57 protein-coding genes (1 of these 57 running past the window's edge) are annotated in these 57,479 nt (G+C 48.9%); 16 read left to right on the forward strand and 41 right to left on the reverse strand.

From position 1 onward, the window contains the following. Positions 1 to 515: 515 nt before the first annotated feature. The 9 genes from helD to HQN90_RS32470 all read right to left on the reverse strand — a co-directional run bounded on the left by helD (position 516) and on the right by HQN90_RS32470 (position 10,200). Complete coding sequence (helD, locus tag HQN90_RS32430) at positions 516 to 2,957, reverse strand: RNA polymerase recycling motor HelD (RefSeq protein WP_173226785.1); 2,442 nt, start codon at positions 2,955 to 2,957, stop codon at positions 516 to 518. 215 nt (positions 2,958 to 3,172) lie between these two features. After that, positions 3,173 to 4,057: a VOC family protein gene (locus HQN90_RS32435; protein WP_173226787.1), complete on the reverse strand. Its 885-nt coding sequence runs from the start codon at positions 4,055 to 4,057 to the stop codon at positions 3,173 to 3,175. Between the two features lie 64 nt (positions 4,058 to 4,121). Further along, entirely contained in the window at positions 4,122 to 4,784 is a 663-nt protein-coding gene (locus HQN90_RS32440; RefSeq protein ID WP_079410744.1) for a bifunctional 2-keto-4-hydroxyglutarate aldolase/2-keto-3-deoxy-6-phosphogluconate aldolase, read from the reverse strand. A gap of 28 nt (positions 4,785 to 4,812) precedes the next feature. Continuing rightward, positions 4,813 to 5,790, reverse strand: coding sequence for a sugar kinase (locus HQN90_RS32445; protein WP_173226789.1), 978 nt, complete (start codon positions 5,788 to 5,790; stop codon positions 4,813 to 4,815). Positions 5,791 to 6,219: 429 nt separating this feature from the next. Further along, entirely contained in the window at positions 6,220 to 7,080 is an 861-nt protein-coding gene (locus tag HQN90_RS32450) for an inositol monophosphatase family protein (protein ID WP_173226791.1), read from the reverse strand. Between the two features lie 173 nt (positions 7,081 to 7,253). Further along, a complete protein-coding gene (fabI, locus tag HQN90_RS32455; RefSeq protein WP_171694138.1) occupies positions 7,254 to 8,024 on the reverse strand; it encodes an enoyl-ACP reductase FabI in 771 nt (256 codons plus the stop codon). Positions 8,025 to 8,122: 98 nt separating this feature from the next. Continuing rightward, positions 8,123 to 9,112, reverse strand: a complete 990-nt coding sequence (gene uvsE, locus HQN90_RS32460; RefSeq protein ID WP_173226793.1) for a UV DNA damage repair endonuclease UvsE — start codon at positions 9,110 to 9,112, stop codon at positions 8,123 to 8,125. A 93-nt stretch (positions 9,113 to 9,205) separates the two neighbouring features. Next, on the reverse strand, positions 9,206 to 9,523 hold the full coding sequence (locus HQN90_RS32465; RefSeq protein WP_173226795.1) for a hypothetical protein: 318 nt from the start codon (positions 9,521 to 9,523) through the stop codon (positions 9,206 to 9,208). Between the two features lie 95 nt (positions 9,524 to 9,618). After that, a complete protein-coding gene (locus HQN90_RS32470) occupies positions 9,619 to 10,200 on the reverse strand; it encodes a TetR/AcrR family transcriptional regulator C-terminal ligand-binding domain-containing protein (RefSeq protein ID WP_173226797.1) in 582 nt (193 codons plus the stop codon). A gap of 153 nt (positions 10,201 to 10,353) precedes the next feature. Between HQN90_RS32470 and HQN90_RS32475 the strand changes: the two genes are divergently transcribed. After that, positions 10,354 to 11,556 (forward strand): MFS transporter, encoded by a 1,203-nt coding sequence (locus tag HQN90_RS32475; RefSeq protein WP_173226799.1) that lies wholly within the window; start codon positions 10,354 to 10,356, stop codon positions 11,554 to 11,556. Positions 11,557 to 11,614: 58 nt separating this feature from the next. Here the strand turns inward: HQN90_RS32475 and HQN90_RS32480 are convergent, their stop codons facing one another. From HQN90_RS32480 to HQN90_RS32490, 3 genes are read right to left on the reverse strand one after another with little or no spacing between them, the layout of a single operon-like run. Continuing rightward, positions 11,615 to 11,932 carry a hypothetical protein gene (locus HQN90_RS32480; protein ID WP_173226801.1) on the reverse strand — a complete coding sequence of 106 codons (318 nt, stop codon included), beginning with the start codon at positions 11,930 to 11,932 and terminating at the stop codon, positions 11,615 to 11,617. Positions 11,933 to 11,938: 6 nt separating this feature from the next. Then, the gene (locus HQN90_RS32485; protein ID WP_173226803.1) at positions 11,939 to 13,084 is read right to left on the reverse strand and encodes a D-alanine--D-alanine ligase; all 1,146 of its coding nucleotides are present in this window, start codon (positions 13,082 to 13,084) and stop codon (positions 11,939 to 11,941) included. Between the two features lie 40 nt (positions 13,085 to 13,124). Then, positions 13,125 to 14,144 (reverse strand): amidase domain-containing protein, encoded by a 1,020-nt coding sequence (locus HQN90_RS32490; protein WP_173226805.1) that lies wholly within the window; start codon positions 14,142 to 14,144, stop codon positions 13,125 to 13,127. A 343-nt stretch (positions 14,145 to 14,487) separates the two neighbouring features. On the opposite strand from HQN90_RS32490, the gene acnA reads away from it, so the two are divergent. From acnA to HQN90_RS32505, 3 genes are all read left to right on the forward strand, one after another. After that, entirely contained in the window at positions 14,488 to 17,205 is a 2,718-nt protein-coding gene (gene acnA, locus HQN90_RS32495; RefSeq protein ID WP_173226807.1) for an aconitate hydratase AcnA, read from the forward strand. 261 nt (positions 17,206 to 17,466) lie between these two features. Then, the gene (gene sleB, locus HQN90_RS32500; protein WP_173226809.1) at positions 17,467 to 18,126 is read left to right on the forward strand and encodes a spore cortex-lytic enzyme; all 660 of its coding nucleotides are present in this window, start codon (positions 17,467 to 17,469) and stop codon (positions 18,124 to 18,126) included. 1,065 nt (positions 18,127 to 19,191) lie between these two features. Beyond that, positions 19,192 to 19,335, forward strand: coding sequence for a hypothetical protein (locus tag HQN90_RS32505; protein WP_173226811.1), 144 nt, complete (start codon positions 19,192 to 19,194; stop codon positions 19,333 to 19,335). Between the two features lie 11 nt (positions 19,336 to 19,346). Here the strand turns inward: HQN90_RS32505 and HQN90_RS32510 are convergent, their stop codons facing one another. Beyond that, complete coding sequence (locus HQN90_RS32510) at positions 19,347 to 20,237, reverse strand: cation diffusion facilitator family transporter (RefSeq protein ID WP_173226893.1); 891 nt, start codon at positions 20,235 to 20,237, stop codon at positions 19,347 to 19,349. A gap of 62 nt (positions 20,238 to 20,299) precedes the next feature. After that, entirely contained in the window at positions 20,300 to 21,043 is a 744-nt protein-coding gene (locus tag HQN90_RS32515) for an IclR family transcriptional regulator (protein ID WP_173226895.1), read from the reverse strand. Between the two features lie 337 nt (positions 21,044 to 21,380). Between HQN90_RS32515 and HQN90_RS32520 the strand changes: the two genes are divergently transcribed. After that, on the forward strand, positions 21,381 to 22,367 hold the full coding sequence (locus tag HQN90_RS32520) for an alpha/beta hydrolase (protein WP_173226813.1): 987 nt from the start codon (positions 21,381 to 21,383) through the stop codon (positions 22,365 to 22,367). 129 nt (positions 22,368 to 22,496) lie between these two features. Here the strand turns inward: HQN90_RS32520 and HQN90_RS32525 are convergent, their stop codons facing one another. The 7 genes from HQN90_RS32525 to queG form a co-directional block, all read right to left on the reverse strand. Continuing rightward, positions 22,497 to 23,816 (reverse strand): deoxyguanosinetriphosphate triphosphohydrolase family protein, encoded by a 1,320-nt coding sequence (locus HQN90_RS32525; RefSeq protein WP_173226815.1) that lies wholly within the window; start codon positions 23,814 to 23,816, stop codon positions 22,497 to 22,499. Positions 23,817 to 23,977: 161 nt separating this feature from the next. Next, entirely contained in the window at positions 23,978 to 24,565 is a 588-nt protein-coding gene (folE, locus tag HQN90_RS32530; protein ID WP_079410777.1) for a GTP cyclohydrolase I FolE, read from the reverse strand. Positions 24,566 to 24,586: 21 nt separating this feature from the next. After that, complete coding sequence (locus HQN90_RS32535; RefSeq protein WP_173226817.1) at positions 24,587 to 25,165, reverse strand: TetR/AcrR family transcriptional regulator; 579 nt, start codon at positions 25,163 to 25,165, stop codon at positions 24,587 to 24,589. Between the two features lie 136 nt (positions 25,166 to 25,301). Continuing rightward, positions 25,302 to 25,511 carry a YneF family protein gene (locus HQN90_RS32540; protein ID WP_173226819.1) on the reverse strand — a complete coding sequence of 70 codons (210 nt, stop codon included), beginning with the start codon at positions 25,509 to 25,511 and terminating at the stop codon, positions 25,302 to 25,304. A 94-nt stretch (positions 25,512 to 25,605) separates the two neighbouring features. After that, the gene (locus HQN90_RS32545; RefSeq protein ID WP_173226821.1) at positions 25,606 to 26,637 is read right to left on the reverse strand and encodes an HD-GYP domain-containing protein; all 1,032 of its coding nucleotides are present in this window, start codon (positions 26,635 to 26,637) and stop codon (positions 25,606 to 25,608) included. 19 nt (positions 26,638 to 26,656) lie between these two features. Beyond that, positions 26,657 to 27,202: a methylated-DNA--[protein]-cysteine S-methyltransferase gene (locus tag HQN90_RS39100; protein ID WP_246362949.1), complete on the reverse strand. Its 546-nt coding sequence runs from the start codon at positions 27,200 to 27,202 to the stop codon at positions 26,657 to 26,659. Positions 27,203 to 27,217: 15 nt separating this feature from the next. Further along, positions 27,218 to 28,333, reverse strand: a complete 1,116-nt coding sequence (queG, locus tag HQN90_RS32550; RefSeq protein ID WP_338042416.1) for a tRNA epoxyqueuosine(34) reductase QueG — start codon at positions 28,331 to 28,333, stop codon at positions 27,218 to 27,220. On the opposite strand from queG, the gene HQN90_RS39770 reads away from it, so the two are divergent. After that, positions 28,257 to 28,436 (forward strand): hypothetical protein, encoded by a 180-nt coding sequence (locus tag HQN90_RS39770; protein WP_338042417.1) that lies wholly within the window; start codon positions 28,257 to 28,259, stop codon positions 28,434 to 28,436. The two genes, queG and HQN90_RS39770, sit on opposite strands and share 77 nt — an antisense overlap. Here the strand turns inward: HQN90_RS39770 and lepB are convergent. From lepB to HQN90_RS32565, 3 genes are all read right to left on the reverse strand, one after another. Next, a complete protein-coding gene (gene lepB / locus HQN90_RS32555; RefSeq protein WP_173226824.1) occupies positions 28,433 to 29,032 on the reverse strand; it encodes a signal peptidase I in 600 nt (199 codons plus the stop codon). The two genes, HQN90_RS39770 and lepB, sit on opposite strands and share 4 nt — an antisense overlap. Further along, positions 29,033 to 29,587 carry a DUF402 domain-containing protein gene (locus tag HQN90_RS32560; RefSeq protein ID WP_173226826.1) on the reverse strand — a complete coding sequence of 185 codons (555 nt, stop codon included), beginning with the start codon at positions 29,585 to 29,587 and terminating at the stop codon, positions 29,033 to 29,035. Between the two features lie 141 nt (positions 29,588 to 29,728). Further along, positions 29,729 to 30,160 (reverse strand): GNAT family N-acetyltransferase, encoded by a 432-nt coding sequence (locus HQN90_RS32565; RefSeq protein WP_173226828.1) that lies wholly within the window; start codon positions 30,158 to 30,160, stop codon positions 29,729 to 29,731. Between the two features lie 361 nt (positions 30,161 to 30,521). Between HQN90_RS32565 and HQN90_RS32570 the strand changes: the two genes are divergently transcribed. Next, positions 30,522 to 30,722, forward strand: a complete 201-nt coding sequence (locus HQN90_RS32570; protein WP_173226830.1) for a hypothetical protein — start codon at positions 30,522 to 30,524, stop codon at positions 30,720 to 30,722. 981 nt (positions 30,723 to 31,703) lie between these two features. Here HQN90_RS32570 and HQN90_RS32575 read toward each other — a convergent pair. The 3 genes from HQN90_RS32575 to HQN90_RS32585 form a co-directional block, all read right to left on the reverse strand. Further along, positions 31,704 to 32,906: an MFS transporter gene (locus HQN90_RS32575; RefSeq protein WP_173226832.1), complete on the reverse strand. Its 1,203-nt coding sequence runs from the start codon at positions 32,904 to 32,906 to the stop codon at positions 31,704 to 31,706. A 204-nt stretch (positions 32,907 to 33,110) separates the two neighbouring features. Beyond that, entirely contained in the window at positions 33,111 to 34,148 is a 1,038-nt protein-coding gene (locus tag HQN90_RS32580) for a DJ-1/PfpI family protein (protein ID WP_173226834.1), read from the reverse strand. Between the two features lie 19 nt (positions 34,149 to 34,167). Then, entirely contained in the window at positions 34,168 to 34,830 is a 663-nt protein-coding gene (locus tag HQN90_RS32585) for a DUF2306 domain-containing protein (protein WP_173226836.1), read from the reverse strand. A 158-nt stretch (positions 34,831 to 34,988) separates the two neighbouring features. Here HQN90_RS32585 and HQN90_RS32590 point away from each other — a divergent pair, with 158 nt between their 5' ends. From HQN90_RS32590 to HQN90_RS32610, 5 genes are all read left to right on the forward strand, one after another. Then, the gene (locus HQN90_RS32590) at positions 34,989 to 35,579 is read left to right on the forward strand and encodes a TetR/AcrR family transcriptional regulator (RefSeq protein ID WP_173226838.1); all 591 of its coding nucleotides are present in this window, start codon (positions 34,989 to 34,991) and stop codon (positions 35,577 to 35,579) included. Between the two features lie 190 nt (positions 35,580 to 35,769). Beyond that, entirely contained in the window at positions 35,770 to 37,977 is a 2,208-nt protein-coding gene (locus HQN90_RS32595) for a PAS domain S-box protein (RefSeq protein ID WP_173226840.1), read from the forward strand. An 85-nt stretch (positions 37,978 to 38,062) separates the two neighbouring features. Further along, a complete protein-coding gene (locus HQN90_RS32600; RefSeq protein WP_173226781.1) occupies positions 38,063 to 38,269 on the forward strand; it encodes a hypothetical protein in 207 nt (68 codons plus the stop codon). 84 nt (positions 38,270 to 38,353) lie between these two features. Beyond that, positions 38,354 to 38,965, forward strand: coding sequence for a superoxide dismutase (locus HQN90_RS32605; protein WP_079410808.1), 612 nt, complete (start codon positions 38,354 to 38,356; stop codon positions 38,963 to 38,965). A 250-nt stretch (positions 38,966 to 39,215) separates the two neighbouring features. After that, positions 39,216 to 39,899 carry a Crp/Fnr family transcriptional regulator gene (locus HQN90_RS32610; protein ID WP_173226842.1) on the forward strand — a complete coding sequence of 228 codons (684 nt, stop codon included), beginning with the start codon at positions 39,216 to 39,218 and terminating at the stop codon, positions 39,897 to 39,899. Between the two features lie 103 nt (positions 39,900 to 40,002). Here the strand turns inward: HQN90_RS32610 and mutY are convergent, their stop codons facing one another. Next, positions 40,003 to 41,127: an A/G-specific adenine glycosylase gene (gene mutY / locus HQN90_RS32615; RefSeq protein ID WP_173226844.1), complete on the reverse strand. Its 1,125-nt coding sequence runs from the start codon at positions 41,125 to 41,127 to the stop codon at positions 40,003 to 40,005. A 123-nt stretch (positions 41,128 to 41,250) separates the two neighbouring features. Here mutY and HQN90_RS32620 point away from each other — a divergent pair, with 123 nt between their 5' ends. Together HQN90_RS32620 and HQN90_RS32625 are read left to right on the forward strand one after the other, a co-directional pair. Continuing rightward, the gene (locus tag HQN90_RS32620) at positions 41,251 to 41,787 is read left to right on the forward strand and encodes a hypothetical protein (RefSeq protein ID WP_173226846.1); all 537 of its coding nucleotides are present in this window, start codon (positions 41,251 to 41,253) and stop codon (positions 41,785 to 41,787) included. Between the two features lie 426 nt (positions 41,788 to 42,213). Beyond that, positions 42,214 to 42,681, forward strand: coding sequence for a c-type cytochrome (locus HQN90_RS32625; protein ID WP_173226848.1), 468 nt, complete (start codon positions 42,214 to 42,216; stop codon positions 42,679 to 42,681). Positions 42,682 to 42,749: 68 nt separating this feature from the next. On the opposite strand, the gene acpS is transcribed toward HQN90_RS32625, so the two are convergent. Next, positions 42,750 to 43,136, reverse strand: a complete 387-nt coding sequence (acpS, locus tag HQN90_RS32630) for a holo-ACP synthase (protein ID WP_173226850.1) — start codon at positions 43,134 to 43,136, stop codon at positions 42,750 to 42,752. 206 nt (positions 43,137 to 43,342) lie between these two features. On the opposite strand from acpS, the gene HQN90_RS32635 reads away from it, so the two are divergent. Then, positions 43,343 to 44,320: an aldo/keto reductase gene (locus tag HQN90_RS32635; protein WP_173226852.1), complete on the forward strand. Its 978-nt coding sequence runs from the start codon at positions 43,343 to 43,345 to the stop codon at positions 44,318 to 44,320. A 42-nt stretch (positions 44,321 to 44,362) separates the two neighbouring features. Here HQN90_RS32635 and nadE read toward each other — a convergent pair whose 3' ends face one another. Next, a complete protein-coding gene (gene nadE / locus HQN90_RS32640) occupies positions 44,363 to 45,172 on the reverse strand; it encodes an ammonia-dependent NAD(+) synthetase (RefSeq protein ID WP_173226861.1) in 810 nt (269 codons plus the stop codon). Between the two features lie 132 nt (positions 45,173 to 45,304). Here nadE and HQN90_RS32645 point away from each other — a divergent pair, with 132 nt between their 5' ends. Then, positions 45,305 to 45,442 carry a hypothetical protein gene (locus tag HQN90_RS32645; RefSeq protein ID WP_173226864.1) on the forward strand — a complete coding sequence of 46 codons (138 nt, stop codon included), beginning with the start codon at positions 45,305 to 45,307 and terminating at the stop codon, positions 45,440 to 45,442. A gap of 236 nt (positions 45,443 to 45,678) precedes the next feature. On the opposite strand, the gene HQN90_RS32650 is transcribed toward HQN90_RS32645, so the two are convergent. From HQN90_RS32650 to HQN90_RS32700, 11 genes are all read right to left on the reverse strand, one after another. Then, positions 45,679 to 46,116, reverse strand: coding sequence for a BrxA/BrxB family bacilliredoxin (locus HQN90_RS32650; protein ID WP_173226866.1), 438 nt, complete (start codon positions 46,114 to 46,116; stop codon positions 45,679 to 45,681). A 106-nt stretch (positions 46,117 to 46,222) separates the two neighbouring features. Further along, positions 46,223 to 47,869 (reverse strand): DUF4179 domain-containing protein, encoded by a 1,647-nt coding sequence (locus HQN90_RS32655; protein WP_173226868.1) that lies wholly within the window; start codon positions 47,867 to 47,869, stop codon positions 46,223 to 46,225. After that, entirely contained in the window at positions 47,826 to 48,383 is a 558-nt protein-coding gene (locus tag HQN90_RS32660; RefSeq protein ID WP_173226869.1) for an RNA polymerase sigma factor, read from the reverse strand. The genes HQN90_RS32655 and HQN90_RS32660 overlap by 44 nt, the downstream gene beginning before the upstream one ends. A 132-nt stretch (positions 48,384 to 48,515) precedes the next feature. Then, complete coding sequence (locus tag HQN90_RS32665; RefSeq protein WP_173226871.1) at positions 48,516 to 48,899, reverse strand: DUF3905 domain-containing protein; 384 nt, start codon at positions 48,897 to 48,899, stop codon at positions 48,516 to 48,518. Beyond that, positions 48,896 to 49,777: a prolipoprotein diacylglyceryl transferase gene (locus HQN90_RS32670; protein WP_173226783.1), complete on the reverse strand. Its 882-nt coding sequence runs from the start codon at positions 49,775 to 49,777 to the stop codon at positions 48,896 to 48,898. Before HQN90_RS32670 ends, HQN90_RS32665 begins: the two co-directional genes overlap by 4 nt. A gap of 29 nt (positions 49,778 to 49,806) precedes the next feature. Beyond that, positions 49,807 to 50,787, reverse strand: coding sequence for a substrate-binding domain-containing protein (locus HQN90_RS32675; RefSeq protein ID WP_216855534.1), 981 nt, complete (start codon positions 50,785 to 50,787; stop codon positions 49,807 to 49,809). A 9-nt stretch (positions 50,788 to 50,796) separates the two neighbouring features. After that, positions 50,797 to 52,566 (reverse strand): cache domain-containing sensor histidine kinase, encoded by a 1,770-nt coding sequence (locus HQN90_RS32680; protein WP_246362951.1) that lies wholly within the window; start codon positions 52,564 to 52,566, stop codon positions 50,797 to 50,799. 17 nt (positions 52,567 to 52,583) lie between these two features. After that, positions 52,584 to 54,200 (reverse strand): response regulator transcription factor, encoded by a 1,617-nt coding sequence (locus HQN90_RS32685; protein WP_173226875.1) that lies wholly within the window; start codon positions 54,198 to 54,200, stop codon positions 52,584 to 52,586. 103 nt (positions 54,201 to 54,303) lie between these two features. After that, complete coding sequence (locus tag HQN90_RS32690) at positions 54,304 to 55,272, reverse strand: ABC transporter substrate-binding protein (protein ID WP_173226899.1); 969 nt, start codon at positions 55,270 to 55,272, stop codon at positions 54,304 to 54,306. Between the two features lie 125 nt (positions 55,273 to 55,397). Beyond that, positions 55,398 to 56,399 (reverse strand): ABC transporter permease, encoded by a 1,002-nt coding sequence (locus tag HQN90_RS32695; protein WP_173226877.1) that lies wholly within the window; start codon positions 56,397 to 56,399, stop codon positions 55,398 to 55,400. A 22-nt stretch (positions 56,400 to 56,421) separates the two neighbouring features. Continuing rightward, positions 56,422 to 57,479, reverse strand: the 3' portion of a protein-coding gene (locus tag HQN90_RS32700; protein ID WP_173226879.1) for a sugar ABC transporter ATP-binding protein. The gene runs 445 nt beyond the window's last position; 1,058 of the gene's 1,503 nt are visible here — the last part of the coding sequence; the start codon falls outside the window, past its right edge — the gene reads right to left on this strand; its stop codon occupies positions 56,422 to 56,424.

A 57,479-nucleotide genomic window follows, 5' to 3' on the forward strand; every position in this document is an offset into this window, starting at 1 on the left:
CTATCTGCACTATCCCCTTCCCTCAGGCTGTATCTTCAGACTCCCACCTGGCCAATGGGATAGTGATTATAGACACAGACCTGTCTGCTTCACTATCCCTTTCACTCAGGCTGTATCCTCAGACTCCCACCTGAGACAATGGGATAGTGAGCATAGACACTGACCTATCTGCACTATCCCCTTCCCTCAGGCTGTATCTTCAGACTCCCACCTGGCCAATGGGATAGTGATTATAGACACAGACCTGTCTGCTTCACTATCCCTTTCACTCAGGCTGTATCCTCAAACTCCCCCACCTGAGACAATGGGATAGTGAGCTTAGACACAAACCTGTCTGCACTATCCCCTTCCCTCAGGCTGTATCCTCAGACTCCCACCTGAGACAATGGGATAGTGATTATAGGCACAGGCCTGCCTGCACTATCCCCTTCCCTCAGAAATGTATCTCAGACCACTCACTGAGCCAATGGGATAGTGAGCATAGACACAAACCTGCCTACAACTATCCCCCTCCCTCAGGAATGCATCTCAGACTCCTCCCCCACCACAAATTCATAAGTGTCAGTGGATTGATTCGTGATCCACTGGCACGGTTCGCCTAGCGAGAAGATGCTGAGCTCGTGCATGGTCCTGGTGCAAGCCGTGTAGAACAGCTTGCGGTCGTTTTCGTGGCCGTACTGATGATGGGAACCATCATAGATGAGTACGGCATCGAATTCCACCCCCTTCGCAAGATACGAAGGGATGACTAGCACGCCCGACTCAAAGGTCGGGCTGTGTTTGGTGACGAGCCCCAAAGGCGCTTGCAGCTGGGGCTCTAGGGCTTCATGCGCGAGCCGACTCTCGCTCGCGGTCTTGGCAATGACCGCGATGGAGGCATAGCCTTCGCCGAGCAGCCGCGCAATCTCGGCTGCCAGCAGGCTATGCAGCGATCCGCGATCGCTGGCTTGAATCACCAGCGGCTTAGCGCCGGCGCGGGTGAAGGGCTCTATGGCATCGCCGCCGGGCACGATGCCGCGGGTGAACTCCACGATCTCGCGCGTGGAGCGATAGCTCCGGAACAAACGGATAACTTCCGTTTGTTCCGGCCCGTACAACGCGGCGATCGGATCCATTTCGCTATACGCGGAAGCGTGCGAATAGATCGCCTGGTTCAGATCTCCAAGCGCCGTCATGCGGCAGCGCGGAAACAGCCGTTTCAGATAGGCCAGCTGAAACGGGGAATAATCCTGCGCCTCGTCGATGATGACGTGGCGCACAGCGCCGTTCGTCTGGAAGCCGCAGACCGCTTCCATCAAATACAGAAACGGCGTAGCGTCCTCATACGGCAGCCTGGCCTGGGCCAGCTCCTCCCGCGTCCGCTCGCAGATCGAAGACCAGCAGGAAGGCTTCGCTGCGATCTGATGAACCCAGTCCTCGTCGGCCGCAGCAGCCTTCCTATCCTCATGTAATTGCGCATATAAGCCGATCATATCAACGAACTTCAACTGCTTCACCGCAGCTCGAATAGGCTTTAATTGCTCCTTGATCACCATGCGAGCCAGCAATATTTTTTCTTGATCAAAATCATCAAAGGTAGCTCCCTGACCTCTTTCCAGCTTGCGCAGCCGAACAAAAGCATCGTGATAATCCTCACTGCTAAGAAGTTCAATCTCATCTTCCACCCAAGCCGCTTCCAGTTCCCGCTCGGCAAAATGCTCTAATTGCTCCAGAAGCCAGCCCTGCATCAATTCCAAACGGTTCGGAAGCCGAATCGCAGTGTCGTAGCTATAGAAGCGTTCAATTAACCTAGCCGTACTCACCACTTCTTGCTCGCGAAACAGGATGGGATTGAACTGCATGCCGGCACGCTCCAAACGCAGTTTATACGCCTGAATCACAGCGAGATAGTCAGCAGATGACTTGTAGCGAATCCCACTAAGCCGCGCTTGATACAGTTGCTCAGCCTCAGGACTTGCAGTCAATGTCGCCCCTTCACCCGCCTGAGGAGTCAGTCCTCTCGTTAACACATATTCCAATTGGGTGAACGAATCCTCTACCTCGAACCTATCGCCCAATCGATGCTCTAAGTAGGCTTGGTACGTCGTTTGCTGCATATTTTCTTCGCCTAGTTCAGGCAACACCGTGGAAACATAATGATTAAACAGCGGATTTGGCGAAAACAGCACCATCTGATCCGAGCTTAATTGATCGCGGTGCTTGTAGAGCAGGTAGGCGACTCTTTGCAGCGCCGCTGATGTTTTGCCGCTTCCTGCAACCCCTTGTACGATAAGCATTTGCGCTTTGTCGTTGCGGATAATGCGGTTTTGTTCCTTTTGAATCGTAGCAACGATGGTCTTCATTTGCGCATCAGAGCTTCGGCTAAGCACCTGTTTTAATAGTTCGTCGCCAATCGTTACGCCCGTATCGAACATCAGTCGAATTTCACGATCTCGAATGACAAATTGGCGCTTCAACAGCATCTCGCCTGCTACGACCCCATTCGGAGTTGTAAAAGCCACTTCTCCTGGCGCAAAATCATAATACAAGCCGGAAATGGGCGCTCGCCAATCGTACACAAGATATTCCTCTTTTTGCTCATCCAAAAAAGCCGCAATGCCCAAGTAGATCGCTTCTGATGCTCGCTCGTCTTTCTCCTTGAAATCAATCCGGCCAAAATAAGGCGATTGCACAAGCCTCCTCATTTTCCCCAATGCTGCTGAAGCTTGGCGATGTGTCCGCTCCCGCTCCGATAAAACTTCCGCCTGCTGTTTGATGCTGGCAATCGACTCTGCCGCGTCCTCGGCCGTACTCATATCCATCGTAACGTCATCCCAGTAGTGCTTCCGAATATCCACTACATCGGATTGCACTTGGCCAATTTGCTCCTCCAGCCCGTTTATTTTTGTTTGGATCTTGGTCGTTACTTCTTGCACTCTCGTCTTTTCAGCTGACCAATCTTGCTCTAATAAGCTCATAAGATCGCCTCTTTTCTAACTTTTGCCTGTGATTTGACACGAAGCCCGTCTTAGTGCTATAATTATATTAGGATAATAATGTTATTTATCCCATTTATTATCAATCACTCTTTATCTTATCAATTTCCTTTTCAGAAATCAACAATAAACCCAAATCCATTCGTGGACTTGGGTTTTTCTATGTTTATCCTGTATGGCTTCTCCAAATGCTTTGACTAGGTCTCGTGCCGTTCCCGAATACGTCTCACAGCCCGGATATGATGCATCGCATGACCCGCCATCATTTTAAGCAATTTCCCTACAGACTCCTCGCGGTCCTTGGTGATTATCGTTCGCTGCAGCGCATCTGGCAGATAATCGCACAGACTGAGAATATGCTGCCGCAAAGCAACGAACATGCGGACTTCAACATGGATAGGGCGATTCGCATACTGAAGCCCCTGACTCCAATCGTCCTGTGAAAATGAATTGCCTGCATAGGTGCGTCCCGACTCTGCCAAGGCGAATTTCACTTTGTGTATGGTGACTAGCTCTAGGTCGATTAAGTGCAGCACGTGTTCGCGGATGGACCACTTTTCAGGTACTTCTCTGAGATTCAGTTGCACATCTGTCAGACTGGCAACAACTTCGTCTAATGCCTCGATGCCTTCTGCGTACATCGCAATAATCTCTTCATCTGCAGCATAAAGCTCCTCCCAGTAAACCAACATGTACCCATCTACACTAGGTACAAGCAGCTTCCGAATATGACCTGGGTCCTCTTCTTTATGCAGCTGAGCCAGCCCCCGCTCCAGCAAGCTTCTCTCCACCTCTTGAACGGAGTTCACCCCGATGTAGACGAGATCCCCCGCTTGCGGACAGATTGGCTTTGGTTGAAGCCACTCGGCTATGCAGCTCTCTTCAGAATCCATTTCTTGCTGGGCTGCTGTTTGGCTCCTATTTATCAACACAGCACGGTAATCCTTCCCTACTTGCAGCAAAACAGCATGACCCGAAGCTGCGCGCTCAATGACTTCCCAACCCAACTTTCCCGTATAAAAGGCTAACGAGGCCTCCACTTGATCCACCCGCAGCAGCAGCTTCGCTTTATTAGGGTCCATTTTTTTCTCCTTTTCGTATAAAAAAATACGCTCCGTCATGGTTTCGACGGAGCGTACGTTTTTCCTACTTCTTGGCTGCTTTGTAGGCTGCGATATATTGAGCGGCCTTGTCAGCGACAAGACTGTAATTGCCGGTTTTGACAGCTTCGCTTGTCAAATCGGAACCGATTCCGACGGCTACAGCGCCGGCCTCGATCCATTCGGCGAGGTTGCTGAGCGAGACGCCGCCTGTTGGCATAATGTTCGCCTGCGGCAGCGGACCTTTGATGGCCTTGATCATTCCCGGCGAGTAGAGATTGCCCGGGAACAGCTTCACGATATCGACGCCAAGCTCAAGCGCCGTCTGGATTTCTTGAATCGTCATGCAGCCTGGCATGACGGGCACGCGATATCGGTTGCATAGCGCAACCGTATTCGGGTTGAGCGAGGGGCCTACGACGAACTCGGCCCCACTGAGAATCGCGGCACGCGCCGTCTCCGGGTCTAGGGCTGTGCCCACCCCGATAATCGCGTACTTGGCCGCGTCCTGCGCTGTGCTCGAGTAGCGCTTCGCCAGCGTCTCGATCGCGCGCAGCGCGAAAGGCACAGTCATTGTGACTTCGATGACTTTAATGCCCCCTGCAATGGCTTGATCCGCCATTTCAACGACTTCTTCCGGCGTTTCGCCACGGAGGACGGCAACTACGCCTTCATTGGATATTTGCTGAACCAATTTAATTTTTTTCAATGGTATCTTCCCTTTCTATTGTTAACATTTATCGTTCAATATGTTTAATGTCATGAAGGACTGCATCGACTTGCTCCCACGTTGGGGCGCCTTCCCAATCTCCTTCGGTCTGAACGATCAAGGAACCTACCAGATTGCCGATACGTACGGCTTCTGCATAGTCATACCCTTTCGTGACTCCGACCAGAAAGCCCGCACAAAACCCATCGCCCGCGCCAACCGTATCAACCACTTGCTCTGCCTTGAAATAAGGCACAGCCGTAATCGTGTCAGGAGTGACGACATACGTCTCGTTATCTCCGCCTTTGACGATCGAGATGGCCGACAATTCGCGCAGCTTGCCCACGATGACATCCCAATCCTCTGTCTGATAAAGCAGTTTCAGTTCATCCAGACCTGGCAGAAAAATATCCGATAATTGAGCAAGCTCAAGCAGCACAGGACGTGCCTCTTCGATACTCCAAAGCTTCAAACGCAAATTGGGATCGAAACTGACCTTAACACCATGCTTGCGAGCCATTCGAACAGCTTCGAAGACAGCTTCTTTGCAGGACTGGCTCAAAGCCGGTGTAATGCCCGTCACATGCAATATCTTGGCCCCGGCAATATAAGTCTCGTCCAAATGCTTCACGCTCGTCTGACTGGCCGCCGAATTTTTACGATAATAATAGACGGATGTTTTGCCCATGAGCACTTCACGCATCATCAATCCAGTCGGTGCTTCTCCTGTTAGCTCTGCTCTGGAAACGTCAATGCCCTCGCCACGGAGCTTTTTGAAAATCATGCGACCCAAAGGGTCCTTCCCTAGCCGGCCAAACCACCCCACCTTGCCTCCAAGCCGTGAGATGCCGATCGCCAAATTGCTTTCCGCACCGCCAAACAAGCTGTGAAGCTCTGCGGAATATTCCAAACCCTTCCCACTGGAAGGCATAAGCAGCGCCATCGTCTCCCCGAAAGTGACGATCTCAGGACTATTTGCCGCTTGCACTTGCGCGTTCGTCGTCATAGAAACTCTCCATTCATTCCCGGTTGCGCGAGTCCACACCCCGTTAATTGAAACGTTTAAATAAACCTTCTACTTCATATTATAGTGCATATGAACCGTTTACACCAGACTCAAACCTGTAGAATCTATCTTCTAAAATCTCCCTTTAGCACAGTGTTCCAGTTCGTTTCACCTAACTGAAAAAAACTGCAGAAGTGCAGGAATTTCGGGCGAATTGGGATGAAAAGCGGAAATGCCTGCAATTGTGCAGGTATTTCCTGCCATTCCGGCCTCAAATCCAGAAAAAGCCTCAAAAGCCTGCACAATCGCAGGTTTATAGAAAGCAACCGCCTCTTAGATCGCCTCAGAGCGAGAAGAGACGACAAGAACCTCTCAACTTCAAACAACAAAGAGCCACCTCAGTGGCTCTCCCTATTTCTACCTATACGCTTAGAATCCCGTCGCTTCAGCGGCGGTCAATTCTTGCTGTAATTCCTCATGGATCTTGCCATTCGTCGCAAGGATATTACGAACAGCCAAGCTGTACGGCTTACCTTCTGTATCGGTCACTTGACCGCCTGATTCTTGAATCAACAGCGCGCCTGCGGCGATATCCCAAGAGTTCAAACCTATCTCCCAGAAGCCGCTAAGACGACCTGCGGCGACGTAAGCCAAGTGCAGCGCTGCCGAGCCGGCAACCCGAAGGTTGCGTACTTTAGGCGAGAGGGCTTGCACGCCTTTAAGATTAACAACCAAAGCCCCTTGACGATCAGCGGGGAAGCCGGTAGCCACCAAGCTGACTTCCAGCTTTTCTTCCGTTGAAACTTCTGTTTTCTTGCCGTGCATGTAAGCACCCTTGCCTTTTTCAGCAACGAACAGCTCATCTCTTGAAGGGTCATAGACGACACCTACGATAACTTCTCCCTTGTGCGCCAGCGCGATAGAAACAGAGTAGAACGGGAAGCCATGAACGAAGTTGGTTGTGCCGTCGATCGGATCTACGATCCAGAGATATTCCTCATCACTCATCGCTTGAAGCGCTTTGGCTGAAGCCTCGGGGCCTGGCTCCACACCTTCTTCGCCAAGGATCGAGTGGTTAGGGAAATGCGTCATAATCAAATTGCGAATAAGCTTCTCTGAGCCTTTGTCCACTTCGGTAACCAAATCCTGCGAGGAGAATTTTGTATCTATGCGATTGATGTCTCCTAATTTCGTTTTGATCCATTGACCCGCTTTGGCTGCTGTGTTAATTGCGACTGCCGTGAAGCTCTTGCTCCCAATCACAAACGGTTCCGCCTCACCATTTACCATGTATATCAACTCTTTCTTTTCAATAATTTCAAAGTATCTTAAGTATAGTAAATTATACGTTTTAAATACTAGAGCGTTTCATCCCAATTTATTCGTACATTTTTACATTTTTTTATCTTTTTGCATAAAAAAATCCGTATTGCGGTTAAGCAATACGGATTTGAACAGTCCTCTTAGATTCCGACGATGTGATAGCCGCCGTCCACATAGATAACTTCTCCCGTAATTCCACGCGACAGGTTGCTCATCAAGAACATGGCCGTGTCGCCTACTTCAGCTGTATCCGTTGTTTTGCGAAGCGGAGCTTTCTCTTCGACTTGGCGCAGGATGGAGTTGAAGTCCTTGATGCCTTTGGCAGCCAAGGTGCGAATAGGACCAGCGGAGATACCGTTTACGCGGATACCGAATTGGCCAAGGTCAGCCGCTAAATAGCGAACGCTGGCTTCCAGCGCAGCTTTGGCAACGCCCATGACGTTGTAGTTCTTCATCGCGCGCTCAGCGCCAAGGTACGTCATCGTCATGATGCTGCCGCCTTCTGTCATCAGCGGGTAGATGCGCTTGGATACGGCTACCAAGGAATAGGCGCTAATGTCATGTGCCAGAGCGAAGCCATCACGCGAAGTATCAACGAACAGCCCGTCCAATTCTTCCGTTTTAGCAAAAGCAATACTATGTACAAGTCCGTGAAGCACGCCAAACTTCTCTTTGAGCGTAGAAGCCAACGTTTCGATCTCAGCATCTACGGTTACGTTGCAAGGCATCAAGGTTGAGCCTGGAATCGTGTCCGCAAGCTTGCGGACGCGTTCCTCAACGCGTTCATTTTCAAACGTGAATACAAGGTTTGCTCCTTGTGCAGCCAAAGATTGAGCAATTGCCCAAGCGATGCTTCGATCGTTGGCAACACCCATAACAAGTATATTTTTTCCGGTTAACAGTTGACTCATGGTAGTAAAACCCCTCTCAACATTGGATTATGCGGCATTTATTCCCATTCTCCAAACTACCCCATTTTGTCCAACAATTCAAGGATTAAATATACAGCTTATAGCTCAATCGAGGCTTGATCCACAACGGTAACGCCCTCTTGTTCCTTGAAATCCTCCATGAGTCGAAATAAGGCTTCATCCTTCATCTTCGCTTCAATCATGATATCGAGTCTGGGCGTAATGGGCGCTATGCCTCGCAGAAAGGCAAGAAGAGGTCCAACCTCCACATAGTCAGCGTGGCTTCTTGGATCCTTATCACTTTTGGGACTGGAAACGTGAATTTTGGGAGGAAGGGCATTTGCCCCGACTTCTTGGGATTCAATCTGAGCTGAAGCCCATGTCAGCTGAATGCGCGGCCACAAATCGACCGCATCCTCTCCTTCGTTATTCACAGCATGATGATGAATATCCAGCACCATCGGTGCTCCCACCTTTTCGGCGATTTCCAGCGTTTCACGGGCGTTGAACGTTTTATCATCATTTTCAAGGGTGATCCGCTTTTGAATCTCAGGACGCAGCGTGGAAAAGTTTGCAATAAAGCGCTTGGCTGCCTTTTCCTTATCGCCATATGAGCCGCCAACATGAATGTTGCACATAGCTTCCATTCCTAACCCCATTGCATTAAACATCGCGGCATGCCGTTCCAGATCCTCAACGGATTTCTGCAGTACATCTGCCTTGGGAGTGCTCAGCACGGTGAAATGATCCGGATGAAAGCTCACGCGCATGCCCGACTTCTTGGCATAGCTGCCAAGCTCTTCGAACTCCGCAGAAAGCGTCGGAATCGGGTCCCAATCTGCCAGCGTTTCATGCCCGATTAGGGGAATCAGCCTGGAAGAAAAGCGAAAAACCATAATATCATGCGCACGGTTATGTCTCAGCAAGCGGAGCGTATTATGCAAATTTTCAGCACCAAGCCGTTCCAGCTTCCGAATAGCCGCTTCCCGATCCAGAAGCTTGCTGAAGCTCGTGAGTGTCATTGTTTTCGACGGCGATGCGTTCTTAACAACGGTAGACATGGCCACATACCCCAGGCGAATGATCATGCGCGTGTAACCTCCATTATGAGTATGTAAAAAATCCCTCTATAGGGTACCCTTTGGAACAGCCGCACATACACACGTCTCCCGTTTTCGCGTTCAGGAGGATAGTGCCGCAATAATTTTGAAGCTGATAAAAGCCGAAACCGTCAGCGGCAGGAAACTTAGCACCAGCATGCCGAGCTTGGTCCCGCGGTCTTCTTTCCGCAAAACGATATAGTTGCCAACTACCCAAACCAACACGTAGACACAAAGCGCTGCGATAGCCATATAACGCTCATGCGCGGCAGGTCTGGCCATGAAGCCATAAAAGCCAAAAATCATATAAATGAGCACATGAGGCGTCGGTATGCCAAGTATAAGATTGAAAAGCCAATACGCCATGAATTTGCGATTCGCGGGAATGATTTGATTCACTTGGACACGCTCCTTTAAACCGGAAATCTACTAGAAATATTGTAGCTTTTCCGGCAAGGAAGCATAAGTACTAACTTCTTATAGTACTGTCTATCCTACGACTGTGTTTTAATCCCTTCAAAAGCCATTGTCACCAGACTATGCACATAAGAATCATCTATTTTGTCTCCGGTTAACAGCATTCTATAGAATATAGGCCCGTATATGAGATCAATACATATTTCCAGATCAAGGTTTGCTTTCAATTCCCCGCTCTGAGTCCCTTGCTCCAAAAGAAGCCGTGCTTCACGCCGACGAGGCTGGAAGTATCTCGTGCGATAAGCCTCTGCCAATCCTGCATCAAACTGTCCTTCACCGATTAATTCCGCAATGATTTTACCTTCCCGACTTATCAAAAAGCGGGCTACATTCGTCGCATGGATGAGAACATTGCTAAATACGGAGCCCGTGTCAGGTACTGGCAGTCTTGCCGTAGCCGCGGACATATAGCCATCCATAACAACGGCCGCTTTATTGGGCCACCATTTGTAAATGGTCGCTTTGCTAACTTGGGCACGTTCAGCGATTTTCTCAACAGTTACTGCCCCAAAACCGAGCTCCAGCAATAAATCGTACGAAGCAGCAAGGATAGACTGTTGTGTTTCCAGATTACGTGGACGTCCTCTTTTGACACTCACACGAATCCCTCCTTAAATAAAAACTATACGTTTATTATACTAAATAATCGTTCAGAGAAAAATCACCTATTTACAAAACGGTACGTTCAGTATATTGTGTAATTATCAATTAGTAAACTATACGTTCAGTATTTAATAAGGAGGACGATTGCTATGCAAACGGAAAAAGGAATGGAAGGGAAACGCATTTCGAGCTGGATGACATTTTTGTTGGCATCTGCCTGTGGTCTTATCGCAGCTAATCTTTATTATGCTCAAACCCTGGTAGGGCCAATTAGTGCCGATACAGGTCTTTCTTCCGCAGCGGCGGGGTTAATTGTTACTTTAACTCAAATTGGCTATGTGGTAGGACTCTTATTTATCGTACCGCTCAGTGACATCATTGAAAATCGGCGTCTCGCCGTCATATCGCTAATTGTGGTGGTAGCTGCTTTGATCGGAGCAACATTCGCAACGAATGCGCCGCTGTTTCTGATTGCGTCCCTTTTCATCGGTTTAGGATCTGTGGTCGCTCAAATATTAGTCCCCTACGCGACTTATTTAGCTTCGGAAGAGCAGCGCGGCCGCGTAGTGGGGAACGTGATGAGTGGACTGCTCCTCGGCATTATGTTTGCTCGTCCGGTGGCAAGCTTCATTGCCAGCTTCTGGGGATGGCAAGCTGTCTTCGCTTTGTCGGCGGTTGTCATTACGCTTTTGACGGTACTTTTATGGCGCATTCTTCCTGAAAGAAAGCCTTCGCCTACGATCAACTACGGTGAACTGCTCGTCTCGTTAGTTGTTCTTTTACGACAAACGCCTATACTGCGCCGCCGGGCTCTCTATCAAGCCTTTTTATTTGGATCCTTTAGCCTGTTTTGGACTACGGTGCCTTTGCGGTTGGCCGATGAATTCCAAATGTCCCAGCAAGGCATCGCCTTATTTGCCTTAGCAGGCGTAGGCGGGGCCATCGCAGCGCCGATTGCGGGAAGACTGGCGGACAAAGGCCTGACGCGGCTTTTGACCGGATTGGCGATGCTGATTGCCGCCTTGTCTTTTGTGCTGGCTTATCTCTTCCAAACCCACTCAACAACAGCTCTTGGCCTGCTTGTTCTTGCCGCTATTATGCTGGATATGGCCGTATCGGGAAATCTCGTGCTTGGGCAGCGAGCGATTTATTCATTGGGGAGCGCAGCAAGAGGGCGTCTGAACGGGTTATTCATGTCCATCTTTTTCATTGGCGGTGCGGTCGGCTCCTCTTTGGGCGGCTGGTCTTACGCTCATGGGGGCTGGAATCTCACCACTCTGATTGGGATTGTCCTGCCGCTTGTGGCTTTACTTTACTACTTTACGGAAAAAAGATCCCCAGCGAAAGCATAAGCATACGAAAAAGCGCCATCCCCACGGGACGGCGCCTTTTTCCTTCTACTTGAATCGATTACGCTTGCTCACCGAAAAACATCTCGTAAGCCAGCGCCGTTTGAATCTTCGCTTCCTCTTCGTTCAATCGGCGAATGAGTTCCATTTCTACCTGGGTCACTTCTTCCCCTTGGAAATTGATCTCCGCGATGGAAGCAACGATGCGAACAATCGCAATCGCCTCATTCTCCGGTGTATACGCGATAACCTTCTGACCTGTCGGGAAGACGCGGAAGCCGCTCTTCACCATTTTGCCGCGGCCATACTCCAGAAGCTCAAAAAGCTCCTGTGCGGACTTGAATTTGCATACTGAATTAAACTCCGTTTGAAATCCCATTTGCATCTACTCCACATCAAAAGAATATTGGATATTTTGCTTCGCGGCATGCCGTTCGATCGCCAATCGGATAAGATCATCGAGCAGCTCTGTATAGGGCTTGCCGGATTCTTGCCACAGCAAAGGGTACATGCTGAACGGGGTGAAGCCCGGCATTGTATTGATTTCATTGATGTAGATTTTGTTATCGGCTTTGCCCAGGAAGAAATCCAACCGTGACAAGCCGCTGCCATCTACTGCTAAATAGGCTTGAATGGCCAGCTGTCTAATTTGTTCAGCCGTTTCGTGCGGAATTTCGGCAGGAATCACCATCGCTGATTTGCCATCCAAATATTTGGCTTTGTAGTCATAAAACTCGTTGGATGAAACGATTTCCCCGGCAACAGATGCAATAGGCTCATCGTTGCCCAAGATAGCAACCTCAATCTCGCGCGCATCGATATTTTCTTCAATAATAACTTTGCGATCGTATTGAAAAGCAAAATTAACCGCTTCGATCAATTCCGCTTGATTTCTTGCTTTGGAAATGCCAACGCTGGAGCCTAGGTTCGCTGGCTTCACGAAGCAAGGGTAACCAATCGCCGTCTCCAGCTCGACCAGATGATAGGCACGATTTTTTTCCCACTCTGTGCGTGTAAAATGGCGGAAAATGCATTGCGGAAGTCCCTCTTGCGCAAAAATCTTCTTCATCATGACTTTATCCATTCCCACCGCGGATGCAAGCACGCCTGCCCCTACGTATGGAATATTAGCCATTTCCAACAAGCCTTGAATGGTTCCGTCTTCACCGAAGGTACCGTGCAATAACGGGAAGATCACATCCAAGCTTGTGTCCTTCGTCCCAACTGGATTCACAGCAGCAACGGATACATCGCCTTTGGCTTGAATGGCTCCGAATATCGGGGCCAGAGCGTTGGACACCGGTGCATTCACTGTTTCTCCTGCGCTGAAGGTTAAAGCATCTCTGGATTCAGCAGGTCCGAGTAGCGGAGCGCCGCTCTTCCACTCGCCTTTTGTCGTTATATAAAACGGTGTTACCTCATATTTCGTGAAGTCCACGGCTTTCATAACGGCCAATGCTGTTTGCAAAGACACGTCATGCTCTCCGGATTTCCCTCCATAAATGAGTCCAATTCTGATTTTGCCGCCCATTCCGTACCTCCGTCTAGTCGTTCTATTTCTGTACTACCTATCACATTTCATCAGCAACTCGAACGAAAACGTATTTCGTCCGCTCCGTCCAAGCGGGTGAATCCTTATAAGCCCAATACCGATTGCGGCTGTTATACGTGTGTGCATTCACAAGAGGCATGCCGTTGGCATCCTTGCCGATGACAATGACATTGTGCTGAAACCGGCCGTCACCGTCCCAATCGTAGCTAATCGTGTCTCCCGGCTGAAGCTCGCGCGGATCATGAACAATATGACCATGCAGCCCTTTGCGGCTATGCGATAAAAACGATTGCAAGCTGTTGGCTACTGCCCAACTGAAGCTCCACAGCTCTTGATGACCTCTTCTGCCTGCATACCACCAGCCCAAATCCCTTTTCCCAGTATAGTCCATTGGAGCCCCGCCTGCAAAGAGGCACTGCGATACAAAATTCGTGCAATCGACTTCAAATTCCTCAAATTTAGGGTTCGGTTTTTCCCACCAAGTCTCGGCATATTCCACAACTTTGGGGCGGTTATATATGATTTTGCGCAGAGCAGATTCTTGGGTACTGCCGCCCAGTATACTATGATTGATATAAGGAAGAGAGGGCGCTCTTCGCAGCCCTTCCACGAAGTCTTCCGGCTCAGGCAAAAGAAAGCCTCGCTGCCTGCTCGAAAGCGACTTCTCGGCTTGCAGCGATTCTGTGTATCTCACCTGCCAACGGTGCGCCATGCTGTCAATCGTCACACGCTCCGTCTCGATGCGTTCTTCCACATGCTCGGTGGAACCAATCTGATAGTACAAATACCGATGCAGCCGGATATCCGCAATAATTCCTTGCCCCGATTCTCTGACACCGCTGAGACGCAGCTTTGTTTCCCCGCGCAGCAGCTTGGCATCACGATCCTGATAGCTGTTCAGCAGCCTCCGGACTCTGACATCCTGTGTGCGGACATAAGCGCTGTCTGTGACATAAGCTTCAAGCGGTGCTGCAGAGCCTTCGAGTTCTGCTTGATTTTTGGCGTGAACATAATTGTAGAGCGCTGTTTTCCAGGACATCTTGGGATCCTCCTAAAAGTTTTCTATGTCTTCTCATTCACACAATAAGAAACCCCAAAGACTGCTATTTATTGAAAAGCACTCTTTTGAGGCATAATAGGAGTCCTTAGAGACCCATTAGCGACTCTTAGAGCCGCCTGCAAGTGTTTCCTGCTCATTTTCTGAAGGACGAGCCCGATTTGCTTTGAATTGATTCAATATATGACATTTATCCGGTAAAAATGATTGAAATAAATCTTTACTGATACACAGTGAGACGGTATACTTGAAGTAGGGGATAAATGAAATTGAGTTTCACTAGTTGAAACTCAGTGGATGAAGATATTTTAAGGAGGAATTACCCATGCCCAACAAGGACTCTTTTTCTGTGCGTAAGCAGTTAACTGTCGGCACGAAATCGTTCCAGTATTACAGTCTTCCTGACTTTGAAAGCCAAGGTCACGGCACCATCAACAATCTGCCTGTTTCCATCCGCGTTTTGCTTGAAGCTGCTATTCGTCAATTCGACGGTCGCGCGATTACAAGCGAACACGTGAAACAAATCGCTGGCTGGGCTGAAGGCCGCGATGAAAACAAAGAAATTCCTTTCATTCCTGCTCGTATCGTTCTTCAGGATTTCACTGGAGTTCCAGTCGTCGTTGACCTTGCGGCAATGCGTGCGACTATGGCTCGTGAAGGTGGAGATCCAAAACGGATCAACCCGCTTGTTCCTGTAGACCTTGTTATTGACCACTCTGTCATGGTTGATGCTTTCGGATCCCCGGATGCACTCGAAATGAACATTAACTTAGAATTCGAAAGAAACGAAGAGCGTTACCGCTTCTTGCGTTGGGCACAAACAGCATTTGATAATTTCCGTGCTGTTCCTCCTTCAACAGGTATCGTTCACCAAGTTAACTTGGAGTACCTGGCTTCCGTAGCAGCTACGAAAACAATCGACGGTGAAACTGTTGTTTACCCAGATTCCTTGGTTGGTACTGACTCCCATACAACAATGATCAATGGTCTTGGTGTTGTAGGTTGGGGCGTCGGCGGTATCGAAGCTGAAGCTGGTATGCTTGGACAACCACTTTACTTCGTAGCTCCAGACGTTGTTGGTTTCAAATTGACAGGCCACTTGGCAGAAGGCGCTACAGCGACTGACTTGGCTTTGACTGTTACACAAATTTTGCGTAAAAAAGGCGTTGTTGGTAAATTCGTTGAGTTCTTCGGTCCTGGTCTGAGCAACATTTCCTTGGCTGACCGTGCAACTGTAGCTAACATGGCTCCTGAGTACGGCGCAACCATCGGTTTCTTCCCAGTTGATAACGAAACATTGAACTACCTGAGAGCTACAGGCCGTGAAGATGATCAAATCGCACTTGTCGAAGCTTACTACAAAGCACAAGGCATGTTCCGTACAGACAGCACTCCAGATCCTGTGTTCACAGATGTCGTTGAACTTGATCTTGGTTCCGTAGTACCAAGCTTAGCTGGTCCTAAACGTCCTCAAGACCGTGTTGAGCTTACGAACATGAAAGAGTCTTTCAACTCCATCATCCGTACGCCGATCGACAAAGGTGGATACGGCCTGACAGACGAGAAAATCAACGAAGTTGTAGAAGTCGTTTACCCAAGCGGCGAAACAGCGAAAATGGGCACAGGTGCTGTCGTAATCGCAGCGATCACTTCCTGTACCAATACTTCCAACCCAAGCGTTATGCTAGGTGCCGGACTTGTAGCGAAAAAAGCGGTAGCTCGCGGTTTGAGAAAACCAGCTTTCGTAAAAAGCTCCCTGACACCAGGTTCCTTGGTTGTTACCGAGTATCTAATCAAAGCAGGCTTGCTTGAGCCTCTAGAAGCACTAGGCTTCCACGTTGCAGGTTATGGCTGTGCAACTTGTATCGGTAACTCCGGTCCACTTCCAGACGAAGTCAGCAAAGCGATCATCGATAACGATATGACAGTCGCTGCCGTTATTTCCGGTAACCGTAACTTTGAAGGCCGCGTACATGCGCAAGTTAAAGCCAACTATCTGGGATCACCTCCACTTGTTGTTGCTTATGCTCTTGCTGGAACAGTTAACATTGATTTGGCTAACGATCCAATCGGCTATGACCAAAACAATCAACCTGTTTACCTCAAAGACATCTGGCCAACAAACCAAGAGATTCAAGAAGCTCTGGGCGTTGCAATGAGCGCTGATATGTTCCGTGACAAATACAGCAATGTATTCCGTGCGAACGAGCGTTTCAACCAAATCGCAATTCCAGAAGGCGATCTGTACGAGTTCGACAACAAATCCACTTACATTCAAGAGCCTCCGTTCTTCACCGATCTTGGTACGGTTCTGGATGATATCGCGGATATTCGCAACGCCAAAACATTGGCACTGCTTAGCGATTCCGTAACAACGGATCACATCTCGCCTGCAGGTAACATCAAAGTTGACAGCCCAGGGGGCCAATACTTGATCAACCATGGCGTCAAAAAAGAAGATTTCAACTCCTACGGTTCCCGTCGTGGTAACCACGAAGTAATGATGCGCGGAACGTTCGCTAACATCCGTATTCGTAACCAAGTGGCACCAGGCACAGAAGGCGGCGTAACCACTTACCTGCCAACTGGTGAAGTTGAGTCCATCTACGATGCTTCCATGAAGTATCAAGCTGAAGGCCAAAACCTCGTCGTTATCGCTGGTAAAGAGTACGGAACTGGAAGCTCCCGTGACTGGGCAGCCAAAGGAACATTCCTGCTTGGCGTTAAAGCTGTTATCGCAGAAAGCTTCGAGCGTATTCACCGCAGCAACCTTGTGGGCATGGGCGTTCTTCCACTTCAATTCCTTGATGGAACTGGCTGGAAAACACTTGGTATCACAGGTCGCGAAACATTCGATATCACAGGTCTGAGCAACGATGTTCAACCAGGTTCGACAGTTAAAGTTACAGCAACTCGTGAAGACGGAACAAGCTTCGAATTCAACGCTCTCGTGCGTTTGGATAGCTTGGTTGACGTGGATTACTACCGTAATGGCGGTATCCTGCAAACCGTTCTTCGCTCCATTCTTGCTGAGAATAAATAATTCAGTTTACATCACGCAAAACACACACACATGTATGCACGCCAAAATCCGGGAATGCCTTATGGCATTTCCGGATTTTTTATTTCGGGTAAGACGCGGCCTGCTTATAGGCTCATTGGACTGTGAAAGCGTTTTTTTCGAATTTGCGCCACACGTTGAACCCTTAGAGCCCCAAGTGATTGACTTACATTTCCAAAAACTGCGGGTTGAGCACGCCCTTCTCCCCTACTATACTGGGTAGAGCGAAAGGGGAGATGAAAGATGAACACATTGAAAAAGCTCGTCTTAGTCATGCTGTTCGCGTCAATTGGGTTAGGGTATACTGCAAGCCAGTTCAGCCAACCAACTTACGCGGCAGAGGCTGCCTTACAGTTAGGTACTCAAAACGGAGACGTCTGGGACGCACAGTTTCGTCTAAAAATGTTAGGCTATTATACACAGCCGGTGGATGGCAAATACGGTCCTGTAACGGCCGCGGCTGTTCGTAATTTTCAATATAATTATGGCTTAACCGTTGATGGTCTTGTCGGAGCGAATACGTGGCAAAGCTTGCGCAAATACTCCGTAAATCAAGAAGATCTGGACATTCTGGCTAGAGTGGTCTACAGCGAGGCACGCGGTGAGTCTTACGAAGGACAAGTGGCGGTAGCCGCCGTTGTCATGAATCGCCTGAAGTCGAGTCAGTATGCCAACACGATTGAGGGGATTGTTTTTGCCCCAGGAGCGTTCACAGCAGTAAGTGACGGTCAATACTGGCTAACGCCGGATAGCACCGCCTACAAGGCCGCACAGGACGCCGTAAAGGGCTGGGACCCGACCAAGGGAGCTACGTTCTACTTCAACCCAGAAACAGCGACTAGCGCTTGGATCTGGTCACGTCCGCAAACCGTGCGGATTGGTCATCATATTTTTGCGAAGTAATCGATGCCGTCAGGGGAATCCTGACGGTTTTTGTTTTTGGTTGTACACACGCTGCGCCAGAGCCATTGTTAGCGGATGCGCAGCTGAGGCTCGCGATTTCGAAAAGCCTGCATAAGTGCAGGCATTTTCGATCAAATCGTGTGAAAATAGCAGAATGCCTGCGATTATGCAGGCTTTTTACTGTTTTCCATCCTAGAATCGAAAAATGGTCTCAAAAGGATGCATAATCGCAGGCTTTTCGCGATTTTTCTTATTTCCAAGACGAAAAGGATGCATAATTGCAGGAATTATGCGAAATGTACGGCGGGCCTGAGGCAATCTGCCAGTATGAGCAAACTCTAGCTAACCAAGACACTCCCAGCTACTCCAGCCAATCAAGCCACTTCTAGCTACTCAAGCCACTCTAACCATTCAAGCCACTCTAACCACTCAAGCCACTCTAACCACTCAAGCCACTCTAACCATTCAAGCTACTCAAACCACTCAAGCCACTCTAACCACTCATGCTACTCTAACCATTCAAGCCACTCTAACCACTCAAGCCACTCTAACCACTCAAGCCACTCAAACCACTCTAGCCACTCTAACCATTCAAGCTACTCAAACCACTCTAGCCACTCAAGCCACTCTAACCATTCAAGCTACTCAAACCACTCTAGCCACTCAAGCCACTCTAACCATTCAAGCTACTCTAACCATTCAAGCTACTCTAACCACTCAAGCCACTCTAACCATTCAAGCTACTCTAACCACTCAACCACTCTAACCATTCAAGCCACTCTAACCACTCAAGCCACTCTAACCATTCAAGCTACTCAAACCACTCTAGCCACTCAAGCCACTCTAACCATTCAAGCTACTCTAACCATTCAAGCTACTCAAACCACTCAAGCCACTCCACGATTAAAGTATGTACAAGCAAAAGAAACATCGATGTAACTCTGCTGCTGCCAGATTTCTTCCAAATAAATGACTGTCCCACAAAGGTATCCATGTATGAACAAGTCCCAAACAACATCAAAAACGCCTCCAAAAACACTGCGCAAGTGTGGAGGGAGGCGTTTTTTGATAGGAATAGTGGAAGTTCAAAAATCCAAAATGATTTTTTGGAAAACCATTTTTGTTTTGGTGCAGGCCCTGATTCCACGCCATCGGGGAACCTTCCAAAAACACAAAAAAGCTATCCCAGATCTGCAACCTGCCGGATAGCTTAGCTTTTTTCAAACCGATTCTTCATACCAAGGATTCAGATGCACCAGCACCTCATCCACATCGCTATGAGCGTCTTTGATCTTTTGCTTGATGGCGCGGCTGATATCGTGGCCTTCTTGGATGGTTAAGGTTCCCCGAACGGCCAGCCTTGCATCGACTAAAATGTAATGTCCATGCTCCCGTGCCCGCAGTCGATCAATGCGTTTGATCTCCGGCGCAGAGCGGATCAAAGCCGCATACTGCTCAATATGCTCGGGGCTTACACTCCGCTCCATGAGAATGTCGAAGGATTCTCTGCCCATTTCATAGGCCAGCTTCAACACAAGAAATGAGACGATGATTCCCGCTACGGGGTCTCCGTAAGCTAAGATCGCATAGCCGAAATGTTCGCCAATCAAAGCTAAGCCGATACCAACGGATGCGGCAATAGACGCATACACGTCCGCCAGATGGTCGTATGCGGTAGCGATCAAGCCCTTGCTGTTGCGCTCACGGCCGATACGCATCGTGTAGATGTAAAGGATTTGCTTCCAGATCAGCGAAATAACGGCCGCAACGAAAGCCATCCAATGCGCGTTGCCAGGCTCTTCAAACAGCGCATGGATGGAGTGATAGCCCATGTAAATGGCCGCTCCGCCGAGAATGATCGCGACAATGAAAGCTCCGAGCACCTCGGCCTTGCCATGTCCATAGGGATGATCCACATCGGCCGGCTTGGAGGATACTCTCATCGAGCTGTATGCGGTCGCGGAGGCGATCACGTCTCCCGCGTTATGGATGCCGTCGGCGATCAGCACTTGGCTTTGGAAGAGGAGACCGACGATGATTTTGATGGCGGTAAGCACGACATTGCTGGCAAGGCTGATCCAGATCGCCAGCATGGAGGCTGCCTTCTTCATACTTGCCACATCCTTTCCCTCCTTCTAGTATGGACCTCCTAGAAGATAAACATCCATCGCCGCTAGCGCAGCATGGTCCCCATCCGCCGCGCCGCCTCCATAATCAGCGGCGCCTGCTCTTGCATAACCTCCAGCGTCAATCGGTTCGCTGGGCCCGAAACCGCAAGGGCGGCGACCAAGCGGCCGCCTCGATCCAGTACCGGCGCGGACACTGCCGCCGCACCGGGCTCGCGCTCTTCCACGCTCGTGGCGAAGCCAGCGAGCTTGGTGTCGCTGAGCTGCTGCAGGAACGCCTGCTGATCCAGCCCGGTCGGCCAGTCGGCCGAGGCTAGAAGCTGCTCCTGCAGCGCTGGCTCAGCGAAGGCGACGAGCACCTTGCTCGAGGCGCCGACGTATAAGGGCATTCGCGCCCCGACAGGGGCTACGCGGCGAATCGCCTGGTTGCTCTGCACCGCTTGGATGCGCACGCGAAGCAAGCCGTCCTGAACGTACAGCGAGATCGTTTCACCAAGCTGATCGCGCAGCCGTTCCATCTCCGGCAGCAGAATGATGCCGGGGTCTCCCTCTTTGGAGAGATTGGCGGAGAGCTCCCACAGCCGATAACCAAGTCTGTATTTATCTGTTGCGGCATCCCGCATGATGAACCCCTTGCCCTCCAGTGAGGCAAGCAGGCGATGGACGGTACTTTTGTGCAGATCAACACGACTTGCAATTTCAGTTAAAGTAAGCTCGGTAGCTCCAGTAAAGCAGAGCATAATATCTAAAGCGCGCTCAACGGCACGCACGGTTAGCTTGCCATCTTCCATGACGAACACCACTTTCATTATACGGATATCTAGGATATGCCAGTCGATCTGAAAAGTTGATTAGTTTCACCATATGAAACCCATTTACATCTAGTATAACCAAACTACCTCTATGCGTAAAGGTCAATCATCTGTTTCTTCTATTGTTACAGTACGGTTACAGAGGCCTTACAATTGGTGTATCAGCATTGACTTGAAAGCGCATTCAGAATAATATTAAGTTAGAAGATTACTTATCAGAATATTTTGTCAATTAATCTCAAGATTCATTCTCCCTATGACCTCTTAGAGCAACTGGGATTACTCACACTATTTTATATGGAGGGAGGGTGCCGCGATGTCAACAACATCTCTATCCCCTGGTTCATTACAACCCACACTGGAGCAGGTCGTTCCGCGACGGCTTTTACGCAAAAAAAAGCTGGTTCTCACTATCCTGATCTCCTTCTTAACCTTATGCATGTCTCTGCTGCTTGCCTTTCATGCTTACATTGCTTGGACGCTGGCTCGGCCGCACATCGACCCTCTCCATTCCGATCCAATGAGAGCGGTTGGTCTTCCTTTCAGCAGTGTAACCTTCCCAAGCTTGAATGGCGCTTCTCAATTAGATGGCTGGTTCATTCCCGCTCAATCGAGCAAAACCATTATTTTCTCTCATGGCTACGGCGGCAATCGCGAGGAGTTATGGGTCCCGCTATACAACTTGGCCCGTGAACTTCATCTACAAAATTACAATGTGCTTATGTTTGATTATGGGTACGTTCATCCTGGCAGTAAGCGCCTGATGACGGGTGGTATTCAAGAGTCTCAGGAACTGCTCGGAGCCATCAATTATGTCAAACAGCTATCCAGCGGTCCAATCTATATCTGGGGCTTCTCGATGGGAGCAGGCACAGCACTGCAAGCGGCTCTCCAGAACAACACGGATATCTCAGGGATGATTCTGGACAGCACCTTCTTGCTGAATCCGGATACCCTTTATCACAATATGAAGCAAGTCGTGAACGTTCCTAAATTCCCTTCTCTACCGCTCGTTCGCTTATTTTTCCCATTGCTCAATGGCGTAAGTTTGCATGAAGTGCCTTACAATAAGGTCACCTCTACCGCTTACCCGATGCCTATCTTCTTCATCCACGGAACCGAGGACTACAAAGCTCCCTATGAGATGGTAGAAGACATGTTCAAGCAGCAGAAGGCACCCGAATCCAAGCTATGGATCATTCCCAAAGCACAGCACGAGCTTCTTTATCGGGCGGAACCAAAAGCCTATATTCGCAAAACGATGAATTTCTTAAATGGTCTTTCAACTGCACCTGTTTACTAACGTTGGTATTCCCTCCTCCTATAAAGTCGGCCCCTTGCAGGGTCGATATTTTTTTGCGCGCTAAATAAAACAAAGAACGCTGACAGAGTCAACGTTCTCTTAACTTCTATGACAGCGATCCGCTGGCATCTAATCCATTTCGTAAATCGACCCGGATTTGCTTGCGAACAGCTCGGCGTATACTTTCTCAGCGTAGGCATCTGTCATGCCGGAAATATAGTCCGCAACGAACCGCGGCCAGCTCCAATTGCCCTTGCGGCGCTCATAGCTGTCAATCCAGTCGGGCGGGATAATCCACTGCCCTTTGTCTTGGTCAATAAAGCTGTCCCATAAGCGCTCCACGATGATCTCACTGCGCTTCTGCAAGCGCAGCACTCGGAAATCCTTGATCAGGGTGACCCATGCGAGCTTTTTGAGGATTTCCATCGTCCGGAGCAGATTCATATCCTCCGCTCCGTCTTTGACGAGCGCAACCTTTTTCCAGCCGCGATCCGGATCATCAATGATATCCAGACAGCTGGCGAAGGAGCTCACCCAGCGAGCTTTCATCTCTCTGCGGGTCCGCGATTCTTCCCGATTGCATTCTGCAAATATCTGCTCCCATTGCTCCAGATAATCGGACAGCACTTGTCTGACCATCAGCTCAATATCGACTTGCTCCCATCCGAATTTATGCTTGTTAGGATCATTCAAGATCTCCATAACCAGATGCCGGATCAACCGCTGATCTTCGAAGAAGGTCGCATTCATTTGAATTTTCCCCGCGCGGATGCCGTCTTCAATATCATGGGTGGAATAGGCGATATCATCGCACAAATCCATCAACTGAGCTTCCAGCGTGGAGCAGCCCTCCGGCATTTTCCACTCCGCTCTGAGTTCTCGAATGATATCCCACTCTGAGCCATACACACCCTTGAGTCTGGACTCTTCTTCGATCAGGAAGGGATACTTATTGATGCCCAGAAGCACCGCTGAGGTCAGATCCAGACCACTTTCGCTGCCTGCCCGCTTCTCCAGAAACATCAGGATTCGGAAGTTTTGGGCATTGCCCTCATATTTCAAGCCATAATCCTTCAGCAGGATATGATTCAGCACTTCTTCCCCTTTGTGCCCAAAAGGAGGGTGTCCAAAATCATGGGCGATCGACGCACATTCCACCACCGTAGGGTCGATAATGAGCCCTGGGTGCTCTCTCTTTTGCAGAAACGGATTCGTCCGCTCTAAGCGCTTCGCCACTTCTCTGGCGATTTGGGCAACTTCCAGCGAATGCGTGAGTCGTGTCCGATAATAATCCCCTGATCCGGCACCGAACACCTGTGACTTCCCTTGCAGCCGCCGAAAGGTTGGTGATTGGATAAGCCGCGCATAATCCCTTTCAAATTCATCTCGTTCTTCGCTCACTTTAGAGGAAGCGGCCTCACCGGGCCGATATTTTCGTATGTCATTCATAAGCTTGCCTCCCCAAGTGCTCTTTCCTATTCCCCAATAACGTTTATAAAAGAATACTATATCCGTCTACCTTGCAACAAGTCATAGCCGTCATTCTTAACAAAAAAAAGGGATGCTGCACAAGACTTTTGTCTCCATGCACATCCCCTTGCGCGTACCCTTTATTTTAACAAGGACAAAAATTCTGAGCGAAGCGTTGAATCCGTCCGGAAAGAACCACGAACCGCTGAGGTTATCGTCTGACTGCCATACTTCTTTACACCTCTGGAGCACATACACATATGTTCTCCCTCCACCACAACCATGACGCCATGCGGCTTCAGCACTTCATCCAGAATGTCGGCAATCTCCGATGTAATTCGCTCCTGCACCTGAAGCTTGCGTGTAATAACATCCACGAGACGGGCGAATTTGCTTAATCCCGCTACTTTACCGCTAGGCAAGTACCCGACATGCACTTTACCGAAAAAGGGCGCCATATGATGCTCACATTGACTGTAGTAAATAATATCTTTAATGATCACGAGCTCTTCGTGCTGCTCATCGAAAGTTACTCCCAGCACATCACGGGGATTCGCCTCATAACCGGAAAATATTTCTTCATACATCCGGGTTACGCGGGCAGGTGTGTCAAGCAAACCTTCCCGATCTACATCTTCGCCAATCAGTCTCAAAATCTCCCGAACATGCTGCTCAATGAGTTCCCGATTCTCGGAGACTCTCGTATTTTTATACTCGATTGATGCCATCTTCTCTCCCACCTCTTTCTTCTATCCCATACAAATGGTCAGAACCTTGATACTGTCGCGCATTGCTCTGCTGTCTTTGTGCGCTTTGGTGAGCAGCATTCCGCCTTGTAGCAGCGAGACGATCGGTGTCGCCAACTCTACGGGGGTTAGCCCCTGTAGAGAGAGCTCACCTCGCTTACGCCCATCCTGCAAGCAAGATTCGACCTCAGCCTCCATCTCGCTGAAAAAACGGCTCAGCGGCTTACGCAGCTCTTCTGAGCTGTCACTAAGCTCCAGAGCTAGATTGCCGAAGAAGCAGCCCTTCCGACAAGCATGCTCTTCGCAGAAGCTCAGCATCCTTTCGAACAAGCCGAGCACCCGCTGCTTCGGTGATAAATCCGCATTGCCGAGGCTTGGCTCCAGAACGGCTTGCCGCATCTCCTGAATCTTGCGTTCAATCACCTTAAGACCCAGCTCTTCTTTACTTTTGAAATGATAATAAAAATTACTTTTACAAACCCCGCTGCTCGACAAAATATCTTCCAGTCCCGTCCCTTGGAAGCCATGGTCATGAAACAGATCCATCGCTGCCTCCAAGATGCGGTCTTTGTTGCTTGCCATCGAATAGCCACCTCTGAATAGTACCGGTATGTCCTATAGCTTTCATACCTGACCATAATAGGAAGGGCTCATGCTGTCAGCCGTTTGTACGGTGGACAGCACAGCCCCTGAGAAGGGTTCTCTTACACCCTGCGTATTATTTCCACTTTTGGTTTTTCATCATTTGCTGCGCTTTGCTCAATTGCTGCTTATTCATGTTGTAGCCCATTTGCTTTGCCATTTTGGCCAGCATTTCGGGATTGTTTTGCATCGATTCCAGCTGTCTTTTTAAATAGAATACACCGATGAAAAACCCGCCGACTAAGCCCACAATCAACGTGAGAATAGGTATAAGATAACTCCACATCGTGAATGCCCCCTGCTTGTACAAATTGGTATGGATTGCTTGCTTTATCATATCATTTCTGTTCATCTGTTTACAAATAGGATACCCGCCCAGATTATAGCACTTGTTCGATAAAAAGAGTCGTGTGTTTGGCCAGATCAATCTCTTTAATATCCAGCTCCCGATCCGTAGCATCCTGTTTGACAATACGAACGATGGGGCGACTTGGCAGCCCTCGATGCTGTCCCACAACGACACCAGTCTCCCGACTGGAGAGGCGAACGGAAGCCCCCGTTGGATAAATAGAAACGATTTTCAGAAATTGAATCACCACATCGCGGTCCAGCTTGGTTTCAGCTAGCGCCATCATATGCTCGCAAGCCTCGTAAGGCAGCATACGCCGACCTAGGGAGGTATCGAAGAGCAAATTATCATACATGTTGGCGACAGCTGTAATTTTGGCATAGACATGGATATCTTCGCTCAAAAGTCCCCTCGGATAGCCAGAGCCATCTACGGCTTCATGGTGCTGAAAAGCCACATGAGCAATCAGCAAGCTGAATTCCCGTTTGTTTTTCAAAAGCTCAAAGCCTCTCCACGTATGATGTCTCTTGATATCCAGCGATTCATCGTCATACAGAAGTTCGACTTTGCCTACATCATGAAGAAGCGCGCCAACGGCAAGCTCTTTTAACTGCGTCTCATTGAAGCCCATATTAATGCCGATCAACACAGCCATCATACAAACGTTCGTGGCATGGACATACATCTCATTATCCTTCGTACGAATATCGGTCAATTGAATAAGGACATCCCGGTTCTTCATCACTTCATCGAGCAAAGTATTGATCGAAATGCTCATGGAACGGGAGTTAAACTCCTTGCCTGATTGAATCGCTGCGAAGGTTTGTCCCATTTGCTGCATCACAATCCGTTTCGTTTCTTCCGAAAGAATCTCCGGGATTTCCACATCCTCCAGGCTCTCGTCTTTAATATAAATCATCGTAACCCCGATGCGGTTGAGCGTATTGATCATGAATACCGTTAATTGCACGCCTTCAGATAGCAAAATAGATCCGTTGCTGGCAAATATCGTTCGACCTAAATATTGCCCCGACTCAACGGAATCCAAATGGACATATTTCATAGGATACACTCCATTTTATTCAGATTGTTGTTGCGGTAAGAGGCCGTTCCAGGTCTAGCAAACGTATTTTGATATCCAGCCCGCCGCCATAGCCAACGAGCTCTCCGCTAGCGCCAATAATACGATGGCACGGGATAATAACCGGAATCGGATTTTTATTATTTGCTCCGCCAACCGCTCTAACTGCTTTCGGGGAGCCAATGGCTTCTGCTATATGTTTATAAGAAGCTGTTTCGCCGAATGGAATAGCTAACAATGCCGTCCAAACGCGTTTCTGAAAATCAGTTCCCTGTAAATCGAATTCACCGTCAAAAGACGTTCGGTCTCCGCGGAAATATTGCTCCAGCTGCTCGGTAATCAATGCCAGATGCGCCGTATCCTCTTGCCATTCATGCCTGCCAAACCAGCGATCCGCCCATTCCTGCAATCGCTCTTGATGATGTTCAAAAGTTCCAAATGCAAGATTGCACAGTCCCTGTGATGTTGCAGCAAGGACGAGTGGGCCTATCGGTGAAGCGACTTCTGTATAGCGAAGAATGGTTCCTGCTTGTTGCATACGTGTCATGTGTATGGTTCCTCCTCACCTTGAAGCTGATTGGCTTACAGCAGTGATGGCTTTCTCAATATCTTGCCTGACAGCAGGCTCCTGTTCCTTGGCTTGGGCATTATTCAGCGCCGACGACGCTTCTTCCCCGCCAATTCTGCCCAGCGCCCATGCACAGGTCGCACGGATTTCCGGCCGTGGATCAGCTTGCAGAAGCTCGCTCAGAATCGGCACGGCTGACTGGTCCCTAAAGTTGCCCAGAGCGATAATCGCATTGCGCTGAATCGGCTTCTTGCCTCTCCACGAAGCGGCGATACGTCCATATTGTTCCTTGAACTCCTTGTTTGTCATGGTGAGCAAAGGGATCAGCAGCGGCTTGACCTTCTCAGGGTCAGGCTGCAGCTCAGGCTGGTGCGTCCAGTTCATGCCCTTGTTCTTCGGGCAAACGATTTGACATGTATCACAGCCGTAGATGCGATTGCCGATCTTGCGTTTGTCTTCATCATCGATATAGCCCTTAGTCTGCGTAATGAAAGAAATGCAGCGGCTTGAATTGAGCTGCCCTGGACCGACTAGAGCCCCAGTCGGACAGGCATCTATGCAAATCGTGCAGTCCCCGCACTGATCCATAATAGATGTATCGGGTGTAAACGGAATATTTGTAATCATATCGCCCAAATACACCCACGAGCCCCACTCCGGTGTGATGACAGCGCAGTTTTTGCCGCTCCAGCCGATCCCCGCACGCTCGGCCACGGCCCGGTCGACCAGGACACCGGTGTCGACCATGCTCATCAGTCGCGCATCCGGCACGCGCTCCGCGATGAAAGCCTCCAGCTTCGCGAGCCGATCGCGCAGCACGTCATGGTAGTCGCTCCCCCACGAGGAGCGCGAGATGATGCCTCGATACGCCCCAGGCTCGGATCGGGGAGGGTTCGGCAGTTTCGACGGGTACGCCACAGCGATCGAAATGATCGACTTCGGCGCGTCGAAACTCAGCTCGGGGTTGACCCGCTTCTCGATATCCGGCTCCTCGAAGCCGGATTCGAACCCCTTCTCCCGATGACGGAGAAGGATGTCTTTCAGTTCAGTGAACGGCTCCGCCGAAGCGAAGCCGATTTTATCAATGCCAAGAGACGACGCGGCATCCACGATCTCTTGCTGCAGCTTGCTGAAATTCGCAGGCGTTCCTGTTGCGATGGAAGTGGAAACCGCCATCCGTCTCACCTCTTTTCATTCGTGTCAGTTGATTTAAAGTCCATCGGCCACCGTGAGTGGCCACACAATGCATTCCGCCCGGCCTTGGATCAAGCTGGTCGGAACAGCCCCGAACCTGCGGCTGTCTGCGCTTGCTGCCGCATGGCGGTTGTCGCCCATGACGAAGACGTTCCCTTGCCCAACCTCCGTTGGGCCGAAGTCGCCGTCTTGAATGGGCGTGTCTGTGTACGGCTCTTCGATTTTAACGCCGTTGATGTACAGAAAGCCCGCTCGGCCCTGCACCTCGTCGCCGCTTACCGCGACCACCCTTTTCACGAGGAAAAGGTGCTGCGCCAACGTAAAATCCTCCGACTCCTTGATGATCACAATTTCGCCCCGCTTCGGCGCTTTGAAATAAGTAATCGCCTTGTTCACAAACAACCACTCCCCCTCTTGCAAGGTGGGCTGCATCGAATTCCCCCGCACCGTCGAAAGGTTGAACCCGAACTGATGCACGAGAATAACGACAAGAAGAGCTACAAGAATGGATTTCGTCCAATCCCAGAGCTCATGTGTGAAGCTTTTCGACTCTGCCTCCTGTCTATACTTGGCAGTCGCTTTATTCGTTTCATTGCGGCTTACAAAGAAGCTCATTCATGCTCCTCCGTTCTTATGCTTTTCCCACTGTTCATAATAATGCAGAACCATCTCATCCTGAAAAGGGGGCTTGTCCCCATTCACCAGTTCCAAAACAGCCGCCAGTCCTTCTTGCACTTTTCTTTCGACAAGCGGTGAATAGTGATAATTCAGCTTATGGCGTTCATATTCATCTTGATCCACAATATGCACTGTACGATCCGGCATACGTATAACATCAAGGTCATAGTCGATATAAGTCAGAACTTGCTGGGCGACATACATCGGTGAGGCCACGTTACAATAATATCGAACCCCAGCTTCTTCTATAAGAGCTACAATATTAAACCACATTTTGGGAATGAAGAAAGAAACGCCTGGAATGCGGCTAACCCATTCTTTCCCGTCTGCTTCCTGAATTTTCGTTTGGCTGTTGATAAAAACCATCATATTTTGCTGTTGATGGTCCGTGTGCAGGATATGCTGCGGAACCCGCCAATTCGTCAGCCACATCCGATGAAGATGTCCATCGTGTTTGAAGCTTTTTATCACATACGGCGCGAAATTCTCCATGTCTCAAAGCTCCTCTATTGATAGCTGCCGATAAGTTCCCTACTATATAGAAAAGCATATCTGACCCCCAAATGCAATGGCGGCACCGATATGCTTCCCTCGACCCAGTCTATTCAATTCCAAGAGCATCCGAACAATCCGTTACACGCTGACTTTCTTTACAATACTCAGGCGATGCGCAGCCCGGGAAAAATCAGAAGTATTGTAGCCCGCTGACTCGTAGACAGGCAGTACCATTTCATTATGCACGTCGACCGTCACCATAATTTTGTTCACGTTCCGATGGAGGAACCTTTGCTTCATTGCTTCGATCAAAGCCTTGCCAATACCCTTACGTTGATACTCTGTGGCAACTGCAATGCGATAATAGTAGCCATTGTTGTTATCGATGGTCCCGATAATCATGCCAACAATTTGCGATTCTTCTTGCGCGATAAGAACAAGTTCTGTATCCCAAGAGAGCTGACGAGCAAATGCTTCCATCGTTTCTTCATAGCAGGTTTCCGACAAAACGTCCTGCAAGAGTGTTGTCACCGAAGAAGTATCACCAAGTTGAAATGAACGAACATGCATACGGTTCTCTCCCAATTCCCTATTAATTTGTTAGGATTAATTTTCTGGTAAAGTAGTAAATACGACAAAAATTTACGGAATCCTGCTGAAAATGTGTTAAAATTCACAAAAATCTTTGTTTTTTTCTATTTTTCTCTTGAAAGCGCTTAAATGCAAGCGTTTTCAACAATTTTCACGTTAATTATTAGTTTTCGCCGCCCCTTGACGCTATGCAGTTCGCTCGATCACGCAGCATTTTCGACAAGTGAGCCACCTTTACCCCTAAAGCTGCTAAGAGATCAACAATTTGACCTGGTCAGCGACTAGGTTGTTTTGGTTTTATGACGAGACTGCCTTGTCAGTGGGGGTGGGGGTGATCGTGATGGGTGATGATGATAAAGATGGTGATCGTGATCGTGATGGTGTTGGTGTTGGTATTGGTATTGGTATTGGTATTGGTGTTGATGTTGATGTTGGTGTTGGTGTTGGTGTTGGTGTTGGTGTTGGTGTTGGTGTTGGTGTTGGTGTTGGTGTTGGTGTTGGTGTTGGTGTTGGTGATACTGATGGTGATGGGTTATCGTGATGGATACAAGGTGCGGGACTGCTCCAAAGTTCGCAATCATATCGGCAATGTCCAAACCACATCGATTTCGAAAAACCTGCGAAAATGCAGGCATTTTCGATCAAATCGTGCGAAAACGTCAGAAAGCCTGCGATTATGCAGGCTTTTTAAGCTTTTTCATCCTAGAATGGCAAAAAGGTCTATAAAGGATGCATAATTGCAGGCTTTTCGCCATTTTGCTTATGGCCTAGTCGAAAAGGATGCATTTTCGCAGGAATTTTGCCCAATATACCGACCTAAGGCAAACTGCCAGCTTGAACAACTCTCAAGCCTACTGCCCTCAGCGGCCAACCTATGCCCGTTGCCTATCCCTCATTTGGAAAAGTAAAATTGACCCTACTAAGGCTGCGATATACCGTGGTTGCGAGAATGCAGATGTACCGGGGTAGAGAATAACACGTTCATGGCAAAATGGCATCAGCAAACTCAACAATTGGCGCTATGATGAGAGAATGGATTCATTGACTGTGCGGCTAGTAGAAAGCTGTCCTTTCGGGTTGGCCTCAAGTAGATTTAGCTACTTGCAGAACAGCCCTTCTTCCATCAGTAAACTCAACAATTGGCGCTATGATGAGAGAACGGATTCATTGACTGTGCGGCTAGTAGAAAACTGATCTTTCGGGTTGGCCTCAAGTAGATTTAGCTACTTGAAGCACATCCCTTCTTCCATCAGCAAACTCGACAATTAGCGCTATGGAGAAAGGATTCATTAACTTGTGCAGCTAGTGGAAAGCTGACCTTCCGGCTATCCTCAAGTAGATTCAACTACCTGAGGAACAGCCCTTCTTCGACTTCTCAGTCAGTTTCCCCGCGGAACTCCGCCTAGTTTCCTCCCGAGACTGCCTTCTTCGGCTGGCTCTGGCGGCTTTCAGCGCCTTCTCTCCACTGAGAAGGCCTTTCTAGCTTTCGCGGGGCGAGGCTCCCTCCCCTTTTCACCGCGCCCTACTCCGGCGATGCCGCAACAGCTGCCACTTTGGGGCCGCGGTATTTGAAAAAGAAGGCCACGCAGATTAACGCCAGGCCGTTGACGGCAAAAACAAGCGGGATGCCGATCCAGCCGCCCAAAAAGCCGCCGATAATCGGGCCACTCATAGTCCCAAGTTGCGTAGCGGATTGATTTAAGCTAAACGCTCTGCCGCGAAAGCTGGAATCGGTGAATTTCACAATGAGCGCGTTTAAAGCTGGATAGACCGCTGCAAAAAACAGCCCGTAGCTAAACCGCAAAATACCAAAAGCCAGCAAATGATGAGTACCGAGCTGCAGCAGATTGCCGATTCCGCCGCCTAGAAGGCCGATGAACAGTGTTTTGGAGTAGGTGATTTTTTGCCCGAGCTTGCCCCATCTTGGTGCTGCGATAACGGTTGCGATGCCTACTGCCGAGAAGATAATGCCTGAAGTTAGCGAAGCTGAGCCCTGACTGCCGCCCATCTGCAGCACATAGATCGTCAGCAGCGGTTCGACAATCATAACGGAAGTCGCGACCAGCATCGTGACACCCAATATCATCATGAATGGACGATTATGCGCAGCTGACTTCAGATCATCGATGACACCCGACCGCACAGCCGAGCGGTTGAAGTTGGTTTCCTTGGCGCCGAATAATCCGATAAAGGCGGCAACTAATACGACGCATCCAGAGACTAAGAAGGATTCGCGATTGCCTACCCAGTGGCTGACGAAACCTCCGACCAACGGACCGATGACACTGCCCGCGGCGCTTGCCGTTGACATCACACCCAGCGCGTAGCCTACTTCTTTTTCTGGCGTATTCGTGGCAACTAATGCAATTGAAGCTGGCACAAACCCGGCAAGCAAGCCCTGAAGAATCCGAACACCAAGAAATAAGTAAGGATCATGAACGAAAAATGTCGCAAAATACAGAACGCTTAAGCTAAATCCCGAGCGAATCAACATCGGCTTACGCCCATACTTGTCCGCTAACGATCCCCAATAAGGGGCGATTAATGCACTGGCCAGAAAGGTGATGCCAAAGGTGATGCCCGACCAGGCCTCCAGCCCTTTATCAATACCTAACTCCGTATGCAGAAAAATGGGTAAAAAAGGAATCGAAATGGTATAAGCCATCCCACAAAAAAATACCCCGATCCATAACGTAATGAGATTTCGTTTCCAGGAAAATTCCATATTGTTTACCTCCTGATGAATGCTTCATGACTGGACTACCCTATGCGAAGTTCTCCCGACGACCACACTTGATAAGTTTATTTTATCATTTTTGTTGGAAGATTAAAAATTTAACATCACCAAGCTGCTTCTGAGCCCTTATCCCAGAAACACAAAAGAGAGGTTCGCTGCGCGTACACGACTCATGTACTTGCAGCGAACCTCTCATAGCTTATTACTCCCGACGAGTCGTTCACCCACTAACCGGGAGGCCGGCAGCACGCCAGCCTTGGCGACACCTGTCATGCTGTTGCCCTCGACCATCACCTCAAACTTCAAGTTCAAGCGCATCGGCTTCGTAACGCGCTGTGACCAAGTCAGCTGATTCCCTCTCCGGACGGGATCTTTGAACGCGGCAACCTCGCTGCCTTGCCGGGCTTCGCCATATATGTGACCATCGCGGGTCTGGATGTTGAGCATGACAGACATCTTACCCACGGGCGTGGAAATAGCTGCTTTCCACTCCCCATCAAACAGATTATCAGTTGGTGTATCCTTGCTTCCCTGATGTTGGTTATAGGACTCGTGCCCAACTGCACTATCAGCCGCAACTGGCGCTTGCTGCACCACCGGAAGCCCCTGATCGCGCCACACTGTTCCCCGTCGCTCGAACTCAAAAAGCGATTCCACCTTGAGCGCAATACGTGGGCCAAGCTCGCGCTCAACCAAGTAAATTGCGACATCAAGACCTGACGTCACTCCGCCGCCCGTCACCAAATTGCCGTCATCGACAATTCTTGCGGTGATCGGGATCGCCCCGGTCGCTCCCAGAACATCCATACCGAGATGATTCGTCACCGCATGTCGTCCTTCCAATAATCCGCCCATGGCTAGCAGCAGCGAGCCTCCGCAGACCGTAGCCACTGTCAGATCCGATCGCTGCATGGCTTCTTTCATGAGTGGCGTCAGCTTGGTCTCCATCGCCCGCCTCAAAATGCTGGGCACCGTATGCTCTCCCTCGCCAGCAACCTCACCGGATGCGCCAGGCACCAGAATAAGTCCTGCCTTTTCTGGGTCAATTCTCCCACTGGCAGGAATCTGCAGCCCACCAATGCCGCTCGAGACAAGCCTGGCACCTTCCGCCGTTACGAGATCGACATCCAGATTTTCGTCTGTGTACATTTGGGCTGCACAAAATACTTCATAAGGGGCAATCGCATCAAGCAAATCAAAGCCATCAAATAATACGATTTGTATATGCATAGAAACTCTCCTTTCCTGTTTATTGAGCGGCCACATTTGGAGCCTTGACGTACACAAACCGAATCACAATCTCTGCCAAAATAAAGTTAGTTAAAATCGCTCCATATACGCCCAGTGTATAGCTCAATTCATAGGGCAGGCCCCCGCCTTTATGCAGAATGTAGCTGATTAAATGAATGAAAAAGTTCGTAAAACAGAAAACATAGCTGCGAACCATCCACTTCCGGTGCTTGCTGACTTGCTTGCGTTTAATTTGCACAATGGCTGCAATGGTCATCGCGAACCAAACGATACTGACAAGGTTGAAGGGCAAGCTGCTCGCTTTGCCTCCTGTGCTGTAAGGCGCCATATAACCCGAAGTAAGAACGACCACGAACACAAAAATGACATATAAATAACCATTAACTCTATGAAACTTGCGATATTTTCGTAAGAGTGTATGGGAGAAGTTGAGTATTCCCGTGAGCATCGCCATACAAGCTGCAACAACATGGACGTGCATCACATTCAACCAAATCGAGAGGTTAATGGGACGTTTCAGATTCATTTTATGGCTCAGAAAATCAACGGCCTGTGGATCGAAAAATAAATTCGTTAAAGTGACGTAAGCGATATAAATCAAAGATGCTGTCAGGAGCAAGGGATAGAGGTAGCTCGTTTTCGATCTAGCCGTTTTAGCCATGGGGATCTCATCCTTTTCGTTATAAGTGTTCTGCTCATTCAAAATTAGAGACCGAACCGTACGGTCTTTTTTATTGTACAACATTCTATGCTATGATTCACTTATAAAATGTTACAATATTATGAGAGTGTCAACGTCTCTGTGAAAGGAACCTGCACATGCGTAAAGGCGAAAAAACACGATTGCATATTATCATGAAATCCGCGGAGCTGTTCAATGAGAAAGGCTACGCAGGTTCAACCATACAAGACATAATGGCAGCAACCGGTCTGACGAAGGGCGGGATTTATCGGAGCTTCGCGAACAAGGATGAGATTGCGCTGGAAGCTTTTTCCTACGCTGGTCAAGTGCTCTGGGAACACTTCGCGTCAGCGGTTGAAGGAGCATCGACAGCTACGGACAAGGTGGTTGCGATGTGCGATGTCTACAGCGATACCGTTCATAATCCTCCGATCAAAGGCGGATGTCCTTTTCTGAATACAGCGATTGAAAGCGATCATTCCTATCCGGTTCTTCGTGACCGCGCCGTAGGGGCCTACGAGCAAATGTTGGCTTTCATCCAAAGCATTTTGCAAAAAGGGGTTGCAGACGCGGAATATCGAGCTGACATCGACACAGAGTCCCTCGCTTCCTTCATCTTCTCCTCGATCGAAGGCGGCATCATGGCAAGCCGTTTGACCCGAGACAACAAGCATGTGAGGTATGCTAGAACAAATATTGAACATCTGCTTAACTCTTTCAAGATGTAAATCAATACGGTATGAAATGAACCCCGTTCTTCCTTGTTTTGACAAGGGATTGGGGGTCTTTTTGGCATTGAGATGGCCTCGAGAAGCGTACTCCAAAATTATAGGCAGGCAAATGCAGGAAATAAGATGCTTATGGTAGAAACCATCAATGAATCTAGAGTCCTATGCATTAATCCGGAGGTAGTTCATCATGTCACTTGACCATAGATTAGTTAATGAATCTTTATTCACGCAAGCTTTCAAGTACGCACCGATTGGCATGGCTCTGGTTGATTTGGATGGAGGCGTACTTAAATCAAACCCTGCGATCTGCACGATACTAGGATACCCGGAAGCTGAATTAAACACGATGACCTTTCAGGAAATTACCCATCCGGAGGATTTGGAGCTAGATAATCACCATCTGGTCGAGCTGCTTGCCTTCCAAAGAGATTCCTATCAGCTGGAGAAACGCTATTTTCATAAAGATGGACATATCATTTGGGCTTTGCTAGCCGTTTCGCTCGTTGTGGATGAAGACAATACGCCTCAATTCTTTATCTCCCAAATCATTAATTTGACCGATCAAAAGCACGTGGAGAATCGCCTGAAAGAGAATGAGCGGCTTTTGCATGGCAAGGATCTTATGTTTCGGTCCATTGTCAATCAGAGCTTTGATTTCATTACAATTCATAGCCCAGAGGGTATCTATTTAGAGGTATCCGCTTCCTGTCAGGCAGTCCTTGGATATACGCCCGAGGAGATGATCGGCCAATCCGGACTTGCTTTCATACACCCTGACGATTATGCTACCGCGCTTCAAGATTATCAAAAGGTTGTTCAAACCGGTAAATTTTCTAATCTTACCTATCGAATACGCAAAAAGGATGGTGAATACTTACATCTCGAAGCCGCAGGGATTACCGTTACGGATGCGGACACGGGGAAATTAAACGAAATCATTATCGTAACGAGGGACATTACGGAACGTATGCAGATGATGGCGAAATTAGAGGAGGCTCAAGCCTTATCTCTGCTTATTTCCGACAATGCGCTGGATATTATCACATTTGCTACGCCAGATTGCATAACGCGTTATATCTCTCCGGCTGTTCGCCGTTTGCTTGGTTATGAACCCGAGGAAATGATCGGAACGACGATGACAGATTTATGGCATCCTGACGATCTGGAAGGCTTTCTTAAGAGAGGTCTTTTTAAGGATGGCGACGTCGATATGTTTGAATGCCGTGTTCGTCATCAGCAAGGACATTATGTTTGGTTCGAAACGACGGTTAAAATGATTTGCGATGAACAAGGAACCCTCTCGCAAGTAATTGGTGTTGGCAGGGATATCACTCTGCGAAAAAAAGCTGAAAATGAGCTGCGGGCAACGAAAGAAAAACTCGAGTCCTTCATCAATCACAATGTTGATCCGGTCATGATGATCAATACGGAATGCGACGTGGTGAAAATTAATTTCGCCTTTGAAGCCACATTCGGATGGACATCCCAGGAAATCGTCGGCATCAATGTATTTGACTTCCCCTTCATCCCCGATAAATCCAGGCCCGGTTGCGTTGAAGCGCTTAAACAACTGCAGCCCTATTGTCTCGAGACGGTTCGAAAGAAAAAAAATGGCGATGACCTCCCTGTTATGATCTCGTTTTTTACCATCCAAGATGAGGCAGGGAAGCCCAATGGCTGGGCTCTTACGCTGAGAGATTTAACTACCTATAAGCAAGCGGAAGAATTATTAATCAACTCCGAAAAGCTGTCAATTGCAGGTCAACTTGCAGCGGGCATCGCCCATGAAATCCGCAACCCCATTACAGCTATCAAAGGTTTTATGCAGCTTTTGAGATCCGGCAGGACCGAAAAGCCCATGTACTTCGATATCATTTCTTCCGAAATTGAACGCATTGAGATGATTCTAAGCGAGCTGTTAATCTTAGCTAAGCCTCAGCTCATTCATACCGAACGCAAAGATATTCAGATTCTTCTGCGTCAAGTCACAACACTGCTGGAATCGCAAGCGAATATGAACAACGTGCAAGTCGAAACCGAATTTGAACCATGTGCCATTTACGTGCTAGGTGATGAAAATCAATTGAAACAAGTGTGTATCAATTTCATCAAAAACGCCATTGAAGCGATGCCGCATGGGGGCAAAATCCAAATTCAATTAATCCGTACCAACGTAGCTACGATACTTTTGCGCTTCATTGATCAAGGATGCGGAATCCCAGAGCATATTCTGGCTAAGCTGGGACAACCCTTCTTAACAACGAAGGAAACCGGAACGGGTCTCGGCTTCATGGTGAGCAAGAAGATCATCGAGAATCACAACGGCACAATTAAAGTTTCAAGTGTAGAAAATGAGGGTACTACTATAGAGGTCTGCCTCCCGGCGGCAAAATAATGAAATACATACGACAAATTTTCACATCACATGTATAAAAAGCGGTAAAACTTCGGATTGTATAGGATGAATGCGAGGTGAAACCATGTCTGACCAAGAGGAATCTTCTTCAACCTACCCACGGAATATACGTGATTTTCAAGTATTAAGCTCTGTGAAGCCCAGTGAATGGACGGAGATTGAACTTCAATTCAATCATAGGACCATGAGTGATTTATCTCCTTGGCTCAACGAGCAAGGCACTCACATCCATAGTCAAATCATTCACGAGCTTGAGCGTCGTGGCGTCTGACTTAGTAAACATACATGTTGCTTTATTATCGAAATTCCTTCATAATGAAGTTGAAACTACATAATATTAGGAGGTATTTATACAATGGCACATCAATTACCAGCTCTTCCGTACGCAAACGATGCACTCGAGCCACATATCGATGCAAAAACAATGGAAATTCACCACGACCGTCACCATAATGCTTATGTAACAAACTTGAATGCAGCTCTGGACAAACACCCAGCTTTGCACGAGAAATCCCTTAACGACCTGATCGCTGACCTGAACAGCCTTCCGGAAGATATCCGTACTGCCGTTCGCAACAACGGTGGTGGACACGCGAACCACTCCCTTTTCTGGGAAACAATCGCACCTAACGCTGGCGGAGCACCTACAGGCGCTTTGGCAGCAGCTATCGAAAGCGAGCTTGGCGGTTTTGAGAAATTCAAAGCTGACTTCGCAGCAGCAGCTACTACACGCTTTGGTTCCGGCTGGGCTTTCCTAGCTGTTGACAAAGACGGCAAATTGAAAGTATACAGCTTGCCGAACCAAGACAGCCCGATCTTCGAAGGCGAAACGCCAATCCTTGGTCTAGATGTTTGGGAGCACGCTTACTACCTGAACTACCAAAACAAACGCCCTGACTACATCGCAGCGTTCTGGAACGTTGTGAACTGGTCCGAAGTTGGCAAACGTTACGACGCAGCGAAATAAGCGTTAACTCCTTATCTAAAAAGGGGCTGTCCCAAGTAGCATCTACTTGGCAGCTCCTTTTCTGTTTTTCAACAGCTTGGGAGTGCGTGCGCCAAAAAGACGGATCAGAAGTCCTTTACGCAATCGTTGGAAAGCTGTACGATATAATTAGGGTCAAGAAATTGAACCAACGAACTGAATGGATGGCGCCACCCGCCATAATCCGTGAACAGCTGGTCGTTTACTAGGACCGAAACGAGATGAATGAACAATGAAAACAATCATTTCTTTACTTCAAAACGTCCCCCTTTTCCAACAGCTTACGGAAGATGATTTAGAGGGATTAGCGCCTTTATTTACAGAAAAAAAGTTGAAAAAGGGCAGTATTTTATTTTTTGAAGGCGATGACGGCGGGGAATTCTTCCTTATTAAATCAGGTGTCGTCAAGATATACCGTTTGGATGAATCCAAAGAGATTATCCTTGCTTTGTTTCGGGATGGCGATTTCTTCGGGGAAATGTCCCTGATCGGCAGCGGGCATACCCGTTCAGCTACCGCAGAGACGCTGGAGCCTTGTACATTTTACATATTAAATCATGCCGTATTTGGCCAATACATGGAAAAGAGCCCGAAGCTCCTCTTAAAGCTTCTAGAAACAACGATGGGCAGACTTCGCCAGGCGAATGAACAAATATATGATCTCACCTTCCTAGGCGTTCGTTCCCGCATCATGAAAACCATCATCCGACTATCTGAGCAGCATGGTGTCCCCACTGCCGACGGCCTGTTGATTAACGTCAAACTTACCCATCAGCAAATTGCCAATATGGTCGGCACCGTGCGCGAGTCTGTTACGAAGGTGCTGCAAGAACTGCTCGATGATGGCCTTATTCAAACGGATAAAAAATTGATCACCTTGCGAAATGTGGATGCTATTAAAGAGGAAATTCGTTGAAGAGACCTAGAAGAGCTGCCTTTGCATGCGTGCAACTGGGCAGCTTTTGCTGTGCGCACTAAAAAGGAGCCCCAGGACTATGCCCCGAGCTCCCCAAACCAACCTAATCCACACTTCGCTCCTGCCATTCTTTCATAATGCGCAAGAACACATTCGGAAAAGCGTACTGCTGCAGCTCCTCCGGTCCAACCCAGCGATAATGAAACGGGATCCATTCTCCCCCATGACCCGGACGATTGGCGTCGCCAAGCTTCGCGCGGTAGACCTTCATTTTCCAGACAATATGGCTGAAAATATGCTCCGTATCCATGAACCATTCGTCAGGCTGGATCAGAATTTGCTCTTGATCGGCAAGGTTTTGGCGAAGCAGGCTGCCATTTTCCTCATCGGAAAGCCATCCCTCAGAGCCCCAAGCCACATGCGGAAGCTCCCACATCCTAGCCAGCAAGCCTTCTTGCGGTCGCTGTCTGATCAGCCATTTCCCTTCATGCCCACCTGTGCCTTCAATAAGGGCTACAGCCCGCAATTCGGGGCGCGGCGGTTTGGCTTTCTTTTTGATAGGCAAAGCCTCTTCCATGCCAGCTTCGCGCCCAGAGCAATGCGCCATAACCGGGCACGTCAGACAGTGCGGCGAACGCGGCGTACACACCATCGCCCCAAGCTCCATCAAAGCTTGATTGAAATCACTTGCGGTTCCCTCCAAAATCAATTCACGCGCCAGCTTTTCCATAACTGTTCGAGTCGATGGCTTCATAATATCTTCTTCGATGAGAAAATAACGTGACAATACCCGCATTACATTCCCATCGACAGCGGGCTCTGGCTTATTGTAAGCGATACTTAGAACCGCCCCCGATGTGTACGGACCAACACCCTTCAGTGAGGAAATCTCCTCTTTGGTCTGGGGAACAATACCGCCGTAACGCTCGTGAACTTCTCTCACAGCCGTTTGCAGATTTCTGGCCCGCGAGTAATATCCAAGCCCTTCCCAAGCCTTCAAAACATTTTCCTCCGGCGCTGTCGCCAAGGCTTCAACCGTTGGAAATTGATCAATGAAGCGATGGAAATACGGAATGACTGTATCCACCCTAGTTTGCTGCAGCATGACTTCGGAAATCCATATATAATAAGGGTTTTTACTTCGGCGCCATGGCAAATCGCGTTTATGTGTATGGTACCAATCCAGTAGGTTTCTGGAAAAATATTGCTTTTTTTCTTCGCTGTACATGAGCTCTCCTTCTCTATGGGGCACGTTCCAGTTATAATGAATGAATGGACATGTCTCCATTATACGAGAAGTGTGGAACATAAAACTAGAGGTGAATGTATGCAAAACTCGAAGCAAACTGATTTGGCAAATAAAAGGAAAGCTTGGATTGGCGAAGCTCACGCCTTAATCCCCTTGTTATTCATTTGGGGCGGCGAGTGGATGTTCAGCGCTATTATGGACTTCGCGATTTACTGGCGCGACTTGGATTGGTTGAAGCAAGCGGCTTTCATCACCGCCGTTGTGGCGAGCTTAATTCAACTTTGGAGCCTGCGCAAAGACTTCCGCAAGGATGACTCCGCTGAACGGAGTGGATGGGGGCACCCAGCACTGCTGCTGCTGCCAGGCGTGATGCTCATCGCAGCCATTGCGCTGCTCGAGGCCATCGGCGCTGTCGGCCCGTTGTTCAGCCCTGTGCTGCGAGCGTTCGTCCTCGCCATCGGGTTCGTGCAGGTCGGCCTCCTGCTCGGCAGGCCAATGATCTACCTTGGCTTGTGGATGTTCGCGCTGACTGCCCTGATGGGCGTGTGGTATTTGGGCTATTCCGCTGTCATCCTGGAAGGCATGGGCGGCATTAGCCTGATTGCCGGCGGGTATATGCTGCGGGTTTGGGGGCGGTAGATTTTTGGACCAGTTGGCGGGGACTCGGCGGGAGGCTTCCACTTTAAGGCTGAAAAACAGGCTTAAAGTTGGTTAAGTGGGCGCTGGCCTCACTTTAGGGCTGTTTTTCGGCCTCTCGGCGGGCTAGGGAGAGGATCTGGCGAGGTTCTTCCACTTTAAGGCTGATAAACAGGCTTAAAGTTGGTTAAGTGAGCGTTGGACTCACTTTAGGCTGTTTTTCGGCCTCTCGGCGGGCTAGGGCGAGGCTCTGGCGAGGTTCTTCCACTTTAAGGCTGAAAAACAGGCTTAAAGTTGGTAAAGTGAGCGTTGGACTCACTTTAGGGCTGATTTTCGGCCTCTCGGCGGGGCCGGAAGAGGCTAAGTCAAGCAAAACGGCAGCTTGAATCATAGCTGCCAACAAACACAATCAAGCATAGGGGGCAGCTCATGCTGAAACAAACCAAACAGGCTTGCGTCGCCGCAAGCCTGAACGACAACAAGCAGCCGGATGATTCATCCGGCTGCTATCCAGCGCCGTTGCGCGCAGCGCGGCGACTAACGATCGGCGCGCTCATCCTTGCGCCGTTCGTGCTCGCGCTAGCCGCGTGTGGCGGCACTTCGGGTGGCAGCGCCACCCCGAAGGCGCCGGCCGCAACCGCCGCGAGCGAGAGCAACCCTGCGTACGTGAAGGCGCAGGAGCTCTTCACCGCGAACAAGTGCATCAGCTGCCACGGTGTGGATCTGGAAGGCAAAGTCGGCGTCAAGACGAATTTGCAGAAGGTCGGCAGCAAGCTGAGCAGTGAGCAAATCGCGGACCAAATCAAGAACGGCGGGGGCGGCATGCCCGTCTACAAAACGAAGCTGTCCGAAGAAGAAATCGGACTGCTCACCGACTGGCTAAGCTCCAAAAAATAGCAGCCATAGCGGTATAGCTAGGGCCTAGCCAAGCACGCAATATCATTCGTGCTTGGCTGGGCCCTTCTTTATAGCTCCTCCACAATCGCATAGGCGGCAGCCATTGTTTCTGTATGCGTAATACTAATATGGAGACGATGGCTGCCATTTAAGCCTGCCCGCAGCAGTGCTTCTTCCCTCACTGAGCAGATCGGTTTGCCCAGAGCATCCGGCAGCACTTCAATGTCCTGAAAGCCAATTTGCTTGCCTATCCCGCAGCCAATCGCTTTGACAATCGCTTCTTTCGCTGCAAAACGGCCGGAAGCAAACTCCGCAAGCCGACCACGCCGCTGCTGTGCCAGCTCCCGCTCCTGAGGCGTCAGGATGCGCTCCAGAAATCTTTCGCCTGACGAGCCCTCCAGCATCTTGCGCAGTCGCGCGATTTCAACCAAATCTGTTCCAACTCCAATAATCATCGTGGCTATGCCCCACTTTTCTTCCTGCATTTTGGGTTCAATTTACATGATTCTGCGCCAGCGGTCAAGGTTCACTCCCATTTTTCTTCCCCCTCTCCTCCCCCTGCTTACTTCAAGGTAAGTAAGTCACTCTATTTTCAGTTCTTCTACGATCCCTGAACAAGGGGTATACTGGACATAGACTAAATTGCTAGGAGGCCAACTGAATGAGAATTATGCCGCTAGAAAAACGCGGAATCTCCAATAGCCGGATCGTTTTCGGTTGTATGGGAATTGGCGGAGAATGGAACAACACCCCTTATACCAAAGAAGATTACATCATTGCTGAGAAAGCAGTGGAAGCTGCCTTATCCATAGGCATTACCATGTTTGATCATGCCGATATTTATAAAAGAGGCAAATCCGAATCTGTTTTTGGTGAAATCCTCAAAAAAAGACCCGATCTGCGCGACCAAATTATTCTGCAATCCAAAGTTGGTATTCGCTTTCATGACGAAGTGAATCCACAGCGCTTTGATTTCAGCAAAGGTCATATCCTGACCTCTGTTGATGGTATTCTGCAGCGCCTAGGCGTGGAACATTTGGATGTGCTGCTGCTGCACCGCCCTGACCCGCTCATGGAGCCGGAAGAGATCGCAGAAGCCTTCAACACGCTGAGATCCGCTGGAAAAGTACGGCACTTTGGGGTATCCAATATGAGTTCTGCCCAAATTCGCTTCATTCAAAACTCACTGCCTGAGCCGCTCGTTGTGAATCAGTTGGAGATGAGCTTGGCTCGCATCGACTGGGTTGAACAAGGCATCTTGGTCAATCAAAAGGACGGCCTAGGCGTGAACTTTGCTGATGGCATCATGGAGCATTGCCAAATGGCCGATATTCAAATTCAAGCTTGGGGCCCGCTGGCCCAAGGCAAATTCTCCGGCAGTCTACCGGAAGATGCGCCTGAAACGATCAAAAACACAGCCACTCTCGTACAAAAAATAGCTAACGAAAAAGAAACAACACCAGAATCCATCGTTCTGGGTTGGTTAATGAAACACCCTGCGCGCATTCAGCCAGTCATCGGTACATCCTCAGATAAGCGCGTTCTTGCTTGCCAAGATGCTGTGCGCATTTCCGAAACCATGACACGCGAAGAATGGTACACACTGCTCGAGAGCTCCCGCGGCGCTCGCATGCCATAGATGAACAACAACCCCTGACCAAATGGTCGGGGGTTGGTTATTTTAGATACCCGGAATCGGAATCCGTTTATGCTCCGTTTTCAAATATTGCTTCTCCAGCTTCTCTTGCGCCTCAGCCGATATTTGCTTGCCTTCCAAGTAATCGCTGTTGTCGCCATAGGTAATCCCCAGCTCATTCTCGTCCGTTTGACCGTCCCATAGGCCGGCTGTCGGCGCTTTATCCAGCACGCTCTGCGGAACGCCCAGCTTCGCTGCCAAGGAGCGCACTTGGCGCTTGTTCAACGTGCTCAGCGGTGTAATGTCGACTGCTCCATCGCCATATTTGGTGAAGAAGCCTGTGATCGCTTCAGAGGCATGGTCTGTGCCGACAACGATCAAGCCCAGTTCAAAAGCCAACGCATACTGCATCACCATGCGCGTGCGCGCTTTGATGTTGCCTTTGCCGCCACGGCTGACATGCTGATGCACGCCGATATGCTTGAGTCCATACTCGACTTCAATGGCGATTTCATCGACAGCCTCTTCAATGTTATTCTCGATTTGATATTTCAAATCGAAAGCCTTCGCCACCGCGTAGCTGTCTTCGATATCGACTTGCTGCCCGTAAGGCTGGAATACGCCAACGGTTTTGTACTCCTTGCCCTTCTCCGCTGTCAGCTCGTCCGTCGCTTGCTTGCACAAGCCAGCCGCTACCGCGCTGTCAATGCCGCCGCTGATTGCAATCAGCAGACCGTTGGCGTTTGCACCCAGCACATAATTTTTCAGGAAATCCACGCGTTTGCGAATTTCTTCATCAATATCGATCTCCGGTTTCACGCCAAGCTTCGCAATAATATCGGTTTGCAAACTCATCGTTCTCTCCACCTTTTCTTTCGTTTAGGAAGCCTATTGTGCTTTACAGATTAGTATAGACTTTCGCACTTCAAATTTCAAAGGCCAGCCTGTATATTAGATGGAGATACATATTGAAAGGAGTCTTACAGTATGTTCAAACTTTATAAAAGCAACATAGGTTATTTCATGGGCTTAAGCTTATTTATAATCCTCATTGACCTCGTTATTGTTAAATCCCATATGTACCAAGCAAATAATCAACTTCTGACCGTTGGTATTTCATTTTAAAAATGAAACCACGATGATCCGTCTGTTTGGAAAACGGCAAATCGTTGATCGGCTTTATCTCTTTATGGATGAACCTGATGAATTCTATGTTGAATGCCATAAATATATGGATAAACAAGCTGCTGTTTAAGCGTAAAACCAGAAGGGTAGCCGTTATCTTTTTAAAATATATCCAAAGAAAAGAGGCCCCTTGCAGTTGCAACTGCAAAGAGCCTCTTTGTTGATAACGTCTTACCTTATTTGCAATATTCGTTAAAAGCACCAATCAAATCGCCGGCAATCATGTCAGCGGAACGGTCTTCGATTTGGTGACGTTGAATGAAGTGAGCCAGCTCACCATTCTTGAACAACGCGATGGATGGGGATGAAGGCGGGTACGGCGCCAAGAATTCACGCGCTTTCGCAGTTGCATCCTTCTCTTGTCCAGCAAACACGGTGTACGTGTAAGTTGGCAGTGTATCGTTTTGCAGCGCTTTTGCCACGCCTGGACGACATTGACCTGCTGCGCAACCACAAACGGAGTTAACGACAAGCAGCAACGTGCCATCTTTCGATTTTTCAATCGCTTCTTCCACTTGCTCTGGCGTTAGAAGTTCTGTAATACCCAGACGAGTCAAATCTTCTCTCATCGGTTTAACCATATCTTTCATGTACGAATCAAAAGACATTGCCATATGTGCCACCCCTTAGGATTTAATAGTTAATAATAAAACGTAAATGGTATTCATTCTATTATACATCCGTTGGCGATGAAAGCAAAGTGCTGACACGTCTATTCCATTAATTCGCAGGAATTAGTTCTACCTTCAAAGATTGCTCAGGTTTCTCCGTATAGTACCAGAAGATGTTCAGCTCGGCTTCATTTTTCTCATAATTGGCGTACATGTCGATCGCCTGATTATTGCCATCACCGTTAAAATTAGCCGTTACTGGCTTCCCTAGAAGCTCATCTTTTCCTTTCCCCATATAGGTCTGGTTCACGCCGCCAAAGCTAGGATCGGCACTTTCGCTCTGCACGAACAGATTATGATCCTGCCTATAGTAAGTCCATACGACGGGATATCCGCCAACCTGCGTCGTTATTGTCTGCTTCTTCTCACTAATATTCGTAAGTCGAATCAGATCCTTGGCATCTTTATGTTCCTGCACATGATAGGAAGCAATGAAGGCGATTGGCTTATTTGCTTTAATCTCCATACCGATCGGCCGTTCGAAGCGGTAGATGCTTTCTGTCGGATCCTTCTCGTTATGTGAAGACCCACCCGTCAATCGCACTCCGTCAATTTCCAATTCATAATTCTTATATGGAAACTGGACGTATTTCTCATGGCTAGCCTTCACGCGAATTTGCGTCGGTGTAATGATCACTTCCTTCAACACCATCGTGATGCCTGAATCCTCCATCGGAATGTTCAGCTCACGCTTGATCGTGCCGCTAAGCATTTGCTTTTTGTCCAAATGCAGCTGATACGTCCACGCCTCGTCCACACGTCGAGTTTCTTTGTTATAGCTCAGTTTATAACTAATTCCAGAAGCCTTGAGTTCCTCCGTCTTGAAAGCTTGCCGGCCTGTATATTCACCGTGCTCCCCAGGTTCCCCAAATGCATCATGGCCTTCACTTTTGAGAAGAACCCCGTCTTTGTAGACAGCAATTTTCGGGGAGGCAAATGCTTTGGCCTCGGGGTCGTTAAAGAGGATGGACGATTTCAACAACGTCTTTTCCCCCTGTTCAAACGGCTGAAGCGTCAGATTGTCGATGCCGTCTTGGTGAATCGCAAACGATCCTGTTTGACCGCTCATCGGATTGAAATCAAGCTCTCTCTCTATGGTCGTTAAAGAATGCAGTTTCTGCGCTGTGAACTGGACATCATCTTCCGACTGTTTGGGGGTCCACTCCGTTTCGAAGTAGCCGTTCATCGATTGGGTCGCTTCATCCCAGCGCTGAAACCGATTGCCTTCAATAGTCTTGCCTTGGCTGTCCTTCATCGTCACTTCGGTAAAATACATATCTTTCACGGACCCTTTTTGGGCGCTGAGGCTATATAAAATAACGGTGCGGTTATCGTCTACAATGGCTTTATTAACTGTCAGCTTAATGCCTTCATGTGTAACAGATTGATCGATGACTTGACCAAGCCCTTGCTGCAAAACAGCCTGAATCCCGCTGCGATGCGGAAATAAGCTCTCCCAGTTATACGTAAAAGCTGCAAAGACCGGTGTTGCAACCATAATTGCCGCAGATGCTGCAAGAATTGCGACTTTACGGTATCTTTTTTTTCTAGGCAAAGCTAAATCCACAGCCTTCAGAGCCGATCTGCCACTGGGGAGACTCGGTTCAATTCTTTCCCACATTTTATCGAAATCCGGGTAAGCCATCTCCTGATTATCGTCTAAAAACCGAGAAAAGGTTTGTTCTGCCTTGTCCATAAGTGCCGCCTCCTTGTCGGGAATCTACGCTATGCTTTTCTACCATGCGCCTCATCAACTGCAGGCTTTTGTTCAAACGCGATTTGACAGTTCCTAGCGGGATGCCAACGATATCGGCAATTTCACTTAAGCTGTACTCATTTAAATAACGCAGGGAGACGACAACTCTCATCTTATCGGGCAGCCGCTCTAATAGCTGCGTGCATTCCATGGCTGATTCCTTATCTGCAAGAATAGCTTCCACCGTCTTCTCCGAAGCTTGCGTATGGCCTTGCTGCCATCTGAGACGCTTCGCATGATCACGAGAATGCTTCTTCAGATGGTTCAGACATTGATTTACAGCGACTCGCAGAATCCACGTTTTCAAATATTCGACCTGTCGCCAATCGTGTCTGAACACGCTTATGAATACTTCTTGGCAAACATCTTCCGCATCTGCTCCATGCTGAAGCATGAAGTAACAGGTTCGATAGACTTCCTTCTTATGCAGGTCGAATACGTCCTTTTCCGTCAATGCATTCACCTCTCTTTTTACACTATAAACAATCTGAGTCGATAAAAGGTTCACTTTTTTATGATCGCATACCAAGCAAGAGGCCCACCGAATTGCTCGGCAGGCCTCTTTGTTGTAAATTCGGTTGATTGGTCACGCCTCATCTTCCTTTTGCTTCGTGGTGCTCTCGCCTGGATCGAAAGAAACATCCTTATCCGGATGCGTGAATATACCGCCTTGCGGCGCGATCCCTTTTTCAAAGTAGTCGCGGTTCTCGGCGCTTTGGAAGCCAATATCCTTATAGGGATGAACCCACTCATCCCCCGCCATGACTTCGGGATCGGTCTCGGCCGTCCACTGCTCCAGCGGAGAATTGTCGGATTCATACTCGTGATCGCCGATGACAACACCGTGCTCGTTCACGAAAGCTTCATGAGGGCCACGGCCTTGCTCAAATTGCGGGAGAAAATCAATTTCGAACGGGTCAAGCTCACTCTGGTCCTGAGCGGAGACAGCCTTCTTCTGGTCCTTGCTCATGTCGATGGCCGGTTGGGACCGTCCAGTTTTTTATCAACAAAGCCCTCTTTACCTGCCGGTGCGGCCTTCTCACGCTCTTTGTTTTGCTGCTCTTGCTGAACTTGGGTTTTGGAATCATTTTGACTCATGGTACTCAGCTCCCTTCTGCCAGTATTATGTGCCAATGTTGGGAGAAGCATTCCAAGAATAAGCATGAACAGGTACGCAAGCTGCGGTACGCTCAGGTACACGGCGGTTGGTTCAGCAGCAGCGAACAAGCTGGCCAGCATCCCTGCCGCGCCCCCAAAAAGCAGCGAATATTTAAGCAGGATGCCTTGTCCTAACGAACGGCTGCGCCCTTCCCGAACATGCTGCCAAATCAGGAGAGGAACAAGCAAAAGGGCTGTATAGGCATGAAAAGGATGAAAGCGAGATACGGTGCCTTCGACACCAATGCCCCATGGCAGAGCGGTAGGCAAGCCGTAAGCCGGAATCAGCGCACAGACGAGGAACAAGGCAGCCGTCAGCCCCATTGTCAACATATCGAGGAACACATAGAGTGGAATGCGATACTTGCGCAGTTGCCAATACGTATAGCCGCCAGCAAGCAGCAATCCTAGCAGCAGCTCTGTGCTGGAGCCGGGCACCATCAGGATTTTCAAGGGACTTTTCCATATGGAAGGCTGTGTCAACAAAATGCCCAATTTCCAAGTCAAAATGACGATCAAAGCCGCGTTAAAGGCGATGTCATCTACTGATTTTGCAAGCGGCGTCCCAGCTTCTCGACTGAATCGCTTTGAAACAATCCGCATAACCCATAAGCCTACTAGGACAGCCAGGAGCATTGCCGCTAATTTTCCTTGCAGTTGAAGCGGTCCAATCTGTAATACATCAGGCATTGCAGCCAGCCCCTCTCTTAAGCATTATTCTACTTCTCTACGAAGGGAAATAACAGCTTTTGATTCTCGCTGGTATACATATTATCTTTGGTAATCACCTCTGAGCCTGTATCCATCGTTGTGCTGACTTTATGACCTTCCGATGCCTGAATTGCTGTTTTTACCGCTAAATAACCCATGTTGAAAGGTTTCTGCACGACAGTCGCTTGCAAAATTCCCGCTTCCAGAAAAGCAATTTCATTCATTGAGCTGTCGAAACCGATCAGCTTAATTTTCCTCTCAGGATCAAGCTCCTTAAGCGCCCTTGCGGCGCCAATCGTAGACACCTCGTTCAGCCCGAAAATCCCGCGAATATCCGAGTGCTTGGCAAGGAGCTCTTTGGTCTGCTCATAGGCTTTTTCTTCCGAACCGTTGCTATACAGTGTGTCTAAAATCTGTACGGACGGATCTTTCTGCAAATGATCGCGAACCCCGTTTTCCCTATCCATCTGCGTCTTGGACGTTTTGACAAAGCTGACAATCGCATAGTTGGCGGGACCCTGCACATAGTTTTTCATAGTTTCCACCGCTTTGCGCCCTGCGACATAATTGTCGGTGGCAATGAAGCTGGCAGACATTCCGCCTTCCAGGCCGGAATCCACGGTAATGAGCGTAATGCCCGCATTAAGGATTTTTTGCGCAGTGGGAACTAGCCGATTATAATCTGTTGCAGCTAAAATGATGGCTTTGGGCTTCTCCGCGATGAGTGTTTCCACCAGCTTGATCTGCTCGTCAATGTCAGACTCGGACGGGGTACCGATGACTTTCAATTCGGTATTGTATTCTTTGGCTGCGGTACTAGCCCCTTGATTCAAAACACGCCAAAATTCCACATGCGGATTTGTGGTCTTAGGGATAAGGATCAGCGGTCTATTTTTGCTTTCTATGCCTTTGGATAGAAGGAAATACGCAGTTGTCACGAGGATAGCCAGCAGGATGGCTACCGCAATAGCGCTTACTCTAACTTTCAAACTGGCACCTCACTTCTCACTTTGACTTTCATTAGGCGGGATATCCGGTATGCGAACGGTTACCGTCGTGCCTTCTTCCAGCTCGCTCTCGAATTGCAAGCCGTACAGCTCGCCGAAATATAACTGTATGCGATGATTGACGTTGTGCAAGCCAAAGCCCTTGCCCGACTCTGTCTGCCGGTTTTTCAGCGTTAGGCCTCTCAACTGCTCTTCACTCATCCCGACGCCGTTATCTATTACTTTAAGCTCGATCATCCCACCGCTCCTGCGTCCCGTGATGCGAATATGACCCCGTTCCGGCAGATGCTTCATGCCATGGTAGATCGCATTTTCGACGAGCGGCTGTAAAATAATTTTCAAAATGCTGCTGCTCAGCAAATCCGAATCCACTTCAATCGCATAAGTAAATTTATTCCGATACCGAATATTCTGAATGGTCAAGTAGTTCTGGATATGCTGTAATTCCACTGCGATCGGAATCAGTTCTTCCCCTTTGCTGATGCTCGAACGAAGCAATTTGGACAGGGCTGAGGTCATGGTGACCACCTCATCCACCTTTTCCATTTCCGCCATCCAAATGATAGAATCCAGCGTATTGTATAGAAAATGGGGCTGAATCTGCGCCTGCAGCGCCTTCAGCTCACTGATCCGTTTGGACTCTTGATCCTCCAGAGCCTGATTCATCAGCTCTTTGATTTTGGCGATCATCAGATTAAACGTGCGTGACAGCTTACTGATTTCGTTCGAACCTTCCACATCGACACGAATGTCGAAATTCCCTTTTTCCACTTGCTTCATATGAACTTCCAGTTGTTTGATTGGTCTTGTAAGCGTAATAGACAACAAGATGGAAATCGCCAAAGCAATAATGAGGGCGATGCCCCCCCACATCAGAGAGGTCAACTGCATTTCCTTCTTATTTCCTATCAAATCCCCCGCATAGGTAACTCCAACGATCTTCCAGCCAAAGCTCGTGGTGCTGACGGTATAGATTTTATTAGGCTCTGTCTCTTGGGTATGGTAGGTCCCCTCTTTGGCTTGCATAAGCGTAGGAATATCCTCGAATTTCAGACCCGAATAAATAAGCTGCTGCTGTGGGTGGAAGATGAGATCTCCGGCTTGATCAAGAATGAACACATAACCTCGCTGGCCCAGCTGAATTTGATTGCATAGATCGTTAATCACGTTATAATTCAGATCTACGAGCAGAACACCGCTCGCTGCTCCCGGCAGAGGGTTCGGCATTTGCTTGCTGATCGAGACGACCCATTTGTATTCATCCTGATACAGGTGCTGCACGTGGGAAGAGGAAATCGTCACATCCCCACTGCCTTTGCTCGCTTTGGCATACCATTCTTGGGCAACTAATTCGGAAAAAGGCTTAAACTCGCTTCCCGTCCGCTCAGAAACTAAGGCTCCGTTAGACCCTGCGAATAAAATGGAAGCGATATCATTCCGCGAGGCAACGATCGTATGAAAATAACTGCTAATCTGATTCGCCAGTTGCTTCCCGTCGGACTCATTCGGATTGTTCAACGCCAAGTACCGCTTGAGGTCGGTATTGCTCAAAGATAAGGTAGCAATACTTTCCATGTTGCCAATGTAGGTTTGAATGTTTTTATCCACCTGATCAATCAGCTGCTTCGTATATTCAAGCGAAGTATCCGTCACAGCTGCGGTCGAAAGACGATAGGCACTGTAGCTCAGGATCACCGTTGTGCACAGAATGAGACAGGAGAATGCCAGCGCGATCTTGGTATGGATGCTTTTGAACTGCATAGGGCGACTCCACATTCTCATAGGCTCAACTGGCCTTTGTGCGCCGCCCTAAATTCTTTGGGGGTCATGCCGGTGTTCCTTTTGAAAATAACACTGAAATACTGCGGATCGTTATAGCCAACTTTAGCCGCCAATTCGTAGGTCTTCAGCTGGGAAGCCGCCAGCATGTCTTTGGCTTTCTCCAGACGGTACCGAGTCACATACTCCACGAATGTCATGCCGGTATGAGGTTTGAACAATGCGCTGAAGTAGCTCATGCTCATATAGATTTGACTGCACACTTGCTGAAGCGAGAGTTGTTCGTCCGCATAATGCTCATGAATGTAAGCAACTGCGGCTTCCATCTGGGCTTGCGAAACCTTGGTTCGTTTATCCGAGAGCAGCTCGACGAGCGCTAAGCAAATAGCCTCTAGCCAAAGCCGCATATCATCCAACGTTCTCTTTCCATACAGTTCCATGAACGAATGATCCCCCAGCACGGCTGCTTCTTCAAAACCCGTTTCAGCCAAAACATTCATTAAAGCAACGAGCAATTTATTCATTTTGCCATAACATTTATCCATCAAACAGCCAGCCCTCTTCATCTCGTCGATCCATTCCTGCAAGGTTTGGGCTACAGCCGCTTTGTCACCCGTCTTAATGGCTGAGATCAACCTCTTCTCCATATGCGTGTAGCTAAGGTTGTCTAGGCTGCTCCCGTGCTCCATATCTCCGATCGAAATAATTCGGTTCTTCCCCAGCAAAAAGCGGTAATCCAAGGCAGATATGGCTTCCTGAAACGATTTGGGCAGCTCTCGCAGGCTTTCGTATGATCGTCCAATACCCACGGTTACGGTCATGTTCAAATATTTCTCGATACTGTGCCTCGCATGCTCGGCAAGCGTTTGACAGGTCAGCTGCATCAGATGCGGATCACCGGAGATCAGCGCAATAAGCTTATCGTCCCGAGTTCGGAATACAATACCGCCGTGCTCTTTTTCCACAATTTCATGCAAAATGTTATAGGCAGCGAAACGCAAAAGCTCTTCTTCCGCTAATTGATCTATGTAAGCCTCGCGATGAAACTCATCAATATCAAGGGCAAGCGCCGTATAACCCGGACCTTGCAAGGAGAGTCCATAGAGCTGGAACTTGCGTTCAATCTCATCCGCTCTGATACAAGAGGTGACTAATCTTTCGAGGAAACGTTCCCGCAGCAGCGGCATGCTTTCGCGAAACTGATGACGGAGGAAGGTAACATCCTCTCTCTGCGCTCGCTCTTCATCCAGCTCAAGTCTCAGCTTATGCAGGAACTCGGTAAACTCCGCTGAGTTAATCGGCTTCAATAAATAGTCTTTCACCTTCAGCTTGATGGCTTGCTTCGCATAATCGAAGTCCTCGTATCCGGTTACAATTACCACCTTCGTGTCCCTGTAATTCGCAGAAATCAACGTGGCAAGCTGCAAGCCATCCATGAAAGGCATGCAAATATCGGTAATCACGGCATCCGGCTGAAGCCTTTCTACCGCCTCATAGGCATCTCTGCCATTATCGAAATCACCGACCAACTGAAAGCCGCAGGCTTCCCAATTCGTCTTCCTCTGGATGCCTTGCCTGACTTCATCTTCATCATCAATTAGGATGATTCTGTACATACGGGCTTCACCTCTGATCGGAATCAAGCGCTACATTCATTGTACACAGCAATTCCATAAAATAACAATAGAGGCTGCCCCTTTGGGCGCAGCCTCTTCCAGCTTATTCGTATAGCAGCGGTTTGATATCGGCCGCATCAATATTCGTTTTGTCGTACCAGTGGAAGCCCGTATCAATCGATTTCGGAACGGTTTCGCCTTTAATCGCTTGAACAGCTGCCTTCACCGACCAGTACCCGATGCCGATTGGATCTTGGGTGATGGCTCCGGCCATTTTGCCGCTGCGAATCGCATCCATCTGCTGCTTGCCGGAATCGTAGCCGATGACGACGATTTTGCCTTCTTTCTTCAGCTCGGCCATTGCATTAAGAACACCGATAGCTGAGCCCTCATTCGCACCGAAGAAACCTTTGACATTAGGGTGTGCTTGCACAATAGCCTTCGCTAAATCGGTGGATTTCAGTTGATCGCCGCCGCCATATTGCGTATCGACAATTTTGATATTCGGATACTTTTCTTTAATCCGATTCGTAAAGCCGTCTCTGCGGTCAATCCCCGTGCGGCTTGTTTGGTCATGCACAACCAGTGCGATCTCGCCTTCGTTGCCGATAAGCGCAGCCATCTTATCCGCTGCCAAAGCTGCGGCTGCTTTGTTATCGGTGGCGGCAGTCGTTATCGGAATATCGCTGTCGACACCGGAGTCGAAGCCGATAACCGGGATTTTGCCGGCCTTAGCCTTCTCCAGCAGCGGGGTAGCCGCCTTGCTGTCCAGTGCTGCGAAAGCGATCGCAGCCGGCTTTTTGCCAAGTGCGGCTTGCAGCATTTCAATCTGCTTATCCACTTGTGTTTCTGTTTCAGGCCCTTCAAAGGTTATCTCCACATTAAATTCTTTGGCCGCTTTCTCCGCCCCTTGTTTAACAGCTTGCCAGAATTGATGCTGGAAGCCTTTTGAAATGACCGGAATATAGAGCTTATCTGCCTTTGCCGCCACAGGCGCTGCTGTTGCTGCTGGCGCAGCCGTTGCCCCCGTTGTTTTGGTATCCGTCGTTTTGGAGCCGCAAGCTCCTAACATCAACGCTGTTACCAATAATAAGGATGAAACTACCGCGAATTTCTTTTTCCGTGTATGCAAACCGATCTCCCCTTACGTTTCATATTTTGTTGTATCAAACTCCGACATGGAGTGAATACCGATGTTTATTTCTTCCGGCGCCGCATCATATCTGCATAGACCGCTAATACAACGACGATACCTACAATAACTGTTTGCCATTCTTGTTTGACAGACAGGATGCGCAGACCGTTGGTTAGCACGCTCATGATGAGAGCCCCGATAACGGTTCCCAAGATGGAGCCTTTGCCGCCGCTTAAGGAGGTACCCCCGATAACGACAGCGGCGATTGCCTCCAGCTCATAGCCGGAGCCGAGCGCAGGCTGCGCAGAATTAAGGCGGGAGGCCATCATGATCCCGGCGAGACCGCTGAACAAGCCGGTCAGCGAGTAGATGACAATCTTCCAATAGTCCACATTAACACCGGAAAGCCTCGTGGATTCTTCGTTGCTCCCTAAGGCGAAGTTGTAACGGCCAATAATCGTTTTGGATAAAACAATGCTGGCAATAATGGCAGCGCCAAAAAAAATGAGAATGGCATTCGGGATTTCCAAGCCAGGAATGATGGAACTGATAATTGATCCCATGGCTATCTTCGAGAACATAGGTGTATCGTTGAAATAAATCGGTTTCGTTCCTGATATAACGAGCGATAAACCCTTGGTCACCATCATCATGGCTAACGTTGCGATGAAAGGTGGGATCTTCATCTTGGCAACGAGAAGCCCGCTTACGAGACCGCAGACCGCTCCGGTGAGAATGCCTCCGACAATCCCCAGCGGCATGGGCAAATGCCACGTCGTGATGATGACGCCAGCCATCACCGAGGAGAAGGTCATGACAGTTCCGACAGCCAGATCAATACCAGAGGTGATAATGACGAACGTTGAGCCAAGCGCAAGTACGCCAATAACGGCGGTAGAGAGCATGATCGCAACGATGTTGTCGAACTGAAAAAAGTTGCCGGAAGCCGCAGAGAATATGATCACCAGCATAATTAAGCTTGCGAAAGCCAGCAGCTTTTGGGCTGCACCTGTTTGGCTGCGCATGGTGGGAACTATCTTTTTACGTTCAATCCAAATTGACATAAGAATCCTCCTAAGACTTCCACTAACTGATCCGCATCGTGGCGTATTTCATAATTGCTTCTTGGGTTGCATCCTCCCGGCGCAGCTCGCCGGTGATTCGACCTTCGCACATGACCATGATGCGGTGGCTCATGCGCAATATTTCGGGCAGCTCGGAAGAAATCATGATGATCGATTTCCCTTGCGACGCCAGCTCATCCAACAGCTTGTAAATCTCTGTCTTCGCGCCGACATCGATGCCTCGCGTCGGTTCATCGAAGATCAGAATGTCACAGTCGCGCAGCAGCCATTTGCCGATAACAACTTTCTGCTGGTTACCGCCGGAGAGGAATTTAACCTGCTGATGAATACTTGGCGTTTTGATTTGAAGCGCTTCCACGAATTGCGAAGCAGACTGATCCATCTTACTGTCATTCATCCATCCGAGCAGGCGCCGCACCTGGCGATAGGAAGCTATCGCGATATTCGTCTTCACATCCATATCAACCATAAGCCCATATCGTTTGCGATCCTCGGATAAATAGCCAATTCCGTGTTTCACCGCTTCGTGCGGAGCTTTGATCTGCACTTTGTTCCCGTGGATGAATATCTCACCCGTGTCTAGCGCGTCAGCGCCGAAAATGGCTCGCGCCACTTCGGTTCTCCCGGCTCCCATCAGACCGGCGAAGCCAAGAATTTCACCTTTGCCCAGATGAAAGTTCACTCCCTTCACTGCTGAGCCGCGGTTCAGATTCTTCACCTCAAGCACCCGAGCACCCGACGTATCAGATTCTTGCTGCTGCGAAGCGACGAACAGCTCGCGGCCAACCATCATCGTAATGATTTGCTCGATGGAGGTATCCTTGGTCTGTACCGTATCAATGTAACGGCCATCACGCATCACGGTGATGCGATCTGTAATTCGCTTCAGTTCCTCCATCCGATGAGAAATATAGACAATGCCAACCCCACGCCCTCGCAGCTGTTCGATGATTCGAAACAAGTCTTCAATCTCGGCATTCGTAAGCGCTGCTGTAGGTTCATCCATGATCAGCACTTCCGATTGGAACGATAATGCTTTCGCAATTTCAACCATTTGCT

Source organism: Paenibacillus alba (assembly GCF_013204855.1).
GTDB lineage: Bacteria > Bacillota > Bacilli > Paenibacillales > NBRC-103111 > Paenibacillus_E > Paenibacillus_E alba.

Excerpts from the sequence above, each read along its gene's own strand:
- helD (WP_173226785.1), bottom strand. The coding sequence starts at position 2,957 with ATGAGCTTATTAGAGCAAGATTGGTCAGCTGAAAAGACGAGAGTGCAA.
- HQN90_RS32435 (WP_173226787.1), bottom strand. The coding sequence starts at position 4,057 with ATGGACCCTAATAAAGCGAAGCTGCTGCTGCGGGTGGATCAAGTGGAG.
- HQN90_RS32445 (WP_173226789.1), bottom strand. The coding sequence starts at position 5,790 with ATGACGACGAACGCGCAAGTGCAAGCGGCAAATAGTCCTGAGATCGTC.
- HQN90_RS32450 (WP_173226791.1), bottom strand. The coding sequence starts at position 7,080 with ATGGTAAATGGTGAGGCGGAACCGTTTGTGATTGGGAGCAAGAGCTTC.
- fabI (WP_171694138.1), bottom strand. The coding sequence starts at position 8,024 with ATGAGTCAACTGTTAACCGGAAAAAATATACTTGTTATGGGTGTTGCC.
- uvsE (WP_173226793.1), bottom strand. The coding sequence starts at position 9,112 with ATGATCATTCGCCTGGGGTATGTGGCCATGTCTACCGTTGTTAAGAAC.
- HQN90_RS32475 (WP_173226799.1), top strand. The coding sequence starts at position 10,354 with ATGCAAACGGAAAAAGGAATGGAAGGGAAACGCATTTCGAGCTGGATG.
- HQN90_RS32480 (WP_173226801.1), bottom strand. The coding sequence starts at position 11,932 with ATGGGATTTCAAACGGAGTTTAATTCAGTATGCAAATTCAAGTCCGCA.
- HQN90_RS32485 (WP_173226803.1), bottom strand. The coding sequence starts at position 13,084 with ATGGGCGGCAAAATCAGAATTGGACTCATTTATGGAGGGAAATCCGGA.
- HQN90_RS32490 (WP_173226805.1), bottom strand. The coding sequence starts at position 14,144 with ATGTCCTGGAAAACAGCGCTCTACAATTATGTTCACGCCAAAAATCAA.
- acnA (WP_173226807.1), top strand. The coding sequence starts at position 14,488 with ATGCCCAACAAGGACTCTTTTTCTGTGCGTAAGCAGTTAACTGTCGGC.
- sleB (WP_173226809.1), top strand. The coding sequence starts at position 17,467 with ATGAACACATTGAAAAAGCTCGTCTTAGTCATGCTGTTCGCGTCAATT.
- HQN90_RS32510 (WP_173226893.1), bottom strand. The coding sequence starts at position 20,237 with ATGAAGAAGGCAGCCTCCATGCTGGCGATCTGGATCAGCCTTGCCAGC.
- HQN90_RS32515 (WP_173226895.1), bottom strand. The coding sequence starts at position 21,043 with ATGGAAGATGGCAAGCTAACCGTGCGTGCCGTTGAGCGCGCTTTAGAT.
- HQN90_RS32520 (WP_173226813.1), top strand. The coding sequence starts at position 21,381 with ATGTCAACAACATCTCTATCCCCTGGTTCATTACAACCCACACTGGAG.
- HQN90_RS32525 (WP_173226815.1), bottom strand. The coding sequence starts at position 23,816 with ATGAATGACATACGAAAATATCGGCCCGGTGAGGCCGCTTCCTCTAAA.
- folE (WP_079410777.1), bottom strand. The coding sequence starts at position 24,565 with ATGGCATCAATCGAGTATAAAAATACGAGAGTCTCCGAGAATCGGGAA.
- HQN90_RS32535 (WP_173226817.1), bottom strand. The coding sequence starts at position 25,165 with ATGGCAAGCAACAAAGACCGCATCTTGGAGGCAGCGATGGATCTGTTT.
- HQN90_RS32540 (WP_173226819.1), bottom strand. The coding sequence starts at position 25,511 with ATGTGGAGTTATCTTATACCTATTCTCACGTTGATTGTGGGCTTAGTC.
- HQN90_RS32545 (WP_173226821.1), bottom strand. The coding sequence starts at position 26,637 with ATGAAATATGTCCATTTGGATTCCGTTGAGTCGGGGCAATATTTAGGT.
- HQN90_RS39100 (WP_246362949.1), bottom strand. The coding sequence starts at position 27,202 with ATGACACGTATGCAACAAGCAGGAACCATTCTTCGCTATACAGAAGTC.
- HQN90_RS39770 (WP_338042417.1), top strand. The coding sequence starts at position 28,257 with ATGTCTTTCAGTTCAGTGAACGGCTCCGCCGAAGCGAAGCCGATTTTA.
- lepB (WP_173226824.1), bottom strand. The coding sequence starts at position 29,032 with ATGAGCTTCTTTGTAAGCCGCAATGAAACGAATAAAGCGACTGCCAAG.
- HQN90_RS32560 (WP_173226826.1), bottom strand. The coding sequence starts at position 29,587 with ATGGAGAATTTCGCGCCGTATGTGATAAAAAGCTTCAAACACGATGGA.
- HQN90_RS32565 (WP_173226828.1), bottom strand. The coding sequence starts at position 30,160 with ATGCATGTTCGTTCATTTCAACTTGGTGATACTTCTTCGGTGACAACA.
- HQN90_RS32570 (WP_173226830.1), top strand. The coding sequence starts at position 30,522 with ATGGGTGATGATGATAAAGATGGTGATCGTGATCGTGATGGTGTTGGT.
- HQN90_RS32575 (WP_173226832.1), bottom strand. The coding sequence starts at position 32,906 with ATGGAATTTTCCTGGAAACGAAATCTCATTACGTTATGGATCGGGGTA.
- HQN90_RS32580 (WP_173226834.1), bottom strand. The coding sequence starts at position 34,148 with ATGCATATACAAATCGTATTATTTGATGGCTTTGATTTGCTTGATGCG.
- HQN90_RS32585 (WP_173226836.1), bottom strand. The coding sequence starts at position 34,830 with ATGGCTAAAACGGCTAGATCGAAAACGAGCTACCTCTATCCCTTGCTC.
- HQN90_RS32590 (WP_173226838.1), top strand. The coding sequence starts at position 34,989 with ATGCGTAAAGGCGAAAAAACACGATTGCATATTATCATGAAATCCGCG.
- HQN90_RS32595 (WP_173226840.1), top strand. The coding sequence starts at position 35,770 with ATGTCACTTGACCATAGATTAGTTAATGAATCTTTATTCACGCAAGCT.
- HQN90_RS32600 (WP_173226781.1), top strand. The coding sequence starts at position 38,063 with ATGTCTGACCAAGAGGAATCTTCTTCAACCTACCCACGGAATATACGT.
- HQN90_RS32605 (WP_079410808.1), top strand. The coding sequence starts at position 38,354 with ATGGCACATCAATTACCAGCTCTTCCGTACGCAAACGATGCACTCGAG.
- HQN90_RS32610 (WP_173226842.1), top strand. The coding sequence starts at position 39,216 with ATGAAAACAATCATTTCTTTACTTCAAAACGTCCCCCTTTTCCAACAG.
- mutY (WP_173226844.1), bottom strand. The coding sequence starts at position 41,127 with ATGTACAGCGAAGAAAAAAAGCAATATTTTTCCAGAAACCTACTGGAT.
- HQN90_RS32625 (WP_173226848.1), top strand. The coding sequence starts at position 42,214 with ATGCTGAAACAAACCAAACAGGCTTGCGTCGCCGCAAGCCTGAACGAC.
- acpS (WP_173226850.1), bottom strand. The coding sequence starts at position 43,136 with ATGATTATTGGAGTTGGAACAGATTTGGTTGAAATCGCGCGACTGCGC.
- HQN90_RS32635 (WP_173226852.1), top strand. The coding sequence starts at position 43,343 with ATGAGAATTATGCCGCTAGAAAAACGCGGAATCTCCAATAGCCGGATC.
- nadE (WP_173226861.1), bottom strand. The coding sequence starts at position 45,172 with ATGAGTTTGCAAACCGATATTATTGCGAAGCTTGGCGTGAAACCGGAG.
- HQN90_RS32645 (WP_173226864.1), top strand. The coding sequence starts at position 45,305 with ATGTTCAAACTTTATAAAAGCAACATAGGTTATTTCATGGGCTTAAGC.
- HQN90_RS32650 (WP_173226866.1), bottom strand. The coding sequence starts at position 46,116 with ATGGCAATGTCTTTTGATTCGTACATGAAAGATATGGTTAAACCGATG.
- HQN90_RS32655 (WP_173226868.1), bottom strand. The coding sequence starts at position 47,869 with ATGGACAAGGCAGAACAAACCTTTTCTCGGTTTTTAGACGATAATCAG.
- HQN90_RS32665 (WP_173226871.1), bottom strand. The coding sequence starts at position 48,899 with ATGAGCAAGGACCAGAAGAAGGCTGTCTCCGCTCAGGACCAGAGTGAG.
- HQN90_RS32670 (WP_173226783.1), bottom strand. The coding sequence starts at position 49,777 with ATGCCTGATGTATTACAGATTGGACCGCTTCAACTGCAAGGAAAATTA.
- HQN90_RS32680 (WP_246362951.1), bottom strand. The coding sequence starts at position 52,566 with ATGCAGTTCAAAAGCATCCATACCAAGATCGCGCTGGCATTCTCCTGT.
- HQN90_RS32685 (WP_173226875.1), bottom strand. The coding sequence starts at position 54,200 with ATGTACAGAATCATCCTAATTGATGATGAAGATGAAGTCAGGCAAGGC.
- HQN90_RS32690 (WP_173226899.1), bottom strand. The coding sequence starts at position 55,272 with ATGTTAGGAGCTTGCGGCTCCAAAACGACGGATACCAAAACAACGGGG.
- HQN90_RS32695 (WP_173226877.1), bottom strand. The coding sequence starts at position 56,399 with ATGTCAATTTGGATTGAACGTAAAAAGATAGTTCCCACCATGCGCAGC.